Below are 54,673 nucleotides of genomic sequence, written 5' to 3' on the forward strand. Positions count from 1 at the left end.
CGTGCCCGATCTGACTTTCGCGGCAAGCCAGGTGAACAACCAGCTGCTGTCGCAACCCTTCCAAGTCTTCTTCATCCTCGCCGTTGTCTACTATGTGCTCTGCTGGAGCCTGACCCATGTCGCAAACAGCGTCGAACGGCGAATTGCCCGACGGCGAGCCGGGCCACGGAAGATACGCCTGCGTAGCGATGTCGTTCCCTTAAAAGCATTCACGGAGCAGCTATGAGCACCCCAGTTTCCGCACCGCAGGACGGCGCTCGAGAGATCCGTCTTCACGAGGTCTGCAAAAGCTATGGCCATTACCAGGTATTGAACAACATCAACGCCGATGTCAGCCGCGGCGAAGTCGTCGTCATTTGCGGACCGTCCGGCTCCGGCAAGTCGACGCTGATCCGCACGATCAACCGCCTGGAAGAGATCAATAGCGGTTCGATAGACTTCGAGGGAAAAAATATTCATGCCGCGATGGGTGCTGCCGAGCTCAATCGGCTGCGCAGCCGCATCGGTTTCGTCTTTCAGAATTTCAACCTGTTTCCTCATCTCTCCGTGGTCGACAACGTTTCCATGTCGCCGATCCGGGTCAAGGGCGTGCCGGCGAAAGTGGCGCGCGACAAGGCGCTCGCATTGCTGGATCGCGTTGGTCTTGCCGACAAGGCCAACGCCTATCCGGGCCAGCTTTCAGGCGGCCAGCAGCAGCGCGTCGCCATTGCCCGCGCACTCGCAATGGAGCCGCCGGTCATGCTTTTCGACGAGCCGACGAGTGCGCTTGATCCCGAGATGGTCGGCGAAGTGTTGAGTGTTATGAAAAGCCTGGCGGCCGAGGGGATGACCATGCTCTGCGTCACCCATGAAATGGGCTTTGCTCGCGACGTGGCAGATCGGATCTGGTTCATCGATGCCGGAGAGATCCTGGAGACCGCGCCTCCCGAGGAGTTCTTCAAGAGCCCTCGCCATCCCAGGGCGCAGCGCTTTCTTTCGGATCTGCGCCATTAGGCATCTGAAATCAATAACAAGGAGAACAGCAATGAACTGGAAATGCTTCACCGTGACATTGGCGCTTTCCGGCGTCGCCATTGCCTTGCCGGCCAAGGCAGATCAGCTCGACACCATCATGTCGGCAAAGACGCTTCGCTGCGCGACCTATGCCGACGTGCCGCCATTTGCCTCGCCTGACCCGAAAACCCGGGAAATGGTCGGTTTCGATGTCGATCTCTGCAAGGCGATTGCAGACGAACTGGGTGTAAAGGCCGAGATCAAGCCTATCTCGGTCGAGGCGCGAGTTCCCGAAGTGAAGCTGGGCCGTGTCGATATAACGGTCGCCAACCTTGCCTATACGCTGAGCCGCGCCGAGCAGATCCAGTTCAGCGACCCCTATTACATCGCCAAGGAAATGCTCATCGTTCCCGCCGATGACGCCGGCAAGACGAAGGCCGATTTCGAGGGCAAGCGTCTCGCATCGACCAAGGGTTCGACTTCGGAACTGGCAATCAAACTCAACAAGTCCGACCCGTTGACCTTCCAGGATACCGGGTCTGCCTATCTCGCCGTTCAACAGGGCAAGGCGCGCGGCCTCGTCGCCAACACGATGACAACGACGCTGCTCGTCAACGAATCCAAGACCAAGGGCAAGCCGATGCGCATGATCGACGAACCTTTGCTCCTGGAGCCTGTCGGGATCGGCATGCAAAAGGATCAGCCGGCGCTGACCGCAAAGATCAACGCGATCCTCCACAAGCTCGACGGTGATGGCGAGATCAACAAGATCTGGGAGAAATGGCTCGGGGCCAATACCGAGTACAAGATGACACGCACCGAAAAGGTCGTACCGATTACCGAACTGAAATTTGATCCGATCCCCTGACGAAGGCTCGCTTAGCCGGTCAGTTATCCATCCGAAAATTGTCATCGATTAGAGGCGGTGGGCGCGCCCGCCGCCGGCTTAACCATGGGAGGTTTCCGTGACCCACATCAAAGATATTGCCAAGCGCCCGAGCATGGCCGACATCGACGCGCTCGCTAAATTCTCGCCAGCAACGATCCATGAGGCTCAAGGTCGCCGTGGCGCGTTGTCCTCGCGGCTGAAGCCCGTAGACTACCGAATGAAGCTCTGCGGCCCGGCGTTCACGGTGAAATGCGCGCCGCGTGACAACATCATGCTGCAGCTTGCGATCAACTACGCCAAACCCGGTGATATCATCGTCGTTTCCGCAGGGGAGTATGAGGAAGCCGGCTCGTTCGGTGATGTGCTCGCCAATGCCTGCCTTGCCAAGGGCATTGGCGGCCTGGTGACCGATACAGGCGTGCGCGATACGCTGCAGCTGAGGGAGCTCGGATTTCCGGTCTTCTCGCTCAGCGTCTGCATCAAGGGCACGGTCAAGGAAACGATCGCGACAATCAACGACCCGGTCATCGTCGGCGGCGAGATCATCAATCCCGGCGACATCGTCGTCGGCGACGCTGACGGGCTGGTCATCGTTCGTCAGGGGGAGGCGCAGGACGTTGCTCGCCTCTCAGAGGTTCGTGAAGAGGCCGAGGCTGGCTACATCGAAGCCTACAAGCAAGGCAAGTCAGTCATCGAAGTCAGCAAGCTCGAACCTGTGCTGAAGGCTAAAGGTCTCATCCTTGATATCTGAGCAACCGCTGTTTGGCCTCTTTACGGCCAGGAAACTCCGGCCCGAGCTGGCTCATAAACCTACGATGGTTCAATAAGTGGACAATTCTAGTTTGGGTTAGCTTAGTTTAACATGCGTACGTCACCGGCTCTGTGGCGGGGCCAACTCGCTGTCCGACCGACTTGAGGATGCAAGCTGCCCTCAAGAAGGACGACTTCCGCTGTCTGCTTCTTCCGAAAACGGAAATAATTTCCGTTTTCGGCACGGCTTCGGTTTCTGCTTTCATCGCCAGTTGCGGTTTTGTGCCTGAATCCGCCCGCATCGTTTTTGAACGTTGCGGGAGATACGTTCGAGGACTCTCGTCGGATCTCCCGCCATCGCAGCGATTTGCGGCGCTATGTCTTCACAGGTAGTGTTGATAGCCTCAACAAGCTCCTCCACCCGCCTGAGCGTCGGGAAGGTTGAGTGGTGCGCTTCCCAGGCTGGATCGTAGTCTAGCCTCCATTCGTCTTGGAAGGTTAAATGGATAACGGGGAGGGTTTCATGGAAAATAGTTGTCATCGACCCTCACCGAAGGTCGGCAGAAAGCCGAGGTCATCGTCATACACAGCCGGGCCCACTGGACCGTCCTAAGATCGCCAATCCCGATGCCGACAGCCCGCGCCACGATCAGCGCTTTCTCAAGCTGGCAATTCGGCTGGCCGGACTCGAGTTCGACGATGAAGCGTTCGCCCGTTCCGGCGCGGGCGGCAAGCTCGGCCCATGTCCAGCCGAAGCCTTTGCGTTTTCCCCGAACGGCGGCGCTGAACTTGCGTGCGGACCTGAACATCGACCATCTCCTATGGCGGCTTACCGAACGGAAGATTCGTAAAACACGATGCCATTCTTACTGATCGGGAAGTGACGATAAGGGCTGCCAGAGACCATCCCGAGCGGTAAGCCTTATCTCTTGCAGCGGAGGTACAGAACGGGGTCGGTGAAATTCGTCTCTCTCTCTCTTCCGCTCTCTTGCAAGACAAGGCCTGAAGCAACAACAGGACCATCGGTTCTTATCTCTTCAAGAGCAGCAACCCTCGATTGAATGCGAGTGACGATCCTGCCGATCTCATGCCTCGATTAGGCGCTCGGCGCTGAACTTGTCCGTAATCAGCGTATCGATAACCCCGATCCTCAAGGCACCGGCGATTGCCGCCGTCTTCTTTGCACCGCCCGCAAGCGCGATGACCCGATCGACCCGTTCGAGGTCTTCAAGAGGCAAGCCGATGACGCGATCATCGAGCGGCGTCTTTACAGGCTTGCCGTCCTTGTTGAAAAACCGCAGCGATATATCGCCGACCGCACCTGCCTCGGCAAGGTCGGCAAGCTCCCGTGACGAGAAGATATTGCCGGATCTTGCCAGCAATTCTGATGGCTCGACGGCGCCGATGCCGACGATGGCGAGCGTGATGCTGCCGAAGAGGTCCATCGTCTCCCGCACGAACGGGTCCGCCTGCATCAGGAGTTTGGCCTCGCGCGAGCTTGTCACACCCTGCACGGGAAGAAGCTTTGGCTCCGCACCCGTTAGCCGTGCGAGGCGGGTGGTCAGCTGAGTGGCATGCGTCTGGACCGACGGATCGCCCATGCCGCCAAGCGTCTGGACGACATATTTGGCCTGGGCACTTTTTTGCGGATGAATATTTTCCACCATCCTGAAAATCGTCTGGCTCCAGCTCGACACGCCGATGATTTCGCCGGGTGCGAGCGTAACCTCCAGAAGATGCGCGCCAGCCTCGCCGATCCGGGCCATGATGGCTCCGTCCCGGTCTTCGGTGCATTCGACGACGATCGCCTCGGGGAGGCCGTACCTCTCGCGTAGCGCTCCTTCCAGGTCGCTATAGGTGCCCACTGGCGGAATGACGCTCGTGCGCACGATGTCTTCCGCTTCGGCCCGTTTCAGCATGCGCGAAACGGTTGCCTGCGACAGGCGAAGATGTTGCGCGATATCCGCCTGCCGCTTGCCCTCTATATGGTACATCTGGGCAACTCTTGAGATGAGGCGGAGTTCGTTAAGGCGAGCCATCGTTGATCCCGGGGTGAATTTTTATTCACCTTTAACCGGAGTTGTCGGCAACGTCGAGCGGGCCAGCGCATCATTCCACCTGTTCAGGAGGGTCGTATCGTCGATGGCTTCCGGCTCGATGACTTCGGTGTTTCGCGGAAGTGTCGCTATAGCATCGAGATCCGGCCAGAGGCCGATAGAAAGACCGGCAAGATAAGCTGCTCCAAGCGCCGATGCTTCCGGCGCTTCGCACTGGATGACAGCGTGTCTTACCAGGTTCGATACGCATTGCATGAGGAAGCGGTTCCGGCTCGGTCCACCATCGACGTAAAGCGTGCCGAGTTCGCCGCCGCTCTGCGCACGCATCGCCGTGATGACGTCGCGCACCTGGAGTGCGATCGAGTCAGTAACCGAGCGGGCCATCTGCGCGCGGGTGGTGCTGAAATTGATCTGCGAGAAGAGCGCGCGCGCGTCGGAATTCCAGTGGGGCGCGCCGAGCCCGACGAAGGCGGGTACGAACCCCGGACCATCTGGCTCGGCGGTCGCGGCGAGGTCGACAAGCGATGCAACGTCCGGAAGGCCCAGAATGCTCGCCATCCATGGCAGGCTTGCGGCACACACAAGAATGTTGCCCTCGAATGCGTAGGTCGGCTGCCCGTCAATGCGCCAGGCAACGGTCGTCGTAATGCCATTGCGTGGCGCGATGAAGCGGGGAAGGGTGGTCATGACGGAGGACCCGGTTCCGAAGGTCGCCTTGCCATCGCCCGGCTTGAAGGCTCCGTGGCCGAACAATGCCGCATGGCTGTCGCCGATGGCCGATCTGATCGGCGTGCCATCCGGGACGCCGGCAAGACCATGCGTAGCGCCAAAATCCGCGGAACTGTCGAGCACTTCGGGAAGGAGCCGGATATCGACCCCGAAGATACTACCGAGCTCCTCGCTCCAGGCTTGGCCCTCTAGGTCGAACAACTGACTTCGCGCGGCATTCGAGGCGTCGCAAACATGGCTGCGGCCGCCGGTCAGGCAATGAATGAGCCAGCTATCGATCGTTCCAATGCGGACTTTTCTCCCATGCGGGATCCGATCGAGGAGCCAGCGGAACTTCGGGCCAGGAAACATAGGATCGAGCGGAAGGCCGGTCAGCGCCTCGACACGCTTCAGGTGCCCATCGGCGATGAGACGCTGGCAATCCGCTGCGGTGCGCCGGCATTGCCAGCTCAACACCGGGCCAAGCGGCTTGCCTGTTTCGGCATGCCAAACGGTAACGGACTCGCGCTGGTTGGAGATTGCTACCGCTTCGATTGTCACGCCAGGCGCATCTTGCAGGCAAAGTTCGATCGCTTCGCGCACGGACGCATGGATTCGATCCGGATCCTGCTCGACCCAGCCCGGCTCCGGATAGGAGATTCCCGCCGGGGCCGAGCCCCTGGCAACGATGTGTCCGCTTTCGGAGACCAGCACCGCCTTGGAATTGGTGGTCCCCTGGTCGATTGCCAGAATGGCCCGCATCATACCCTCCACTGATAACAACGCTCCGGGGCGGCAGTCCGCCCCGGCTCGAATGCGCGCTTATGGCCTACTTGCGCTTGATAAGCGCTTGCGCGGCGTCCGCAATAGCTGATGGAGCCATGCCGAATTCGTCGAGCAGGAATTCGGCCGAGCCGGTTGGTGCGTAGACGCCGGGAACACCAAGGCGCGTCATCGGCACGGGAGCATTGTCGACAACAACTTCGGCCACAGCCGATCCCAGCCCGCCAAAGATCGAATGCTCTTCCGCCGTCACGATCGCGCCGGTTTCGTTTGCCGCCGCAATGACGGCATCTTCATCGATCGGGCGGACCGTGGCGAGATTGAGCACCTTGGCCTTGATGCCACGCTGCGCGAGAATGTCGGCGGCCTTCATCATGCGATGGGTCAGCGTTCCGTTTGCGATGAGCGTGACATCGGAACCTTCACGCAGGAGATTGGCCTTTCCGAGCTCGAACTTGTGCCCTTCCGGCAAAAGGTCGGGCACGCCAACGCGCGACAGGCGCAGGAAGCAGGGGCCGTTATAGCTTGCCGCCCATTCCACTGCGGCGGCCGTCTCGATGCGGTCGCAGGGTGCGATCACGGGAAGGTTGGGCAGAACGCGCGTCCAGGCGAAATCCTCGATCGAATGATGGGTAGGGCCGAGTTCGCCATAGGCCATTCCGGACGAAATGCCGACGAGCTTGACGTTGGCGTTCGAGTAGGAAATGTCGGCCTTGATCTGCTCGAGCGATCGGCCCGTCAGGAACGGCGAGGCGCCGCAGACATAGGGGAGGCGCCCGCCATTGGCGAGGCCCGCACCGACGCCGACCATGTTCTGCTCGGCGATGCCGACATTGATCAGGCGATCGGGAAACTTGGACTTGAAGCCGCCGAGCTTCGAAGATCCAACCGAATCGTTGCAGACTGCAACGATCTTCTCGTTCTCGGCGGCAAGGCGTTCGAGCGTCGATGCGAAAGCGTCTCGGCAGTCATGGAGCTTGGGTGCGTTCACGGGCGCATTCATTAAAGTGCCTCCGACAATTCTGCCAATGCGATTTCATATTGTTCCTTGTTCGGAACCTTGTGGTGCCAGTCGACACGGTCCTGCATGAAGGAGATCCCATGTCCCTTGTTGGTGTGCGCGACGATGCAATGCGGACGGTCGCTTCGATGCTCGAGCGCCGGGACGACCTCGCGCATGGTGTTGCCGTCGATTTCGCTGACATTCCAGCCAAAGGCTTCGAGCTTCGGGCGGAGCGGGGCGATGTCGTTCGTATCCGAAAGCGCTGCGCCTTGCTGGAAACGGTTGTGGTCGACAATGAGGGTGAGGTTATCAAGCCGGAACTGCGCTGCCGCCATGATCGCCTCCCAGTTGGAGCCCTCCTGCATCTCGCCGTCGCCGGTGATGACATAGGTATGGTAGCCAGCGCCCGATAACTTCGCCGCCTTCGCCATGCCGACGGCAACCGGCAGACCGTGCCCGAGGGGGCCGGTGTTGGTTTCGACGCCCGGCACCTTGTTGCAATTGGGATGACCATTGAGTCGCGAATGCGGCTTCAGGAAAGTCGCGATTTCCTCTTCCGGAATGAAGCCGCGTTTTGCCAGAGTGACGTAGAGCGCACATGCCGTATGTCCCTTGGACAGCACAAACCTGTCCCGATCGGGATGTTTCGGCTGATCCGGCCAGATGCGCAGCACGCGGAAGTACAGCGCAGTCAGTAGATCGATCACGGACATCTCGCCGCCAATATGTCCCGCACCTGCTTCATAGACTGCCTGGAGGTCTCGCAGGCGTATCTGGCGAGCAATGCGTTCAAGTTCGGAAGGCTCCATTGTTTCCTCGCGTGAATAAATATTCATGTATTTATATTTTTGCACAGGAAGGCTGTTAGTCAAGCCCTTAGCGGCAGGTTGTTGTCAAATCGGGTCGAAAGGACTCTGTTGACAGCGCCAAATCGAGTTGGTAATGAATTTTCCAGCATATGTGAATAAATATTCTAGTTTGAAGATTTAGCAGCCAGGCATGGCCGCTGGCCTCGGACCCCTGGGAGGAATGATGGTGGCGATCGACGTCAATGAACAGAGCCGTCCGTCCGTGACATGGCTAAGAAAGCTTACCGGCGCGACCGGGCCGCTTGTTGGATTGCTCGCTCTTTGCGTTTTCCTAAGCCTCAGCACCGATGCGTTTCTCTCGCTCCGCAACGGCCTTAACATCCTCGATCAGATCACCGTGCTTGGCATCATGGCCGTCGGCATGACCTTCGTCATCCTGATCGGCGGTATCGACCTTTCGGTTGGTTCGGTGCTTGCGCTTGCCATGATGGTCATGGGCTGGGCGGCAAATATTGCCGGCCTGCCGCTCGTTGCGGGGATTGCAGTGGCGCTCGTCGCGTCCGCCGCCAGCGGGCTGATCGTCGGACTTCTCGTTACCCTTTTCAGGGTTCCAGCCTTCATCGCGACGCTGGCGATGATGTCCGCCGCGCGCGGCGTCGCGAACATGATCACCGACGGCCAGCAGATCGTCGGGTTTCCCGACTGGTTCATGATGCTGGCAATCGACCGTCATTTCGGCGTTCTGACGGCAACGGTTTTCCTGATGCTCGCGGTCGTCGCTGTGGCCTGGGTATTCCTTCACTTCCGCTCCGAGGGGCGCATGCTTTATGCCGTCGGCGGCAATCCGGAAGTTGCGCGTCTCGCCGGCATCAATGTCCAGCTCGTGACGATTGCCGTCTATGTCGCAAGTGCGGTGCTTGCCGGTCTGGCCGGTATCGTGCTGGCGGCCCGCCTCGACTCCGTTCAACCGTCCAGCGGCTTTGGATATGAACTTGATACGATTGCGGCCGTCGTCATTGGCGGAACCTCCCTTTCCGGCGGATCCGGCGGCATTGGCGGAACGCTCATCGGAGTCTTGATCATCGGCGTCCTGCGCAACGGCCTCAACCTGCTCAATGTCTCGCCATTCCTGCAGCAGGTCATCATCGGCATTGTCATCGTACTCGCGGTCGGTGCGGAAACGATCCGCCGGCGGCGCGCCTGATAGTCGGGTCCGCGCCCGGCGGTCCCTAACGATTTCCTCTCCGACAAGGTTTGGAGCGGATCATTTGCCCGAGGGGGAGGACTACCCAAGGGTTCATTGCAAAAAGGAGGACATAAAATGAAACTTTTGCGTATTCTTCTGGCCTCGGCCGCAGTGCTTTCGTTGTCGCTCGGCTCCGTTCAGGCAAAAGACACGAAGAAAATCGGCCTGGCTGTCGCAAACCTGCAGGCAAATTTCTTCAATCAGATCAAGCAGTCGGTCGAGGATGAAGCCAAGAAGCGCGGCATTCAGGTCGTGACCGTGGATGCCAAGGGCGATGGCCCGACCCAGATCAACCAGATCCAGGATCTCCTGACCCAGAATATCGATGCCTTGATCTACATCCCCGCAGGCGCGGCGGCGGCAACGGTTCCGGTCAAGCTTGCCAAGAATGCTGGCATTCCGGTCGTCAACGTCGACCGCAACGCCGATGGCGCCCCCGGCGACACCTTCCTTGCAACGGATTCCGTCGCGTCGGCCAAAGCCGTCTGCGATTACATCCTCAAGCAAGCTGGCGGCAAGGGAAAGATGGTGATCATTCACGGTCAGAAGGGCACGACGCCGGAAGTCGATCGCAGCAAGGGTTGCGCTGAATCGCTAAAGGCAAATCCCGGCGTGAAGGTCGTTGCCGAGCAGTATTCCAACATGTGGGCCCAGGATGAGGGCTTCCAGATCATGCAGAACATGCTGCAGGCAAATCCGGATGTGTCGATCGTGTTTGCGCAGGCCGACGCGCTTGCACTTGGCGCAGCACAGGCGATCAAGGTAGCAAACCCGTCACAGAAGATCGTCGTCGGCGGCTTTGACGGTGATACTGCGGCTCTGGAAGCACTCAGCAAGGGTGTTTTCGACGTTACCGCGACCCAGCAGACCCAGAAAATGGGCCGCGACGCGGTCGCTAATGCCGTCAAGCTCGTCGCCGGCGAGAAAGTGCCCCCGGTGCAGCTCATGGACGCCACACTGACGACCAAGGAAAACGTGGCCGGCTTCATCGCCAACCATCCCTAATCGTACCGAGGTCTTGAGGAGGTATGCCGTGACTGAGCCCGTTCTTTCACTGCGAGGCATTAGCAAGCGCTACGGACCGCTTCAGGTGCTCAAGAATGTGGATCTGGACGTCCATGCCGGCGAAGTGGTTGCGCTTCTTGGCGAAAACGGGGCGGGCAAATCCACCTTGTCTGGCATTATTGCAGGGTCACGCACGCCCTCCGAGGGAATGATGACATGGCTGGGGCAGCCCTATGCCCCAGCCGCACCGCGCGACGCGATCGACAAGGGTGTAGTCCTGATCCACCAGGAATTGCAGCTCCTGCCGCATCTGTCGATCGCTGAAAACGTCTTCATCGGGCGATGGCCGATGAAGAACGGAGTTGTCGATCGCCCCCAGATGATCCGGCGCGCGCAGGAACAGCTTGCGCGGCTGAACCTGCATATTCCGGCGACGCGCAAGGTCGAAGGTCTCTCGACGGCCAATCAGCAGCTCATCGAAATCGCCAAGGCATTGGCCCTCAATGCCAAGTTGCTGATCCTTGACGAACCGACCGCCGCGCTCGGAGGAGCAGAGACGGAGGCCCTGTTCGAGCAGGTAAGAAAGCTCCGGTCAGAAGGTGTCGGCATCATCTACATTTCGCACCGCATGGAGGAGATCAAGCAGATCACCGATCGCATTGTCGTCCTGCGTGATGGCGAGCGTGTCCAGGAGTTTGCCGACAGTGCCACCCCGGTTCGGACCATCGTCGAGAGCATGGTCGGCCGTTCGCTGGACCGGCTGTTCCCGACGCTTCCCGAGCCGACGGGCCGGGCGGTGCTGCAGGTCAACGGACTGACCTCGCCTGACGGGTCCTTCCAGGATGTGACGTTCGATGTTCGGGCCGGCGAGATTCTCGGCATTGCCGGGTTGGTCGGTGCCGGCCGCACGGAACTCGTGCGTGCCATTTCCGGAGCAGATCCGACAAGCGCCGGTTCGATCAGGCTCGAGGGCGAAGAACTCAAGCTTCGCGACCCGGCAGATGCGATCGCAAAGGGCATCGTCATGGTACCCGAGGATCGCAAGGAACAGGGCCTCGTCGTCGGCCATCGCATCAGCGAGAACATCGTCTACGCCAATCTCGACAGGCTCGGTGGGCGCTGGATTACCTCGCGCATGAAGGGCAACTTCGCCGAAAAGGCCGTGGCGAAGTTCGGCGTCAAGGGCCGCGCCGAGCAATATGCCTCCGACCTGTCCGGCGGCAACCAACAAAAGGTCGTCATCGCCAAATGGCTGATGCGCGATCCCAAGGTCGTGGTCCTCGACGAGCCGACCCGAGGCATAGACGTCGGCGCCCGAGCCAGCATCTACGACATCATCGTCAACCTCGCCAAGCAGGGCGTGGCCGTCATTGTCGTCAGCTCCGATCTTGAGGAGGTTCTCGGCGTCTCCAACCGAATTCTCGTGCTTGCCCAGGGCAAACAGGCAGGCATTCTCAATCGTGACGAGGCTAACGATGTCTCCGTCATGGAACTTGCGACAATATAGACAAATAGAAAGGAAGAGCGGTGTCGGACATCACTCTGAACGCCCCGAAACTTTTCGATCTCCGCGGACAGGTCGCGCTCGTGACCGGAGCTGGAAGCGGCATCGGGCAGCGCATCGCAATCGGCCTGGCACAATGCGGCGCCGACGTCGCACTTCTTGATCGCCGCTCCGATGATGGCCTGGCGAACACGGCCTCGCATATCGAGGCGGCCGGTCGCCGTTTCCTCCAGATTGCGGCCGATGTCACCAGCAAATCTTCTCTTGCGGAGGCGGTTGCCCGCACCGAGGCGGAGCTCGGGGCACTGACGCTTGCCGTCAACGCCGCCGGCATCGCCAATGCCAAGCCGGCAGAGGAAATGGAGGAGGACCAGTATCAGACGTTGATGGATATCAATCTGAAGGGTGTTTTCCTGTCATGCCAGGCAGAAGCGCGCGCCATGCTGAAAAATGGACGCGGATCGATCGTTAACATCGCCTCCATGTCCGGCGTCATCGTCAATCGTGGCCTGAGCCAGGCGCATTACAACGCTTCCAAGGCCGGCGTGATTCACATGTCGAAGTCGCTCGCGATGGAGTGGGTCGGCCGCGGCATCCGAGTCAACACCATCTCGCCGGGATATACTGCAACGCCGATGAACACGCGTCCGGAGATGGTCCACCAGACCAAGCTCTTCGAGGAGCAGACGCCGATGCAGCGCATGGCGACCGTCGATGAGATGGTCGGTCCCGCCGTCTTCCTGCTATCGAATGCCGCGAGCTTCGTGACGGGCGTCGACCTGCTCGTCGACGGCGGCTTCTGCTGCTGGTGACGTCATGCGGAAACTGATTGCAGGCAACTGGAAAATGAACGGTCTCGCTTCCTCCCTGGCTGAGATCGAGGTGCTGAAGGGATTAACGGGCAAGGTGACGTGCGACATCGTCGTCTGCCCACCCTTCACGCTGGTGGAAAAGGCGGCCGAATGTGCTGCAGGTTCGGCGATTACCGTCGGCGCGCAGGATTGCCACGCGCAGACCATGGGTGCCTATACCGGGGACGTCTCTGCCGAGATGCTCGCCGAAATCGGCGCCCGCTTTGTCATCCTGGGACATTCCGAACGCCGCGCCGCCTACGGGGAAATGGATGGCGTAGTCGCGGGTAAGGCTGCCGCAGTCCACAAAGCAAGACTGGCGAGCATAATTTGCGTCGGAGAAACGCTAACAGAACGAAACGAGGGGAGGGCGGCTGAGGTGGTCTGTGCGCAGCTTGAAGGATCGATTCCCGACACCGCAACCAGTTCGAACACGATGATCGCCTATGAACCCGTATGGGCGATCGGTACTGGGCAGGTTCCGAGCCTTGCACAGATCGAGGAAATACACTCATCCATTCGGCAGATGCTCAAGGAGCGGCTGGGAGATGACGGAGGCCGGGTCAGGATCCTCTACGGCGGCTCGGTCAAGGCCCAGAACGCAAAGGCGATCTTTAGCGTTTCCAACGTCGATGGCGCTCTCGTCGGAGGGGCGTCGCTGAAGGCATCGGAGTTCGCCGGGATCATCCTGGCAGCCGACTGAAGTCGCAAATTACAGGTGGCGCGATCGACCATTTCATGGCGCCGTCATTAGCCAATACCGCAAAAGGAATGGGAAATGCTTCGCTTCGAAAACAAGACTGTCGTCATCACCGGCGCGAGCCGCGGTATCGGCGCGGCGATCGCCAAGCGGTTCGCGCGCGAGGGTGCCAATCTCGTGGTCTCGGCCAATGAGGATTCCATCCATGCGGTTGCCGATGGGATCAAGGCCGGCGGCGGAAAGGCGATTTCCTTCGTTGGCGATGTAACCGACAAGGTCAGCGTGAAGGGTCTTTACGAGGCTGCCGAAGCGGCTTTCGGCGTCGTCGACGTGTCGATCCAGAATGCCGGCGTCATCACCATTGCCCGTGTCGAGGATATGACAGAGAGCGAATGGGACAAGGTCATGGCCGTCAATACCAAGGGCGTCTTCCTTTGCGCCCAGGAGGCGATCGCCCGCATGCGCAAGCATGGTCGAGGCGGCCGGATCATCAATACCGCCTCCGGCCAGGCGCGCGACGGCTTCATCTACACGCCGCACTATGCTGCATCGAAGATGGGCGTCGTCGGCATTACCCAGAGCTTGGCAAAGGAAGTCGCGACCGAGGGCATTACCGTGAACGCCTTCTGCCCCGGCATCATCGAAACCGATATGTGGGCGTATAATGATCAAGCCTGGGGCAAGCTCTTGGGCAATTACGGTCCCGGCGAGCTCATGAAGGAATGGGTCGAGGGCATTCCGATGAAACGGGCCGGATCGGGCGAAGACGTTGCAGGTCTCGTCACTTTCCTTGCCAGCGACGATGCGGCCTATATTACCGGCCAGACGATCAATGTCGACGGTGGCCTGATCATGTCTTAGTTCGACAATCAGGAACGGTGCGTTCAACGGGCGGACCGGATTTTCGACAATTCGGAGATCGATGCCTCTTGCGGAACGAGGCATCGATCTCTTATCTTCCAATTGTTCTCAGGGCGGGGTGCAATTCCCCACCGGCGGTATGGGGATTTTCCTCGAGCCCGCGAGCGCCTTCCGGTTGCCGGAAGGGTCAGCAGATCCGGTGAGATGCCGGAGCCGACGGTCATAGTCCGGATGGAAGAGAGCAACGCAGGAGACGCTGCTTCATTGTGGCGTTCACATGCTTGTTCGCCCAAGGGAAAATGGTGGCTTTAACCGGCCATGCACGCCGTTCCAAGCGGCAACCCTTGAAAGGCAGGAAAATGGCAATTTCGAAAATTGAAGATGCGATCGCCGCGATTGCGCGGGGCGAGATCATTGTGGTTGTCGATGATCGAGACCGCGAAAATGAAGGTGATCTGGTGATTGCTGCCGAAGCGGTCACGCCGCAGGCAATCGCCTTCATGATGAACCATGCCCGTGGTCTCATCTGCGTTCCGATGGAGGGCGAAAGGCTCGACGAGCTCGATATTCCGCTGATGGTGCCGCGCAACACCGAAGTCCTGAAGACCGCGTTTACCGTATCGGTCGACTATATCCCGGAAACCACGACCGGAATATCCGCCGCTGACAGAGCTGCCACGGTTCGGGCTCTCGTCCGGTGCGGATCGCGTCCGGAGGAGTTTGCCCGGCCGGGCCATATCTTCCCGCTTCGCGCGCACCCAAACGGCGTCCTGTCGCGTCCAGGTCACACGGAAGCAGCCGTGGATCTTGCCAGGCTCGCTGGCCTTTCGCCGGCCGGCGTCATCTGCGAGGTGGCGAATGACGACGGCACGATGGCCCGTCTTCCCGAGCTTGAGGTTTTCGCCGAACGGCATGGTCTCCATCTTGTCACGATCGAAGATCTGATTGCCTACAGGTCTGCGGTTGCTCCCTTCAAGGCTGCCTGATCGTTTTCAGATACCGGCCCGCGGATGTGAATGCTGAAGGCAGGGCTCTCCTACTCTTCTTGAGAACTCAGGAGAGCCTTCTTCAGCCGATGAATATCATCGGCGCCGATCCCGCGGGCGCCGACCATCGTCACAGCGGCATCGGCCCATGAATAGGCGTCGTCATTTAGGTCCTCTTCTGTCGCATGAGGGATCTCGTTGGCGGCTGGCTCGTCTTGTTCCCCTTCGAACGCATTGCCATAAACGCCGATCTGGAGGTTGGTGCCGCTGTGCATGACTTCGGGTTTGCTGAAGTTGAACAGGAGTGCGCTCGCACCCGACGGGGCCGCCCATTGTGCCGCATCCTCCAACGTTTGGCCGGGGGAAGTTCGGGCGAGGCGTCATCCCTTTGCGCAGCGTCATCCACCACCAAGCGAAGCTTCAACTGCCGCCGTTTATAAACGATGCTTCATCGACATGATCAATTGATTTGTTTTGGGCTGTTATCGCAAGGTGTAGCCTCCATCGCAGTAAAGGGTGCTGCCGGTCATGTTGCCGTTGTCCAGAAGGAACAGCGCGGCCTGTGCCTGCTCCTCGACGGTTCCCGGACGCTTCAAAGCGCATAGCGTCTTCCAATGGTCGTAGGCGCTGTTACGGATGTCGTCGGGGCGGTTCCGCCAGAGATCGCTGTCTGTGGTTCCAGGCGAGAGGCAGTTCACTCTTATTGGTGCAAGTTCCAGCGCAAGTCCACGAGCCAGCCCTTCAAGGGCCGAATTGCATGCAGCATAGGCCGGAGCACCGATTGGCCGGACGGAGGCTGCTCCCGACATCAAGACGACCGATGCGTCGGGGTTAAGATATGGCAATGCAGAATGCACCGCCCAGTATTGGCCCCAGAATTTTGCCCGGAACAGTTCCTCGCTGCTCTCGAGCGCTCCGCTTGCAAAGGTGCCGGTGACGTAGGTGGCGGCCGGTGTGAAGAGGCCTGACAGGCGCGGCGATTGGCGAAAGAAAATCTCTAACGATGCGCGGTCGGTTATATCGACGACCCGGCCAGACGTCCGCTGCCCCAGTTCCTTCAAGGTTGAGTCCAGCCTTTGATGAGACCTCCCGCCGAGAAGAACGCGATCCCCACGTTCGACGAGCATGCGGGCAAGGGAGCGACCAATGCCGGACGTTCCTCCGATGATTGCATATGTGCGTGTGTTTTCCATGGAGTTAGAATATTGCAGCCTGTATGGCTAGAAAATAGCGTAAAATTCCGCCAATTTAGGAATTAAATTCGGTAATCTTTGGTATGGCTCATCATCCTGGCGACGAAATCGGTGTGTTCCTGGCGGTCTGTGAAAGTGGAAGCTTTTCCGCCGCCGCCGAGCGTCTGCGCCTGTCGCCATCCGCGGCTGCCAAGGCGGTGGGGCGTCTTGAAAACCGTCTGCGCATCAGACTGTTCCAAAGAACGACGAGGCGTCTCAACCTCACCCTGGAAGGCATCGTCTATCGGGATGTCTGCAGGCAGGCCCGAACAGACATTTCGAGGGCGGAGGCGGAGATCGCACATCTCAGGCAGGAGCCGTCCGGCAGGCTGGTCGTCAGTCTTCCTCCTTTGTTCGGGGCGAAGATCATCGCTCCGGCGCTATACGAGCTATGTAGGCGGTGGCCGGCACTCTCGCTGGAAATATCCAGCTCGACTGAGCCAGTGGACCTTCCTGGCTCCGGCATCGATCTCGCCGTTAGGATTGGAGACCTCCCTGACGTCAATGCACTGGTCGCACGGCCTCTAGGCACGCAGCACATAGTGCTCTGCGCCGCAACGGAATACATCCGGCGCCGGTCGATGCCGAACAGCGTCGAAGAGCTTGGAGGCCACGATCTGATTGCCACGTCTCAGAAAGGCAGAGCGAGAGCGTGGCATTTCCAGCAGCGCGATGGAAGCAAGACGATCTGGCATCCCAAGGCCAGACTTCTGCTTGATGGAGGGGTTCTGACGCTGGGCGCAATTCGCGAAGGCCAGGGGATCGGCCTCGTTCCACGCTGGCTCGTAGCGCACGATCTGGCCCACGGCCGACTGCTTCCGATCCTCGACGATCAAGTATCCGGACACCTTCCCATAAACGCGATCTGGCCTGCGTCCCCGATACTCCTTCCCCGACTGAGGGTCGCTATCGACGCAATCGTCGAGGCGACCGCACCACTGCGGACAGGATGAGACGGTTCGGGCGAACTTCGCAGCGCATGCCAGAGATAGACAAGGCCTGTCCGAGGTAGGGGAATCGTTTCGCGCACGCCCATTGTGACGCCAAAGTGAGTTGGTCGTACTGTTTCTGGAATTGCCGCGCCAGAGGCACGCAAATCGGCATCGGCCGACAACTCGCCCGCGATGAAAGTGAGCGACAAAGGTAATGCTTTGGTATATACTTGGTATAGCAAAACAGGAGCTTGCCATGTCGACGAAAGCCGTTTTCACAATGAAATTGGAGCCAGAGTTGCGCGACACGTTCATGGCCGAAGCCGCCGCGGATGACCGGCCGGCGGCCCAAGTGCTGCGCGAGCTGATGCGGGAATATATCAACCGTCGCCAAGAGGCGCGACAGTACGATGACTACCTGCGTCGCAAGGTGGAGATTGCACGCAGACAGCGTGACGCGGGCATGCACGTTTCCAATGAGGAAGCTGAAGCCGAAGCGACGGCACGCCGTGCTGAACTGCGCCGCCGGATCGATAAGGCGGATCTGTGAAAGTCCGTTGGACTGCAGTGGCGCGACTGGATCGAGCGGACATTGTCGATTATATCGCAATCGACAATCCGCGTGCAGCGCTCAAGATAGACGAAGTGTTCAGCGAGGCGGCGGGCAAGCTTGGCGATTTCCCGACGCTCGGTCGTATGGGCAAGATCCCTGGCATACGTGAATTTATCCCGCATGAAAGTTATCGGCTTGTCTACGAAGTGGATGAAACTGGAAACACGGTATGGGTAATGGCGCTCGTATATACCGCCCGCCAATGGCCGCCGACCCGGGACGATTAACCGAGAGAATCGCGTCGGTGCGATCTACGCGATCACGGGCTCTCACGGTGCCGCCCATAAGCAGATTTTCTTCGCGCGCCAGCCACGATGTGAAACGAGATGACTCACTTAACCAGATTTCACGAAGGTCGATCCTTACGAGCTTGCCGAGATCAAATGCACCGATGCTTCGCCCATGTGGAAGCGGCCTGCTAGGCTCATCTCGACGTTCTGAAAACGTAGATTGAGGAGGTCGGTCGTCGCTTACGCAATGGGTGAGAGTTTTGCCGTCAGAAGCTCGCAGTTCTTATGCAAAAATCGGCCTCCTGTTCCGATAGTATTCAAAATGCTCGGGACGATAGATCAACAGTCGCCCAGATCGATTTCCGCTCCCTGCGCCGGACGCAGGAGGTGTTGCTTGTCCCGAAAACCTACGTCCCGTGCCGCAAACCATTACCCTGGTGGCAAACTGCCGGCTGTTCATGAAGCCCATGATATCGTTCGTGCCGCCATGGCACTCCGTGGTGAGAGCGCACCGACCGCTGTTGGATGCCGTTCTCCCCCAACGGCATCGCAATGTGTCACGAGACAACGGAAGGTCGACACGATCCGGGCGACAATCCGATCAAGGCGCGATCAGATGACATAACGAAGGTTGGCTCACGCGCTTCTGCCTTTGTTCCGCATCCGACGGCCTCGCTTACAAAGTATTGAATTTCATATTGAATTAATCCCAATTTCCATTTCGGTATGGCCCACGACTGCTTCAAACAGGCAAAGTAGATTGAGAAGCGGTTACAGTCGCAGCGCCCGATGCTTGACGTCTGGCAGACATCTCAAATGCCGGCATACCACTCGTAGCCACGATCCTCCCAGAACCCGCCATTGCCACCCCATAGATCATCGAACCGGTCGCGGATTTCGATGCGCATGACGTATTTCGCGTGTTTGTAGCCAAGATGGCGCTCGACGCGCAGGCGCAGGGGCGCGCCGTGCTCGACTTCCAGATCCTTGCCGTTAAGCGAATAGGCGAGGATCGACTGCGGATGAAAGGCGTCAATCAGGTCGATGCTTTCATAGTAGCGGCCGCTGCCGTCGAGCGTCTGCTCCAGCTCGTCCGCACAATAGAAAACCGCGTAGCGGGCACCCGGCTTCAAACCCGCAGTCTGCAGGATCAGTCCAAGAGGAACGCCCTGCCATTTGCCGATAGCGCTCCAGCCTTCGACGCAGTCGTGGCGGGTGATCTGTGTGCGGGAAGGCAGTTTCTTCAGATCAGCCAGCGAAAATTCCATTGGCCGGTTGACCATGCCGTCGATCTTGAGACGCCAGTCGGCGAACTTGGTTTCGACCATCTGGACATATTCGGCGCTGTTTGGCTGGGTTGATCCGTTCGGGTGGAAGCTCGGCGATATGTCGGCCTCCGTATATTCGCGGGCAAGCGTTTGCGGGGAAACGACGAGCCGCTGTGTGCCCATGGTTAGCCGCTCGGCCAGAGCGAGCACCTTCTGCACATGTTGGTTCTGAGAAATGTCATCGCATCCGGTCAGGCCCACGGCGCCCAGACTGGCGGCCGAGCCGATGAGAAAACTGCGGCGGGTGAAAATGGAGCTCATCGATCAGCCTCCTCGTTGATGATCGCATAGCGCCCGGTCACCATCGAACGCATGTTGTTCCAAAGACCGGAGAGAACGACCATCGCGACATGAACGACGACGAAGGCCACCAGGCTCCAGGCGGTGATGAAATGAATGGAGCGCGCCGATTGGCGTCCGCCGAAAATATCGAGCAGGAAGGGGTAGCCGGCATCTATCGCGGGCGACATGGTCAGCCCCGAAGCAATCATCAACGGCAGCAGGATGAAGATGACGATGAGATAGGTCAGCTTCTGCAGGGCGTTGTAGCGCCGCGCCTTTTCGCCTTTCGGGAAGCGCAGACGGGCGTGGTCCTTGATCTCGTGCCAGATATTGCCGGGAGCGACCTCCTCGCTCGTCGGCGTGAGATCGCGGCGCAAATGACCGCCGATCAGGCCGTAGGCGACGTAGACGAACCCGTTGATGACGAACAGCCAGGCAAAGAAGAAATGCCAGCGTCGGCCAGCCGCAAGATCCTGGTAGCCGGGCATCGTCGCCCAGGCCGGGAATGCGCGCGGCGTCATTTCGCCGTCGGCCGTGGAAGCACCGAGTATGCCGGTGGTTGTGATCGACAGCCGGCCGATGCGCAACGTCCCGGTGACATTGTCGCCATCCTGATTGCTGGCGATCTCGAACCAGGATGGATCTTCAACGGCGCCGTAATTGCCCCAATGCAATTGCGGATCGGCATTGAAGATCTGCATGCCGCTCATCAGCAGCAATGTCAGACACAGCACGTTGATCCAGTGGGTCATCCGCGTGAGGGCCGAATGCCGGCGGATGAAGATCTTGGCGGGGGGAGATGGCGGCGCGCAGCCGATCTGCTCGATGCTTGCCATGGATGGTTCTCCTGACTGTCGCCGGGAAGCGGCATCTGAAATTACATACTGCGACGAGGTCGCTGTCCATTGAGGTTGCCCGGATGCCATCGGCAACCGGGCAACCCGTGCTGTCGGCATGGACGCGTCACATTGGCGGTATGACGCCGTTTATGCCGACCAGAACACGGTCGGATTCAACCGTGTTGTCTCCGGCGGTCGTGCCATTGATGATAACGCCGGCGCCGGGTTTGATGTCGTCCTTCGTTGCCTTGCCGAAGGTGACGACCGGCGTGCCCGGCGGGATGGAGATCTTCTTCTCGCCGCCCTTGTAGGTGAGCGACAGGGTAGGTCCGTTGACCGAGGTAACGGCGCTGGCAACCGTCGCATTGGTCATCGAGCTCTTCGGCTTCAGATCCCAACCATAATCGCCCTCGCCGGTGCCCTTCATGGCGGCCGGGAATATCAGCACTTCAAGCGCGCCATTGATGCCGCTGTCGGTCGGAACGGAGGCGATGCCGACGAAGTCCCCGGGCTTGATATCTGTCACCGCGGCGTTGACGATGCCGTTGACGGCCCATCCGGACTTCAACTTGATGGTAACGTCCTTGCCTTCGCGTGATTTGACCATCAGCGTATCGCCGCTGAGGCTTTCCACGACACCGCGAACGCGCGCCTTGTCGGCGGCATGTGCGGATAGTGCGGTCACAGCGCCGAGCGCCAGCGCCATACCCATGATCTTCAACTTCGTGAGCGACATTCTGCTCTCCATATCTTCGATCTTCTCGACATGATCCCCATCCGGTTTTCTGGAGCGGGTAGGGTGATCGCTTTGGAAACGGGGCAATCCGCAAATGACGTCGTGTCGACGACAGCATGTTGTCCCTCAATTCCGCTTCCTCATTCGGCACCTTCGCGAATGCGTTACAGAGATCACGCCGTTGTGATCGCAAGAAGGGAGACAAAATATTCGCCTGAGGATGTAACAAAGAGCGCCGCTCAACGAATGACTGCCCGTGAATGACTAAATCGGTATCGGAACAGCTCCTGAAAGGTTTGATGCTTCTGTCGCTTGATGGCGATGAAGCTGCGTACAGGCGTTTGCTCGTTATTTTACGCGACCTGCTTTTGGCGTTTTATCGCAGGAGGCTTGGGTCCGATGCCGACCGCGACGCTGAGGATCTGGTTCAGGAGGTGCTTTTGGCAGTGCATGGCCGGCGCATTACCTACGATCGGGAACGACCGTTTACCGCCTGGTTCTTCCAGATCGCGAAATACAAGTTGATCGATCACTTCAGGGCAAATGGCGGCAAAAGAGACGTCGAAATTGCATTGGGAGACGAGATCGCCGCCGAATTTCGAGAGGAAGCGCTGTTTGCCCACCTCGACGTCGACCGTCTTCTCGATCAACTGCCCGCCAAACAGAGGGAGCTTCTGAGGCAGGTAAAGATCGCCGGAAAGACCACTGCTGAAGCCGCGATCGAAACGGGGCAGTCTGAAGCAATGGTTCGCGTCAGCATCCACCGGGGGATGCGCGCGATTGGACGTAAGCTGGGTTTTGCCAATGACGAAAAATGATGAATTCATCGAGGCTCTGGTGAGTGACCTCACCCCGGTTCGCCCTCATGCGCTGCGGATGCGGCTCGCACTTGCCATCGTTGTCGGCGTTGTCGGCGCGGCTGTCGCGCTGCTGATATCGCTCACCTTTCGCCCGCATCTGCACCATGTGACGGTTGCGGCGTTTTGGGTGAAGTTTTTATATACCGTCATACTGATGAGCGCGACGGTCGTCGCTCTTGAGCGGGTTGCGCGACCGGAAGGTTCGATTGGCCGCATGGTCCAGGTTTTGGCTCTGGCCTTCGGCGTCGTCGTGCTGCTGGCAATCGTCCAGCTCGGGCTGTCGCCAGCTTCATCCTATCCAGGTTTGATTATCGGATTTTCTGCGTCGTTTTGCCCGTTCCTGATCGTGGCTTTCGGCATTCCCTCTTTCTGTGCCAACATGTGGTTTCTCAGGCGCGCAGCCCCAACGCGTCCAGCGCTGGCCGGTTTCGTTGCGGGTGCCTGCGCCGGGGGCGTCGGCGGCTGGGTATATTCCTGGGCCTGCGTCGAAAACGGCATTCCGTTCATCGCGATATGGTACACGCTCGGCATCTTGCTGAGCGGGGTGGTCGGAAGCCTGGTCGGCAAAGTCAGCCTGCGCTGGTAGCCTCGTTTTCGCCTGCCGACTGGCCCACGCACGCGGCCGATCTGAAGCCGTCCCGGTTTTCTGACGGTGATGGTGATTGCAAGTGCAATCGAGGGAGACGATAAGGCTTTTTCGCGTTATGAATGGCAGTTATTGATCCTACCAATCAGACGCCGAGGTCCTGCACATGGCTTTGAATGTGCTCTTCATTGGCGGTACCGGCCAAATCTCATATCCCTGCGTCGAGCGTGCTGTTGACGAGGGACATCGCGTCAGTGTCTACAACCGCGGCCTGAGGGGCGACCCAGCGATCCATCGGCTGCGGAGCGTCGGGGGAAGGCCGTCATGTACGAAGTGATGGCGCTTCTTGCTAGGTTGCTGCCAGAGTTTCCCGATAAATGAGGCAGACTACCTTCGCTTCTCTATCTCTTCCTGCTCGATCGCTACGGGATTCGCATTTCCGGTGTGCAGGGACAGATTGCCGCTGATATGGCAATTGAAGAGGATGGTCGTTTGCTGCAGCTAAGGCCGCCGATCGGCGTGCTCACGGTCGACGAAGTGGCTTATGATCAGTCTGCGGTTCCCATGTTCGTCGCAAAGCATCGTGCGACGACGAGAAGCCACCGCTACGTGCATGAGGTTCAATATGCAGCATCAGGCAGTTCAGCATTCCTATCGGAGGGCGTTCGTTGGGACGGCAGCGATCGCGTTCCTCTATCTGCTCGCAATCCTGGTATCGTCGCGACAGACGCAAGACGCATTTAACGCCGGAAATTGGGGTTATGCGCTGGGGCCACCTGTTTTCGCGATGCTGATCGGTACGCTGATTGCCGGTTACTGGACGAACAAATCATCGAGCGAGGCTTCGTTTGTGCGCGCGGCGATGCGCGGCGGCGTGATCGCGCTGGCGCTGCTCGTTCTGGCACATCTTGGCGATGTCGCCGAGCAGCAGGAAAGGCAGGAGATCCAGGCCGAGGCGATCGCTAAATGGAAGCTCGAACCGATGCCGGTGCAGGTCACTTGGCCTAGCGGATGGCAGGTGGAGCCTGTGCAATTCAACGATAAGCTGTCCGGCTTCATGCAGGTGGCGAACAGGCAGACGGATGCGGCCGCGAGTTTCGTGTCGCTCGTCTGCGCGCATCCTTCGTCGCGGGCTGCCAACCAACCGCTGGATGAATTGCTGAAGGAAACGGCAGACGGATTTTTTGGACAGTTCAAGAAGGAGAACATCGAACTTGTTGCCGGTACATCGTCCGATGCGGCACTCGGCGATTATCGAGGACGGCGGGTTGAGTTCGACAGCAAGAGCGATACGCTCCTGCTGCACGGAGAAATCGTTGCTGCCCATGGACCATCCTGCCTGTTGCTGACGATTGCCTATCACGCGGGCCAACCCTATGACGCGATCAAGGATGTCATCGATAGCTTCAAGGCTTCAATTAAATAGGCGCGGCTTAGCTGCAAGACTCGTTCTGCAAAGAAATCAGATAGTTATGCTGCAAAAAATTTGAGAATTGGCAATTAAAGCAAGAAAGCCACTCAGGTCTTGCCACTCTATCTGGGATTCGTTCCCGTCATGGAAAACTCATGGGTTCGGTCGGAGTCTTAGCGCGGAGCTGGTTGAGGCGCTCTGTTTCTGTGTCGGTCAGTCCGCCAGCCTCACGGGTAATAGTTGTCAACAAAGTGAGGAGTTTCAGACGACCTTCCGGCTTGGGCGCCTGTTCCAGAATGCTGCGGATCTCGGCTTCGGTGCTATGCCTGTGCAGGGCAGCGCGGACGCGGATGGCACGATGCACCTCATCTGGGACATTGCGAATTGTGATAGATCGCATTGCTCTATTGCCTCCAATATGATTGCGCTACTTGCAGGATTTATACTTGCAATCAATTCTTCAATTCGAAGCATCGTGAAACTCGCTCCACAATGCCTCAAGTCGCACCGGCGAATCGACCGGTGGGACGCTTCCGTCCGGTGCTGCGGTATCCGGCAACAGAATTGCCAAGGCCGCCGACCATTCGCGCTTACTTTGTCCGGCTGTCACTGAATCGCCCGCAACCAAGAAAGCAAATGGCCTTTGGGCGCATCGTCGGTGATCGCCGATCCAACCGCAACGCTGGCGGTCATGCCCGCCGCAAGTTCGATTCCTGGTGGCACGCGATCGATGTGGATACGAACAGGGATGCGCTGAGCAAGACGCACCCATGTAAACGTCGCCTCGACACTCGGCAGGCCGAGATGACCCGGCGTGTCATTGCTGTCCTCGATCCCGCGGCCAATGCTTTCGACGCGGCCGGAGATGGGCTGGTCAAAGCCCATCAACATGACCCGCGCCGGGCTGCCGGCATGAATTTGCCGGAGCTTCGTCTCCTCGAAATAGCCGGTGATCCAGAAACTGGTAGCGTCGAGGATTGCTATCCTGGTGACGCCGGCTGTCGCGTAGTCGCCAGGCCGCATCCGCAGATTGGTGATATATCCATCGACGGGCGACCGGATCGTGGCTCGCGCGAGATTGAGCTTGGCGAGATCGAGCGACGCTAGCGCACCCTGATAGGCGGCGGCGGCTTGGGCGGCAGCCCCGCCCGTTTGCTGCACGTCCTCCTGGGAGACGACTTGCCGAAGTTGTCTTCGCCGCTCCGCCATCGCCTGGCGGACGAGCATGTCCTGACGCTTCGCTTCGACATCGGCCTCTGCGGATGCCACGGCAAGGCGGAACCGCGCAGGGTCAATCACGTAGAGAATGTCGCCGTGATGGACGTACTGGTTGTCGATAACGGATACGGCGCTGATCGTGCCGGAGACTTCCGGTACGATCTGCACGATATCCGCGCTCACCCGGCCGTCGCGGGTCCATGGCGCCAATACATATTGGCGCCACAGCGTGACGACGAGCAGGACGGTTGCACCGAGGATGACAAGTGACAGGGCGCTGCGCGCCAAGGGCTTCAAAATACGCATATGACAACTCAGGCATAGAGAATGAAAAGAGCGAGGATCGAAAGCGCCGCCGCGAATTCGATCAAGGCGGGATGCCAGACCCGGCGCAATAGCCCGATACGAGCCAGGATGGTTTGCAGCAGCAAGAAGAGCGGCAGCATCGCGCAGGCGTAGAAAAGAAGCGGCGGGACATAGATGCCCGCAAGGTTGACCTCGCTCAGCATCGGCGGCCTCCGGCGAAAGCGAAGAAAGCGGCGTGAGCGTCGAGCAGCGAGCCGATATCCATAAGCGCCGAAGCAACGCGGTGGACCAAGCGCCTTGCGGACGTATCACCATCGTGTTCACATAAGAGTTGCGCGGCAGTCGCCCGAAGATGGTTGGCCGCGCCGGCCGGCGTCGTGCCCCGATCTTGCAAGTCCCGTAAAGCGGCCCGCGTGAACGTCTGGGCCCATGCAGGGAAGTCGGGTTGGTTGAGCGCGTTGCGGATTCGCAGCAGCGCGCGGCCCACCTGGAGGCCCGCGAAACCGTCCTCCATGATTGGCCGCAAGCCGACAGGATCGCTCTTGAGCGTGAGGGCTATGCGCGACAGACGATGGTGCTGGAGGTGCTCCCAGGCGAGCCGATCCACTGGCCGGGTGCTTCTGGCGACAGCAAATACGTCGTTTCGGATTGCCCCGACGATGCGCCGAGCTTCCTTCATAGGGTCGCGCGGCAGAAGGAGGCGGAAGCACAGCAGCGTCACGATGACGCCGGCCAGCCAGCCACAAACCTGATTGCACCAGGAGGCCATATTGAACGTCATCGGGTTGTTCGCACCGACCAGCGTGTTGAACGCGACCAGATAGGCGAGCGCTGCGGCCGCATATTTCGGTTTCGTCGTGGCGTAGAGACCCGCGATCCAGAATGGCGCTAGCGCGGCGATCAGAAGCGGAAACCCGTCGATCAGCGGTAGGATGAGGAAGGCGCACACGAAACTCGTGGGGACCGCGACGACCGTGCCCTTTACGAACTCGACAGCGGCGCCAGCCGGATTGCTCGTCATGGCCAGGAGCACGCAATAAGGTGCGAGAACGAGCAGCATCAGAGTGCCGCCAGACCACCCCGTGGCGATCCAGAAGACACCACCAATGATGATCGCCAGGACCGAGCGCAGGCCATTGTCCAATCCGGCGCGCCAATCCCGGTGAAACCGAAAAATGCGACGGATGCGGTGCAAGCGTTTACTGCGCAGACGCGTCAAACTCACGAGCGCGTACTCGTAGTCTTCGATCATTTCGACCAGGCGATCGATCTGGATCAGAACGTCAAGACCGTCTGCGCTTTCCAGCCTCTCCGCTTCTGCTGCAGAGGCTTTCAGGTCATGGCGAACGGCCTCGATCAACCGCAGGGCGACCTCGGCTCCAGCCGGCGACGCCAATGCCTCGGATATTGCATCTAGAGTTTGGCGGATTCGGATCGCTGCCGTTGCGATGAGGGGATGCGGCTGTTCGGCGGACTGCCAGCCGCTCGCGCCAACCAGGCTGGCGAACAGCGCAGCCATGCCATCACGCGCCGTGCCCGCCCGCAACGCTACCTCTGCGGATTCGGCCGATGCCAGTTCCAGCAGATCGTCCAGGGCAAACAGGTCTGGCACGAGGCCGACAGCTGACAGTGTGTCCGGTTTTGCTTCGCCTGGCAGTCTTGCGGCAATAAACCGACCCACGGCCGCGATGAGACGTGCGAAGCTGGTATCGAGTTTCGGTGGTGTTGCCCGAGCGGAAAGTAATGCCGTGACGACGCCCAGGCATACTACACCAAGCACGACGGTCGCGACCCGGCCGAGCGCGTGTTCAAGCGAGGTGTCGGGATGTTCGAGCGAGCCGTAGGTCGCTAGCCCGATCGTATAGCCTGCCACGGCCGCCCCGGAGGCACGGAAATGGCGAAAGATCATCGCGCCGCCCGTGCAAAGCCCAAGCCAGAGAGCGAAACCGAGAACGAACAACGCCGGCGTTTGGGCGGAAAAGCCCATCAGAAGGATGGCAACGAGGCCACCGATCAGTGTGCCGATGACACGCCACGTCCCCTTGGCGAGAACCGCGCCCTGATTGGCGTTGGCGACGAGCAGCACCGTCGTGGCTGCTGAATAGGGTGTCTCCACCTGGCAGACGAACCCGATTCCAAGAGCGAGTGCGGCGGCCAGTGCCGACCGGAAGATGTAACCCCATTGCGGGCTGAACAGGTCGATGCGCAGGACCAGGGAGAGACCCTTTTTCAGGCGGCAGGGTGCTTGTTCCGTTAGCCATTCTAGCCATACCGTGCCGATCGCTGCCATTCTCCGCCATTTCTGTCCAGCCCAAAGAGCTGCCTCATCACCGGACCAGGTGCGATCAAGCGCCCTGGTTGCCTATTTCATATTCTAAACATAGGATCATCCTATGTTTAAGGTAAGGCGCGGTCAAGCGCCTGGGTAAAACAAACATTCTTACATAGGATGATCGGGTTTTTCCTGTTATGAAACGCGCCATGTCCACATCTGTCACGCTTCCCCAGGCGCCTCGGCGCTCCCTTGTAGAATCAACGATGGATCTGATCCGCGCCCAGATCGAAGGAGGAGCCTGGAAGGTCGGCGAACGGATTCCGAAGGAACAGGAGCTGGCCGACATGCTTCAGGTCGGCCGCAACACGGTGCGCGAAGCTATTCGCGTCCTGTCGCATGCCAATGTTCTCGAAGTTCGCCAGGGGGACGGCACCTATGTGCGCTCGAACGTCGATCCCGCGGAGGTCATGCGTCGGGTCAGTCGATCGAGCCTGCGAGATCACTTCGAGCTGCGGGCTATGCTGGAGACGGAAGCCGCAAGGCTTGCCGCAACCCACTGCAGCAAAGCTGATGTTGCGCTGCTTCGCGATCTTCTCAAAGAGCGCAGCGAACAGCACAATCATAAGAACCGCGAGGCCTTCGTTGACGCTGATCTTGCATTTCATGGTGCGATTGCGCGCATCTCCGGCAACGCCGCCCTTGCCGAACTCTACCGCTACTTTGCAAGTATGGTGCGTCTCAACACGCTCTCCGCGCTGGAGCACGATGACCTGCCCGAGCCAGGCCTGGAGGCCCACGCGGCGATCGTGGACGCGATCGATAGCCGCGATGAAGAAGCAGCCGCGATCGCTGCAAGGGCCGTTGTCGCGCCTCTGATTGAGGCGCTGAGATCGGAAGATCGATCGTCTCGATAGTCACGGTCGGCTTCACGCTCGGCAACGGCGCCGCGTCTCCAGTAGCCCCATGCGTGCATAGTGGCACGGGAAATCATGCGCTCCTTTATCAGGAAGGCGCAGCCGGCGAATGACGCCGCTCTCCGCACCCAGCCATATTTGACTTTCAGGCGATGACCGGTGAATCGGCGTTGCCGAATGGCCCGGCGGGCATGAATGTCGAGCCGCGAACTGTGGATATTCATGTCGGGCACATTCGTCGAGCGCTCAGGAGAGCTGGGCCAGATCTTATCCGGACTGTTTGTGCGCGCGGTTACGCGCTGGATTTGGAGTGCGAAGCATCCGACTAGTGCAGCGGGGATATTGCATAATATCGTCACATGAAACACGCCAGATTGGCGTACTCACCAAAAAGTTCGGTTCAGACCTCTCTTTAGCGAAGATAGCATCAATCGCAATGGCATTATACCAAAGTATCGGTTGCCGCGGTTGACTGAGGGAATATATCAAGCACTGTCTCGGATGTTCCTATACCATCGTGGTCGGTGTAGGCAGACTAGGTGTGTGATATAGAGCGATACAAACATGCGATCCAATCTTCGTATTTTGAGCAACTATCGATCTTAGGGACGAATGGTATTGAGATCATTATTTTCGATAGCCCATAGAAAAGGATGACTTAACTATGGCAATCTCTCGTTATTTTGATGCGGATACGCCGACTGTAGCTGGATCATATTTACCCCAGCTGACTGAGCGCAATATATCAACATCGTCAGGTGATAGCACAAGCGATATGTTTCGCGATGGCTGATCACGTTCGATTACAGCGCCAGATAACAATTAGCTGAACATAGCGACAACATTTGCACAGCAGTCACATCGTGTTTCAGGCATAGAAATGCCGTTGCTTCCATTTGCGTGCTGATAGCTGGGCAATCTTCAGGTTGGGTCGATTGTCCCAGACCGAGTGATCGCATGCATACTTAGCAACAATTTTCCGGCAACGGCCTTGACCAGCCCGAGGAGCGCATAAGGCGATCTGGCTGGGCACTCAAGGCATTACGCTTTTTCATATGTCGCTTATCTCGGCAGGATTTTGGCCGATAGGGAGAGGATAATGAAAGCCCCAGCATCAGATACTACCTCCGGGCTCGGCAATGCGACCGAATGCGTTAGGTCTTTGCGCGCGGTTAGAGAGATTGGCGAAAATCGTCTTGGCACAGCGCCAAGAACAGAAGCCAAAACTGAACGAACGTATGCACCGCTGGACCAAGATGTCGTCAACATCGCTTTCGGCTTGGATTTGGCCTACCTACCGCATGCGGGTGTTGCCGTTGCCTCCATGATTGCCAACGCCCCGGGAGCTCGATTCAATTTTCTCGTTTTGCATGACGGCATACCGGCAGAGGATCGCGCCTCTTTCGAGTCTTGTGGAGTGGGTCATGCCTTCAACTGGCTCCAGATTAGCGAACCCGCCGTACTCGCTATGCCAGGGAAGCGCCATATCAGTCGCGCCACCTATTTTCGGCTGATGATAGGCGAGTTGGCACCTGTAGACATTGGACGTGTCATTTATCTTGACGCGGATTTGGTTGTGAAAAGCGATATCCGCAAATTATATACCGTTGATCTCGGCGGCCGTTCGATAGGTGCGGTCTGCGACGTGGGCATGGACGACCGTATATTTGCCGATCGATTCGGCTTGCCTCATCAGCGCTTGGGATATTTCAATTCAGGCGTCCTCGTGCTGGAACTTCATAACATCCGTCGTGACGGCGACTTTCAGCACGCCCTCGACCTTTTGCAGAAGCGCTCCGAGGATCTAGAATATGCGGATCAATGCGCGCTGAACGTCGTCTTTTGGCAGCGTTGGGCGCAACTCGACGTCCTCTGGAATGTGCAGCGGCGGATGCTGATGCCGCAGGAGGGGAAGCCCTGCTTCGCCACCGCGAGAGAGATGAAGACAGGCAAGCGGCCTAAAATAATCCACTTCACCGAATACAATAAGCCCTGGTCGCTTGACGGCTGGCATCCTCTCATCTGGGCCTACTACGATTACCTCAGAAAAACCCCATACAACAGGTACGTCCGAGAAGTTGCCCACGTCACCTTCGCCAAGGACGTGAAACGGCGTATCAAGACATTGCTTAACTGGTGGCGCCTTCGACCGTGATGAGGACAATAGCTCTGTACATTTGGCCTTCTCTCGCAACATGGCACAAGCGCGGACCATGTTTCCAAGAAAATCGATCGGAAGCTCGCAATGCCCGATAACTCGATCGCATCTGCACTTAGAAACGCGTTTGTCTGGAACACGATCAATGCGATATTCTCGCAGGCCGCCGGCTTCATTATTTTCCTCATTCTGGCTCATATGCTCAATCCCGCAATTTTCGGTGCGGTTGCGCTGTCGGCAGTGGTCGCCGACTTCGTTGCAGTGGACGGTCGATATGCCGGAATGGATGCAATCCTTCAAAGGGGAGCATTCGATAGGAAAAGTCTCAATGCGGCTTTCCTTGCTCTTACCTCTATCGCAGCCCCTGTCGCTGCCATTCTTCTGGCCGCCGGGCCGATCGTCGCAGGATTGGAGAATGTGCCTCTAATCGGTTACTACATGCCGATTTTCGGGTTGCTCCTCCTTGTTACGCCCTGGCTTTCGGTGATGGACGCCATCATTATGCGGGACCTCGGTTTCAAAACATTCGCCAAGCGCAACATGTCGTCCACCATCGTCGGCGGCGTAGCCGGCATTGCCGTGGCATTTTCTCCACTGGCGATTTGGGCCCTTCCGGTCCAACGGGTCACCTCGACATTTTTCGTATTGGTGTTCGAGTTCTTGCACACGCGGTGGATTCCGGGCTTGAAGACCGATGCGGAAGCCAGACGCGACCTGTTTCGACGGCTTATTCCGCTATGGCTGATAGCTGCGATAAATCTCTCGATGCAACGTGCCACCGTCCTGGTCTTTGGTATCCGGTTCGACAGTGCCACAGTCGGCTTGTTCCGCGCTGCCGATCGCATCAGTGAATCCGTGCAGAATCCGATTATCAGCCCGCTCTTTGCATTATGGTTTCCGCTCATGAGCAAGGTGCGCGGTAACATTCAGGCGGAGGCGCATGTTTTCACCACCATCATTCGCACCTCCGCCTTCGTTGCCCTTCCCGCTTTCGCGGGCATAATTGTTGTTGCAGGTGACCTGACAAACGCCCTCCTGCCGCACTCTTATGAAGGGGTTGCACCGATACTGCGTGCGGTTGCGATCACCTCCCTCATGATACCGGTAGCCTGGTTCAACCCGATCGCGATGAATGCACTTGGCATGAACAGACGATCGCTGCAATATTCAGCCGCTGTGGCCGCAACCTGTATCGGTGCGCTCGTGGCCATTCCGACGCACTCGCCGCAACTGGCCGTCTTGATCACCGCGGCGCCCGCGACTTTCTACGGCCTCTACGGAAACCTCGTCCTCCTACGGCGGCTTCAAATATCGCCGCTCGGCCACTATCTCGGCCTACTGCCGGCGGCCCTGTCAGCAGCGGTGATGGCTATCATCATCGGCTACGTCCGTTCGGCTTTTCTTGGTGAATTCACGGCAGTCGAGCGCCTCGCAATCTCCGTGTGCTTGGGCATTGCGGTTTATTTCGGCCTGCTGGCGTGCTTCAGTCGCCGCTGGATGACCGAACGTGTTCAGTTGCTCGTCGGGCACGGAAGCTAGGCGCCGTTCAGCAAGTGCCCTTTGCTGCGAGCATGACGGGAGATGATCTAACCTACTTTGGCAGATTTTAAGCTGAGAGCGGTCTCCTGATGTGCGGGGTGGCGATGATCAAATCGACAGGCAGTCTCCCCGCCGTATGGCGCGAGCACATTATTCCTTTCGATCCAGCGGTTTCCAGGGCAATTCGTGCAAATGGGGTGTTTCCAGAATTTCTCCGCACTACGCCGGGTGCTGTTCGAAGCGGCAATCCGGCCGCATCTGTAGCTGCAATCGGCGCTCAGGCGATCTGGATCACGGCGGCTCACCCACTCGATTACGGGTATGGGGAAAATTCGCCGTTGGCAAAACTAGCATCTTTGCGTGGAAAGGTTCTGATGATCGGCGCACCATTGGATACGATAACTCTGCTGCATCATGCTGAGCACATTGCGAATATTCCCGAAAAGCGTATCCGTCGATATGAGGTACCTTTTGCGGCAGCCGCGGGTTCTGGGTGGCGCATGGCCGAAGAATATAGTACGGGAAATCCCGTTTTATCGAGCCTTGAAGAAGGCTATTTCGCAACCATCGTCGAAGAGTTTCTGGGCACGGGACGGGGCGTGTGTGGAGTTATCGGAGGAGCCGATAGCATTTTGGTTGATGCCGGATCAATCACGGCTCTTGCCGTGAATTGGTTGGAATCTCGATTTTCTGCGACTTAAATTGAAGTCAGTTCACCGTGCCCGGCGGCGGCGAGGCCTTCACGGCGGCCGGAAGTCATCGCCGAGGACCGGGCAGATCGTCTTACGCTTGGCGATGCTGGTCTAGCCGCGTTGCATGGTAATAGATTAGCCGGTCTGCAAAAATCTATTCACAGCCTGTTTGAAGCGACTTTGGTGGGCGGCTTGGGAGCCAGCTCTCGCGCGTTGACAACCTTGTCGATCCAACCAGCAGGAACTGCGTTCGCCGGTTTTAACGGCAGGACGATCTGCGCGGTGAATACCGCCATCACCGCGGCTAGGAAAGCCAGAGTCAATTTTCCCATCGTTGTCATCCTTGATCTTTGGTGAGTTCCAGCAGACGAGCTAGGCCGGCCGTTGTGAGAAGATAGGTGTTCTGGGGTCCCTTCTCGAAGAGACCAAAGTGAACAAGCGCTGCAAGGGAAACATCCAGCGCCTTCTTTACGCGCTTTGCAGTGCTGTTATGGGTCGCAAGGCCTTGCTCGTGGTCCAGCCGCTTCAATTCCTGCAGAGATAAGCCATGGGGTTCCAACTCGGCCTCTGCCCATTCCTTCCAGATCTCGGCGCGATCGATCCGTCCGTTCGGATGTTCGGCTGCCAGGTAGGCCAACCCGGCGAAGGTGGCGCCGACCTCAAGGTCGCCGATCACTCGGCTAGGCCCTGAGGGGCCTGCCTTTTTCGTGAAGTTCCATGGCTTCTCGCAAAGTAGCTCGGCGGCAATCTTGGACCATGCCTTAGAAAATGTCCCCAAGCCCTGCATCGGTGTCACGTCAGTCTCCTCGACCAGCTTAAGCTGGAATCTACCGGTGGATCATACAGGCCGCTAGATCCACTTTTTTTGGAATTGCAGCACTTTTCTTGGACACCCATCCTGGCCTTGCCGAACACTGCTGCCGGCGCCAAGGAGTGAAGACCCATGAGCCTATCAAGCCGTCCTGAAGACAATCGCGACAAAGGTGTTGGCAAGCCACGCTCGCAAGGCCCATGTATTTGGGAGTTGAGCAAGACAACGGCACAGGCCCTGATCATCGCCCTGATCATACGCACCCTTCTCTTTCAGCCCTTCAATATACCCTCCGGATCACTCATCCCGACACTTTTTGTTGGCGATTACGTGATTGTCTCCAAGTTCAGCTACGGCTGGTCGCGCTTTTCATTGCCCTTCCTCTCCGATCTCCTGCCGGCGGGACGCCTATGGTCTGCCGCTCCCAATCGCGGTGACATCGTTGTCTTCAGGCTGCCGTCTGACCATTCGACTAATCTGATAAAGCGCGTGATTGGCCTGCCCGGCGATCATATTCAGATGAGACGCGGGCGATTATTCATCAACGGCGCGATGGCCCCACGCGAAGCTGACGGCACATTCTCCGTTAATAGCATACCCGGCAGCCGAGGCTTCGCGGCGCCCCGCTATATCGAGACGCTCCCTAACGGCATCAGACATGCCGTTATCGAGGTCGATGGCGACACGGGTGCCTATGACAACACCCCGGAGTTTATCGTTCCCGCTGATCAGTATTTCATGATGGGCGACAATCGCGACAATTCCGAGGATTCACGGATCATTGGACCTATCCCGTTCGAGAATTTGGTCGGCAAAGCCCAGATCATCTTTTTCTCAATAGGCTCCAACCCGAGCGATACGACAGCGTCCGTGCTAAAGATCTGGGAATGGCCATTGAAGTTGCGTCCTCAACGCTTGTTCAACTTCATCTCCTGATGGAGAATCCGAGACAGACACTCGAGAACCTGGTGAACGTGCGCTATCCGATCTATGCGAAAGCCGATATCACGGTTCTCTCCCGCGACGTCGACAAGGGCATCAGGGTCAAGGAAGTCCTAGCCGCCATCGCCGAGGGAAGGGTTTAAATTCCCGTCAGCGCAAGTTTGCTTGGAAGAAGTGGATCAATTCGGCATTCTGTCGACTGTGGAAATCGGCTCGATCGAAACTCGGTGCATCTGTGCATATAGTTGGAGCCGATTTAAGCAGCCGACTATCGCAAGGCGGAAGAAAGGCGTAGTGGCCCGCTCCCGCTTCGACCCGATATTGAGGCGCCACTGGCAAAGCGCCGCGAACCCAATCCTCATACCATGGGCCCGGCTGATGTTGGTCTTCAGCCGCATGCCACAACATTACGGGAATGTGGACAGACGCCAAACCGTTACGGTCGAAGGTGAATCCGAACGCAGGAGCTGCTGCCACGATCGCTTTGATGCGATGATCCGCCTTCCAAGCATCAGCGGGTATATGGAGCATCGATACCGATTTTATCCCGGCCTTCGCCAATGCGGTGCAGAGATCGTGCGTCGGATTCGACGCGCAATACGGATCGATCTTCATCAGATCCGGCACTCCTCCTGCTTCGACCAGCACGGTAAAGCCGCCGTTCGAGAAACCGTATGCTCCGATACGATTGGTGTCGATAGCGCTGCGCCCTCGCCAACTCGAAAGCATATAGTCAATCAAACGGCTCAATTGTACGGGACGTCGCCACGGCATCAAGACTTTGCTCTGATCGTCATACGTGTCCCCCGCATGGCTGACGGCAGCAACCACGAAACCGGCCCGCGCAAGCGCAAGCGCCGTGTCGTAATGGCTGGAATAAGAACCAGCACCGCCATGGGACAGCACAACAAGCGGCAATTGGCGGCCACTCACCACGCCCTTGAGCGCGACGCGTTGGGAGAAAGTGTCGAGACGGACATCGCGCGGCATGTCCGTGGTCGGATACCATACCCCGCCAATCAACGGTGGCTCGCGATCGTTCGGGATACGCAACTCATCGAAGCCAACCTGCGATTCTGACGCGGCAGGTGCCACTGCTTGAGGAACGGAAGCTTTGAGATTCGGTGCACCGAGACGAGGCGTAGCGGAGTCGCTGGCCGCGACCACGCTCCAACTCAGCAAGAAGCCGGCGATCGCAATGATTGCTAAAGCGAACCTGTAGCTCTCCCTCACACGCAAAATTTCATGGGTCATCCTGATCACTCTGTAGCCCTCGTGGCTTATTTAGGACGACGCAGTTTAGTGCGGAGGGCAGAATAAACAACCGGGAAGCTGCGAAAGGTCATTTGGCCGAAACCAGGCTTATCTCCAAAAGGAGGTAACGCGCGGCGGCCTCAGTGAGCGTTGCGATCATGGGCACTCATGAGATCTCGGTCGATTAAATGCGACTGAGGAAATTGTCTTGCGACAATGACCGTCGCATCGAAATTTTTGAACGAATTGACGTCTTTCGACAAGACGTCTGATCCCGGTTTCGGCCTGCGGTTCGTATCCGCCCGACCGCGGGGTCGCCGGCTTTGTATTTGCGAATTCGGTCCCCCCCGACGCACGCACGGCATGGCGGTGTTCTTCGTCCTGCCACGGCAGGCGCAGCTTACGGTAACGTGGAAGCCTGCAATTTCCGAGCGACGTTTGCCGAGCGCGCGGCTAGTGCGGCCTTAGAAGCACAATAGTGGGTTTCGTTTCGGATCCCGACAGGAGTTGTCGTCTGCGAAACTTGTCAGAAAATGCGTAGTGAGTTCAAACATGCGTAGCTTTCATAGCTGCTGGCTATCGTCGCCAGGATGACGTGCGAGCCACGCCGTAAGGTCGGCTTCAGCTCGTTCAAGTGCGTTGTGATTGAGCAGCTTTCTCAGAAATGCCACAGCCACTGCACGGGCTCTAAGATTGAACCGGCCGTCATCGTCATGGCTGCCGAGCGGAAGATAGACGCCAAGTTTTACATAGAGTTGCTGCAATCGGTTCTGTACGCTGCGCACCGAGAGGTTGCGCCTCTGCGCTATTGCGCGGTCCGTCAATCCAAGGGCGATGTCGACCAGGATTTCATATTCGGCCTCAGTGAAGCCATTGACGTTGCCAAGGCTCTTTTGCTGCGTACCGCGTACCTCGCGGTCTATCACGCACTGGCTCTCGATGAAGATGCTGCGAAGCGCCAATTTCAACCGGTCATCGGAAGCCGACTTCAGGACATAGCCATAGACGGCGCCGACAGGAACGATGCGCGACACGCCGCGGACATAGGCTTCGTCTGAATAGTTCGACCAGAAGAGAATGCGTGTTTCCGGCCGTTCCTTCCATATGGTGCGTGCGGCCTCGATGCCGTTGCGCTGACTCATCTGCAGATCCATGACGATATGGGCGGATCTTAGATCACGCGCTAATCGCTCGCCCGCATGACCGTTCTCGGCCTCAAGCACGCCATCACATTCAGGCAGAGCTGCACGGATCGCCTCGTTGAGGTAGGAGCGATGCAGAGGATCGTCCTCGATGACCAGAACCTTCATGAAACAACTCCTGTCGCCGATGGCGCTTTGGCGGGCAGGGTGACGCTAACCAAGGTTCCTCCCGATGCGCTGGCAGGTTTGATTACGAAGCGTGCGGAGATCAGTCGCGCCCGCGTGCGCATGTTTTCGATACCGCCGCCCGATGGTTTGCGAGCGTTTCCAAGTCCGACGCCATCATCCATGATCTCTATGATTACCGTGCTCTCGATTGCTTTGAGCTGAACTTGAACATTGCTGGCCTGTGCGTGGCGGATGGCATTGTTAATGGCCTCTTGCGAGATACGAAAGAGGGCGATGGAAACGGGTTGCTCCAGGCAGTCGATAGCTCCGGCGGTCTCGTCGTTCAGCGACCAGGTCAAACTGGCCGCACTCTCCTGGATCGATCGCTCAAGATGGTTCTCCACTGCTTGGGCAAAGCCGAACAATTGCAGGACGGAGGGCTTGGCCTCCTCGATGATCTGCCGCAGGTCCTGCATGCTGTGCTGCAAGCCGCGAAACAGCGGCTCGAGCGCTTCGCCCGTAACGTCGGGTTGGCGCGCAAGCCGCTCCAGCCGGCGGGAAAGGCGGGTCAGATCGGCGAGAATCTGGTCATGCAGGTCCATGCCGATACGCTGACGTTCAGCCTCCAGAGCCTCCGTCAGCTTCAGGGCGCCAAGCCGCAAGCCTTCCTCGCGAGCGCGCGCTTCGGCTTCCACGATTGCCGACCGTTTGGCCTGATCGGCAGCGCGTATAGCGAAGAAGTGCGGCGACAAAAGATCGGCGATGACGCGGGCATTCTCGATATCCTTCATGTCATAGAAGCCGATTTTATGACTTGAACAGGAGAGTGCGCCGATGACGCGCCCCTGCACCTTGAGGGGAACATGGAGACGGCTGTGCAGCGACTGATGAAAGATCGGATGCGAGAAAGCGCCCTGGAAGTGAAATTGCGGATCGCTCCAGGCGTCGTCGGTCAGAAGAAAGTCGCTTTCGCCCCAGAGCAGTGTGCGGATGGGGCTGTTGCTGACCGGGGCGGGAAAACGACGGCCCCAGTCGGTTTCCATTCCACTCTCGTAGGCGGTATGGAACTGCTCGTCCACCATGATGATGCAGACGTCGAGATGGTCGTGCGGGATGACATGGCTGATTTCGGCCGCGACCGATTGAATGACGGAGTGGAAATCGAGCTGCCCGGCGAGTAGCCTCGAGATGTTGAGATAATGGTCGAAGACCGATTTCGGCGACATCTCGCGCAAAACACGCCCTCCCAGGCAAGGCGTCGATCTCGTGTCCCCCGATCGATCGCGGTATGCTAATTCATGACGCTATTAAGCGCCGATCCAAGCGGTTCGTCTTGCGGACTTGCGCATTTTTTCTGCGGGATCCCGCAAGGCCTCGCGTCGTAAGCGCCTGTACAAGCGCAACAATCTCAGACATCCTGCTTGTACTGAGAGGGGAACCTTCAGTGCAAATATTATTTTCGATCGTTTGTTGAGGAGCGCGTTCGAAAATCTTGGCCCGGCGATTGAAGTACGGGCTCTTTGGGAGGAAAACATGAATATTGCCAAGATGCTTCTGGCATCCGCCGTCATCGTTTGCGCTGCCGTGCCGGGTTCCGCCTTTGCTGATACAGCATCCAAGAAAATTGCATTGTCGAACAATTATGCCGGCAATTCCTGGCGTCAGGCCATGCTCACCAGCTGGCAGAAGGTCACGGGCGAAGCCGTAAAGGCCGGCGTGGTTGCCGCCGCCGATCCGTTTACCACGGCAGAAAACCAGGCAACCGAACAGGCCGCGCAGATCCAGAACATGATCCTGCAGGGCTACGATGCGATCGTCATCGATGCCGCCTCACCGACCGCGCTCAATGGTGCCATCAAGGAGGCCTGCGATGCCAAGATCGTGGTCGTGTCTTTCGACGGTATCGTCACCGAGCCCTGCGCCTGGCGGATCGCCGTCGACTTCAAGGGCATGGGCGCGAGCCAGATCGAGTACCTCGCCAAGAAGATGCCGAAGGGCGGCAATGTACTCGAAATCCGCGGGCTTGCCGGCGTTTCCGTCGATGACGAGATTTCGGCTGGCATTCATGACGCGGCTGCCAAATATCCGCAGTTCAAGATCGTCGGTTCGGTCCATGGCGACTGGGCGCAAGACGTCGCGCAGCGTGCCGTCGCCGGTATCCTCCCAAGCCTTCCCGACATCGCCGCGGTCGTAACCCAGGGCGGTGACGGCTATGGTGCCGCCCAGGCATTTGCCGCCGCAAAGCGCCCGATGCCGACGATCGTCATGGGTAATCGCCAGGACGAACTCGCCTGGTGGAAGAAGGAAAAGGATGCAAGCGGCTACGAGACCATGTCGGTCTCGATCGCGCCGGGCGTCTCGACACTTGCCTTCTGGGTCGCGCAGCAGATCCTCGACGGTCAAGAGGTGAAGAAGGATCTGGTCGTGCCGTTCCTGCGCATCGATCAGGATAATCTCGAAACCAATCTCGCCACCACGCAGGCGGGCGGGGTCGCGAACGTCGAATACACGCTCGATGATGCCAAGAAGGTCATTGCTGCGGCCAAGTAATCGATATCAGCCAGTGTAATGGCCGGTGCCGCTCAAAGCAGCGGCACCGGTTGGCGCAACGCCCGGCCGGACGATCCATGATTGCAGTCAAAGACAATAGTTCGATGAGAGACAATGCCGAGCGGCAAGCGATCGTCTCGGCCAGCGGAATCAAGGTCTATTTCGGTGCCGTCAAGGCGCTCGATGGCGCTGATCTGGCCATTCACGCCGGCGAGTGTATCGGCCTTGTCGGTCACAATGGGGCCGGCAAGTCGACTATCGTCAACGTCATAAACGGCGGCCTAAGCCCCCACGAGGGAGCCATCGCCTATGAGGGTGATGACTATGTGCGCGGCATCAATGCGGCGCGCGCGCATGGTATTCGCTGCGTTTTTCAGGAACTCTCGCTTGCTCCTAATCTGACCGTTGTCGAAAACATGCGGGTCGTCCATCACGGTCTTTCCGGCTGGAGCTGGCGCAGGCAGGCGGCCGCAATCGTGCGCGCAAAGCTCGATGAGGTTTTCCCCGGCCACAAGATCGATGTCATGCGCACCGTCGGTGAGCTTTCGATCGCGGAACGGCAGATGGTGGAGATTGCGATAACCTTCTGCAGCGTTGGTCAGGCGCCGAAGCTGGTGATCCTGGATGAGCCGACATCCTCGCTCGATGCGGGGCTCGCCGCACAGCTGATGGCCTATGTCCGCCGCTTTGTCGAGGCCGGCGGCGCCGTAATGCTGATCTCGCACATTCTTGGCGAGATACTTTCGACTGCGAGCCGCATCCTCGTGATGAAGGACGGTCGCGTCGTCGCTGACCGGGTCGCGCGGGACTTCAGCGTCAATAGCCTCGTCCAGGCGATGGGCAGCGTCGTCAAGGAGCAGGACCGCAAGCGCAGGGCAGAGGAGCGCGCTATTGCTGCGCCCATTCTCGCCTTGCCGTCACGCGGCGGCAAGGGACTTCCCTTCGAAGTTCGAAAGGGAGAAGTGATTGGCCTTGCCGGCCTTGCGGGCCATGGCCAGACCGACATGCTGCTCGATCTGCATCGATCCTTGTCCAGCAATTGGCTGCCCGGCGGGCGGGACAAGATTACCTTCGTTGCGGGCGATCGCGGCCTGAACGGGACTTTCCCCTTGTGGAGCATCCTGAAAAATCTCAGCATCGCATCACTCGGCGATCTATCGAAGATGTCCCTTGTCGACAGGCAGCGGGAACAGAGCCTGGGTACGGATTGGAAGGGCCGGATCGAAATCCGGACACCAGTGATGGAAAACGGCATCCTGTCCTTGTCCGGCGGCAATCAGCAGAAGGTGCTGTTTGCCCGCGCCCTCGCGACGACGTCACCGATCGTGCTGATGGATGATCCCATGCGTGGTGTCGATATCGGTACCAAGCAGGAGGTCTATCGAATCCTCAACGAAGAGGCTTCGACCGGCCGGACATTCATCTGGTACTCCACCGAAATGGACGAGATCCGCCTTTGCGACCGTGCCTATGTCTTTCGTGACGGTTTCATCGTCACGGAGCTGGTCGGCGATGAAATCACGGAAGAGAACGTGCTTGCAGCTTCCTTTGCCGGGGAGGGCGCATGATGCGTCCATCGTCCTCGACCCTTCGCTTGCTCATCCCGGCCTTGTCGCTGGCCGTTCTCCTGATTGCGGTTTTTTATCTTCAGCCGCGGGCCATGAGCTATGTCGGCCTCAACCTGCTCTTTAATCTCGCGGTGCCGATTGCGCTCGCGACGATCGCGCAGATGCTGATCATGTCGGTCAACGACCTCGACCTGTCGATGGGCACCTTCGTCAGTTTCATCGCCTGCGTCGCTGCGACCTATCTGCAGTCGGCGCCCCTGTTCGGCATCCTCATCCTGGTCGCGGCGGTTGCTGTCTATGCGGCCATGGGCGTGATCATCTATGTTAGGGATCTGCCGTCGATCGTCGTTACCCTCGGCATGAGCTTTGTCTGGGGCGGCTTTGCCGTGCTGCTGCTGCCGGCGCCGGGCGGGACGGCACCCGACTGGGCGCGTTGGCTGATGACATCGAAGCCGCCGCTTGTCCCCATGGCGATTGTTGCGAGCGTTGTCATTGCGCTGGTTTCACATTTCATCGTCATGCGTTCGTCATTCGGTGTGCTGATCCGCGGTGTCGGCGGCAACCAGCGTTCGCTTCAGCGCGCCGGCTGGTCCGTCGTCACCCTGCGCGCGGCCGCCTATGCGCTGGCCGGGTTCTTCGCGGTCCTATCGGGCATCGCACTGGTTGGGCTTACGACCTCGGCGGATGCGAATATCGCGCTGCGTTACACGCTGCTGTCGATCGCCGGTGTCATCCTTGGCGGCGGCGAGTTCATCGGTGGTCGCGTCTCGCCCGTCGGTGCCGTCATCGGTGCCTTGACCCTCACTCTGGCGGGCTCGTTTCTGTCATTCCTGCGGATCTCGCCGGATTGGCAGATCGGTGCGCAAGGCGCCATTCTGATCATCGTGCTTGCCCTGCGGCTCTTGCTCAACCGCGTAGAGAAGCGGGAGAAACACTCATGACGGTTCTTCGCGTGCTTGGCCGCAAGCCCTGGATCTGGTCATTCCTTGCAACCATTATCGTCTGGCTTGTGACCGTGTTCTTCACCGGTGGAGCAAGCGCGATAGGCCTGTCCCAGGCTGCGTTGACCTTCGCAGCTTTCTCCGTAATCGTCGGCATCGGGCAGATGTTCGTCATCACGCTCGGCCCTGGAAACATCGATCTTTCCGTGCCGGCCACCATGACGCTTGCGGGCACTTTGGCGCTGAAACTGATGAATGTCGAGGACGCCATGATCGTGCCCGGGCTGCTGGTGTCGATCCTCATCGGCCTTGGCATCGGGATCGGCAATTATGCGCTCATCAAGCTCTTGCGCATTCCGCCGATCATCGCGACGCTCTCGATGAGCTTCATCATCCAGTCGACGGCAATCTGGAGCAATCGCGGCCTGCGCATCAAGCCGCCCGAACAACTGGCTGACTTCGCCACATCAGGCTTCTTCGGCGTGCCGAATGTGGCGATCGTCGCGCTGCTGGTCTCCCTACTTGCATGGGTGCTGTTGGAGCGGACGATCTATGGTCGATGGATTTCAGCCATTGGGCAAAGCATGTTTGCCGCGAGAATGGCAGGCATTCCCGTCGACGGCACTCGGCTTGCGACCTACGTGCTCTGCGCCATCCTCGCCTCGGTCTGCGGCTATCTGCTTGCAAGCTTCTCCGGCGGCGCAGCTCTCAACATGGGCGCTGAATATCTGCTGATGTCGATTGCCGTCGTTATCATCGGCGGAACGGCAGTGGCCGGTGGCGATTCCAACGTGCCCGGCATATGGGGCGCTTCGTTGTTCATGTTCCTGGTGGTATCCATGCTGAACACCTATGGCTTCGGCGCCGGCCCGCGGCTGGTTCTCACCGGCCTCATCATCATCGCCGTTATTCTGATTGCGGGCGGTCGCCCAACCGGCGGACGCTGACACTATTCCCCCAGCAGCTTTTAGGACATCTGAAATGCCAAACGACGCATCACCTCTCTATGAGATCTACGATACACGTTTCCGCAACCGTGTCGTTCCGAGCGCTGGGCTGGAAGAGCTTTATTCCGATTGCCGTTGGGCGGAAGGTCCCGTCTGGTTTGCCGACAGCGGCAGCCTGATCTGGAGCGATATTCCCAATGAGCGCATGATGCGTTGGGTGCCGGGGGGCAGTGTGTCGATTTTTCGGTCGCCGTCCAATTTTTCCAACGGCAATACGCGCGACCGTCAGGGGCGCCTGGTGTCGTGCGAACACGGGGGCCGTCGGGTGACGCGCACGGAGATCGACGGCTCAATCACGGTTCTTGCGGACAGCTATAAGGGCAAGCGCCTGAACTCGCCCAACGATGTCGTCGTTCGTTCAGATGGAACCATCTGGTTTACCGACCCGACCTACGGCATCCTTTCCAACTACGAGGGCTACAAGGCGGAACCGGAGCAGGTGAGCCGCAATGTCTATCGGCTCGATCCTTCGACGGGTGAACTGGACGTCGTGATCGAGGATTTTCGCCAGCCGAACGGCTTGGCCTTCTCTCCCGACGAGACAAAGCTTTACGTTGCCGATTCCGCCGCCAGCCATGACATCGAAGCCCCGAGGCATATTCGCGTCTTCGACGTTATGGATGGAAGGAAACTCACGAACGGTCGCGTCTTCTGCAACATCGATACCGGCATTCCGGACGGCTTGCGTGCCGATGTGGACGGCAATATCTGGACGAGTGCTGGCGATGGTGTTCATTGCTTCGCAGGCGATGGCACCTTGATCGGCAAGATCAAGATACCACAGACTGTTGCCAATCTTACCTTCGGTGGTCCACGCCGCAATCAGCTGTTCATCACCGCCACGCGATCGCTCTACCGGGTTTACACGACTGCGACGGGCGCTCAGGTGCCGTGAAGAGTCCGCTCTAGCAGGATTTGATGGTTCCAGCCGATGGTGCTGCACCGTCGCCGGCTGAAGCCAGCTCAGCCAACGCCTATTAAAGTTGCCGCGACGGGCAACGCGTACCTGCCACATCCAGAAAGGCAGAGATTACGGCACCAAATTCATGCGAGGCTTGGTCAAGGAAATTCGCAAAGATCCCACCGGCGACCTGTCCGGCCGCATACTTGCGTTAAGGGCCGACACGAGCGAGAGAATGTGTTCGCATTCGTTCCATAAAGAAGCTGGTATAACGCCCGCCCAATTCGTTGAGGCCACCCGGATCGCGCGTGCAAAGATGCTCCTTGAGACGTCCGACTGGTCTTTGGCTCGCATTGCTGCACGTGTCGGCTTTGGGCGCCTTCATGCGCTGCGTCGCGTGTTTCAAAAGCGGCTAAGAATTGCACTCGGGCTTTATCGTGATCGTTTTGGCGGGAAATAGCTCGAAATGCATGTTGCATCAGCAATTGGCGATGCGCCGCAAAAGAGAGTCGGACTACCGTTCATGGTAGCCTATGTCATCGCAGTCTTCACGATGTGGACGGTTATCTCAATTTCAAATCGCGTCAGGTCGGTACGAAAGTCGGAAGTAGTTGATCAACTCTGATAAGCTGTCGAGCAGTGGTGCAGCTGTCTGCGACGCCTTCGCCATTGTCATCGCGCCGGAATAGACGGCGACGACGAACATGGCCGCTTTTTGCGGGTCGAGATCTGAGGCAAGACCGGCATCCAAATCGTCACGCAGTTTGCTGGCAATCGCCGCGCGCCAGTTCTGGAAGATCGCATCCATCTCCAGTCTCAGTTCCGGATCATGGGATGATAGCTCCACGGCAAGGTTGTTCAGTGGACATCCGGAGACGGAACCATTCCTCTCCAATTCAGCGATTATGGTGCAGAATGCATCTCGAATGCCGGCGGGCGCAGAAGTCGCCCTGCTCACCGGTATAATCCAGGCGTCGGCGACGGCAGGCGCTATTCCCTCTCTTATGACACACAAGCCAAGCGCCTTCTTGCTTGGAAAATGGTGGGCAAACGCTCCGCTGGAAACGTTCGACGCGTCCCGAAGATGATGCATCGAAGATGCCGTGTAGCCATCGCGGGACATAACCGCGAAAGATGCATCAATGATTTTCCGACGCATGCCCTCCGGATCGTTCGTTCTACCTCCGATCACCATCAATCCTCACATAGCCGTTCAAAAACCATCTCAAAATACCAGCTTGACAAAACAGGTCAATCATCCTGTATGTTTAAAACAGGTCAATTGACCTGTTGGGGAGGGATGTATGCAGCATACGATATTCGAATTACGTCGCTATCGACTTCGTCCAGACGCGCGTGAGCTGTTGCTTGACGTATTCGAACGCGAGTTTGTCGAAACGCAAGAAGAGCTCGGCATCGGCCTTCCCGCTTTCTATCGAGATCTCGACGACCCGAACGCATTCGTCTGGGTCCGCTCGTTCGCGAACATGCAAGCACGAGCCGGCGCACTTGCCGCCTTCTATTCGGGGCCTGTCTGGAAAGCTCATGGCGCCGCGGCCAATGCGACCATGGTCAATTCCGACAATGTGCTTCTGCTTCGCCCTGCAAGCCCATGGCCGGCATTTGCCGCCAATAGCTCAACGAGGCCGCCTGTCGGCGCCTCGTCGGTGCCAGCGGGCTTGACCACCATTACCTCCTGCTCGCTTGCGCCAGGCTCGGCGGAGAAGTTTGCCGATCTGTTCGAACGTGAAGCAAGGAAGCTGATCGAGGCCGCAGGTGCGCGCGTCGACGGGATGTTTATCACTGAGACGAGCGCAAACACATTTCCGCGCTTGCCCGTCCGGGAGGGCGAAACCGTATTCGTCTGGTTCTCGACCTTCGCCAGTCGACTGGCCTATGAGGACTATCTCGCAAGACTGACCGATTCGGAGGTCTGGCGATCTAAGGTTTTCCCGATGTTGGATCAAGAAGTTTGGCGAGCGATGGAGACAGTCCGCCTCACGCCAACGGCTCGCTCTCTCGGTGTATGGTAACGTACCATATCGGCTCCGCAGTTCTTCTATACTAAAACGCGGAAAACGAGTTTCATATGTCAGCCCGATTTACAACGTAATAGTCTCGAGGACTTAGGTTTGCGGGTGCTTGAAACGCCGCGCCGCCGGCTCGTATCTCTTCAACAGCAAGGATCTGCTGATCAAATATCAGCTGCCGTGCCTGCGTAGCACATTGCGATGAACGCCATGAGAGACGCAACCGCGAAGGTGTTGATGTTCAACAAGGTCGTAAGCTGATCGGAGCTCCAGGGAAAGACCGGTTCTCTGATTGTCTTCCAGCAGACGGCGAAGCAGGCAAAAATGAAGCAGGCAAGGCCGCGTTGCCACCATTTCTCGCTCGCATGGAAAGACACCAGCACCAGTGCCATGCAGGGCGCGAGGAACAGGAGGGTCCCTGACGCCTTTCCGAATAGGATGGTTTCGAAAACCGTGTCTAGCGTGCCGAATAGCGGGAGGGCGAACCGGGGGAAGAAAGGGGATCGCCCAGCGACCAAGGGGATCACGAGGAAGAAAGGAATGGCGACAAGTGTTACGGCGGACATGCCGACACCGTCGCCGATGAGCCACCAAATATAAAGCGGATAGAAGGGTTTGTTGGCTATGATCACCCAGGCAATCGTCACCGCAGCCTTGGTCCGCGGATCCAGCTGCGGCCTCGTCATCCGGCGGGCCTTAGCAGATAGTGGCCGACACCCCAGACATCGCCCTTGTCATGCCCGAACAGGCCTGCCGTCGCCAGAAAGAAGAGCCGCCAGCGCCGCTGCCAAAGCGCGCTATCCCGTCCATAAACCCTAGCGAAGAGCGGCTGGATGCGATCGATCTCGCGGTCGAAGTTCGCAAGCCAGTCGAGGGCTGTGCGCCGATAGTGCAGGCCGGACCAGCGCCATTCGCGTTCGACAGAGAAGAGGTCGGCAAAACGGTGCGGCAGATCATGGGCGGGCATGATGCCGCCCGTGAAGAAATGACGGGCGATCCAATCGGCCGGATCGTCATGATTGAACCGATAGGAGCGATCCTTATGGGTGAACACATGCAGGAACAGTCTGCCATCGGGTTTTAACCAGCGGTGAACGTGCTCCAGCAATGTGCGCCAATTCGACATGTGCTCGAACATCTCGACCGAGACCACATGATCAAAACGTTCGCCGGTCTCGAAATCGTTCATGTCCGCGGTGACGACGGTCAGATTGGAAAGGCCGCGCCTGGCGGCGATACCAAGAATGTATGCGCGTTGAGAGTTGGAGTTGGACACAGACGTAATACGCGAGTTCGGGAACTGCTGCGCGAGACAAAGTGACAGCGAACCCCAACCGCAACCAAGCTCCAGAACGCTCCTACCGTCCTCGATTCCCGCATGTTTGACCGTTTCGGCAAGGGCATAGGTTTCGGCTTCCGCCAGCGTCGTGTCTGTGCTTGGATAAAGGCAGCAGGAGTATTTTCTCTGTGACCCGAGTACCAGGCTGAAGAATTCCGCCGGCACCTCATAATGCTGCCGATTGGCCTCGTCGGTATGCGTTGCTATCGGGAAGCGATCCATCGTCTCGACAAAGGCACGTTCGGCGTCTTGCGGAGTTGCAGCCAATCGGCGTCTTGTGCGCCCGCAAAGGAAATCGATCCCGGCAAGCGTCATACCGTCGGTGAGCGGTACACGCTCGGCGGTGTTGATGGCAAAGGCCAGCATGCTCATGGCTATTCTCCTGAAAGGCGGGATTGGGTTTTACGGGGGCCGGGGAAGAAGGCGTTGACACGCCGTTGCAGCGCACGAAACTTATCGCCGCGTGAGTGCAGCATATGCTCTTCGAGCGGTGGGATGCCTGAAACATGCACGAGAAGCCAGTACATCAGCGCCGGCGCGAGAAGCGATAACAGGCTCGAAAGCGATGTCGAGACGGCAAATGCCGGCCAGCAGCACCAGAAAAGCCATTCGAAAAAGTAGTTGGGATGGCGGGAATATCGCCAAAAGCCTACTTCGCAGACTTCGGTCTTCGCTTGCGGCTCCTTACGGAAGCGGGAGAGCTGTTCGTCCGAAATCGTCTCGCCGGCAAGTGCCGCTAAGGCGATGAACATTGCAAGGAAATCCTGTCCACCAGGAAAGGCCTCGTCGTTCGCTGCCGCGAGATAGATAGCGAGTACCAATATGAAGGCCGCCAAAGCCTGAACCTGAAGGAAGAGGAATAGCCGCCAGCCGGCACTATCACCCCAAGCCTCCATCAGTTTGGCATAGCGTGGATCCTCCTCGTCGGCGCCTTTGGTCCTCTTGCCTATATGCGAGCCGAGCCGCAACGCCCAGGCGGCCACAATGACAAGGATTGTCATGCGACGCCCGAACGCACCGTTGGCGAAGACCGCCGCAGTAACGCCGCCAATGCCGACGGCGAAGGACCAGATGGTATCGATCCAGCCGCTGCGACCCGTCATGCGTTGGACCACCCAGGATGCTGCCATGGCCAGCGATAGACCGACCGCCAAGACAACTAGAAGAAACCAATCCATCCATCCACCCGCGTTCATGCACATCATCACGCTGATGCCGTATTTACGGCGATCGCCCTGAACTGGTTTCGCCACATCTCGAAAAAAATCTCGTTATGCGCGAAACCAGCCGCCGCCTCTTTCCGTATCTGTCTTACGAGCCAAAAGCTGAGCATTGGGAGAAGCGAGGATTTGATGGATCATTGCGATCGGAACAGCGGCGAACGACGACTGAATATCGCGGTGATCGGCAGCGGCATTTCAGGGCTTTCGGCCGCCTGGCTTCTGTCGAAGCGTCACGACGTGACCGTTTTCGAAGCGAGCAATCGGCTGGGCGGTCACAGCAATACGGTGGAGTTCAATGGTGCTGTTGGCGCCATTGCCGTTGATACCGGCTTCATCGTCTATAACGAGGTCACCTATCCCAATCTGACCGCTCTGTTTCGGACGCTCGACGTGCCGACCGCCGCATCGAACATGTCGTTTGCAGTGTCGCTCGACGACGGCGCCTACGAATATTCCGGCGGTACGGGTCTCGGTCTTTTTGCGCAGAAATCCAATATCGTCAGCCCGCGCTTCTGGTCGATGATGCGCGATCTGGTGCGCTTCTATCGCAATGCGCCGCGGGATCTGCCTGAGATGGCCGGTATTTCGCTCGACGATTACCTCTCTCGTAACGCCTATGGTCGCGCCTTTCGTGACGATCATCTTTATCCGATGGCATCGGCGATCTGGTCGACGCCCGCGATGCAGGTCGGTGCCTATCCGGCGGCAAGTTTCGTGCGTTTCTGCTGCAATCACGGCCTGCTTGAACTTTGGAACCGTCCGGTTTGGCGCACGGTGAAGGGCGGCAGCCGGGAATACGTGACGCGTATGGCAAGTCGTTTCGCCGGCCGCATCCGGTTATCGACGCGTGTGAAGGGCGTGCGCCGTGGGCCAAAGGGTGTCGAGCTCGATGATGGCAATGGAAGCCAGCAGACTTTCGACGATGTCGTCATCGCCACCCATGCCGACCAGGCGCTTTCCATGTTGGTCGACGCCAGCGCCGAGGAAAAACGCATTCTCGGTGCCTTCCGCTATTCGCGTAACGAGGCCGTTCTGCATGGTGACATTACGTTGATGCCGAGGCGGCGGGCCGCCTGGTCGAGCTGGAACTATGTCGCCGAACGGTCGGGCGAGCCGAACCAGCCATCGATCACCTACTGGATGAACAAGCTTCAGCCCTTGGGCGACGCGCCTCCGACTTTCGTGACACTCAATCCGCATCGCGCACCGCGCGAGGAGAGCGTAATCCGCCGTGAGATCTACGAACATCCCGTCTTCGATCTTGATACGGATCGGGCGCAAAGGGAAATCTGGTCGCTCCAGGGTGTGCGCAATACCTGGTTCTGCGGCGCTCATTTCGGTTCGGGATTCCACGAGGACGGCATCCAGGCAGGGCTCGCGGTTGCCGAAGATCTTGGTGGGTTGCGGCGGCCCTGGCAGGTCGCGCAGGAAAGCGCCCGTATCGTCCGAACACCGATTACGAGGCCGACCGGGCTGCCCGCCGACCTGGAGGTGAGTGCATGAGCGCGGAACTTCGCTCGGCGCTTTTCCCCGGCTGCGTCACCCATGCGCGATTAAAGCCGAAGCAGCACAGGCTCAGCTACCGCATCTATTCGCTGTTGATCGACCTGGATGAGCTCGATGAAATGGACAGGCGGCTGAGGCTGCTATCGGTCGACCGGTTCAATCTGTTCTCTTTCCATCGCAAGGATCGTGGAGACGGTTCTGGGTCGGACCTCAGGAAGCAGGTGGAAAAATGTATGCGTGAAGCCGGCATCGAGCCGGACGGCGGACCTATCCGGCTGCTCACCATGCCGCGCCTGCTCGGCTGGGCTTTCAATCCGCTCAGCGTCTTCTTCTGCTATGCGAGTGATGCGTCGCTGAAAGCCATCCTCTGGGAGGTCGACAACACCTTCGGCGAGCGCCACGGCTATATGATTCCTGTTCAAGCGGATGGTGCCAAGGAGATCGTTCAGGAATGCGACAAGGCCTTCTATGTCTCGCCTTTCATGGACATGGACCTTCGCTACAAGTTCCGGATATTGCCGCCGGACGACACGCTATCGATCTGGATCGCGGCATTCGATCGCGAGGGCCTCGTGTTGACCGCCAGGCATCTGGCGCGCCGCACGAGGCTGACGGATGCGGCGCTTCTCAAGGCGTTTTTTGCAATCCCCTTCCTAACGCTACGCGTCGTCGGCGGCATCCATTGGGAAGCGCTGAAGATCTGGTTGAAGGGCGTTGGCTTGCGCGTCCATCCGCTTCCCCCGGAAAATCCTGTTTCATTCGTCCGCCCATCACCTGCTGAAGGGAAGGCACCCCATTCGAAGGTTGATGTTCATGAGCCCGTTTGACGATGTTTCGCACGCCTCGCTTCGTCTGCCGCAAAGCACTGATAGACCTGGCCTTGCGGGACAACTGCTGCTCAAATTGCTGCGCGATATTCGCTACGGCCATCTGAAGATCATTTTGCCATCCGGGGGGCTGGTCGAGAAGTACGGCACCGAGCCGGGACCGGAGGCGGTCATCGTCATCAGGCGCTGGCGCATGCTGCGCCGCCTTGTCGCCGCGGGCGATATCGGCTTTGCGGAAGCCTATATCGAGGAGGATTGGACAACTCCGGATCTAACGGCAGTGATCCGCTTTGCCGCCAGGAACGCTGATGCCCTCGCACCGACCATCGCAGGAAGTCCGCTGGTGCGGCTTTTCAACCGGGCAAAACATTTGCTCAATGCGAATACGAAGCACGGCAGCAGGCGCAATATCGAGGCGCACTACGATCTTGGAAACGCGTTCTACAGGGAATGGCTGGATCCCTCGATGCTTTATTCGTCCGGAATATTCGACGATTCGACGCCAACCCTTGAAGCTGCGCAACGGAAGAAACTTGAGCGTGTTCTTGAAAAGCTAGATCTCGATCGCAGCGAAAGCGTGCTTGAGATCGGCTGTGGCTGGGGCGCGCTTGCCGTATTTCTGGCGGGCCGGGCAAATGCGAAGGTGACGGGTATTACCTTGTCACCTTCGCAGCTCGCCTGGGCGAAGGAAGCAGTCGACGCGGCCGGCAAATCGGATCAGGTCGACTTGCGCCTTCAGGATTATCGCGACCTCAGCGGGCAATTCGACCGCATCGTTTCGATCGAAATGTTCGAAGCAGTCGGCGAGGCGTATTGGCCGAGCTATTTCGCAACGCTCAGGCGCTGTCTCAGGCCCGGCGGCCGGGTCGTACTGCAGATCATCTCGATCGAAGAAGAACGCTTCAAATCCTATCGGCGCGGTTCGGATTTTATCCAGAAATACATTTTCCCGGGCGGCTTCCTGCCTTCGGATTCAGCCTTGTCGGCTGCAGCCTCAAAGGCGGGCTTCGTACTTACGGCGAGAGAGCATTTCGGCAAATCCTATGCCCGGACACTCGCCGACTGGCGCGTACGCTTCCACGCTCATTGGCCGGCGATCGCCGCACTCGGCTTCGACGAGCGGTTCCGGCGTCTCTGGCACTACTACCTTTGCTATTGCGAGGCCGGCTTCGAGGAGGGGAGCATCGATGTCGGACTGTATACGCTCGAACACGCGTGAGTGCGCGAAGCCAAAGGGAGCCCTGCCTGTGAGACCGATGATTGGCGCCTTTGCATGTCTGCTGATGGCATTTGGAGCGGTCGCGCAAGCCGCTGATATCGAGGGCCAATGGGCTCGCGGAGACGGCAACGCCAAAGTCAGGATTGCGCCCTGCGGAACCAACATCTGTGCGGTGAATACCTGGATAAAGCCAGGTACGCCGAGAGAAAAGGCGGGCGACAGGCTGGTAATGACGATCAAGGCTGGCGCAGATGGCGTCTACACCGGCAAAGCCTTCGACCCTCAGCGCGATCTGACCTACAGGATCACAGTGACGGTAACCGGCGATCACATGGCGACGAGGGGGTGTGTGATCGCCGGGCTGATATGCAGGGGTGTCGATTGGACGCGGATCAATTGATTGGCTGACGGCGTGTCGCGAAGGAGATTGCGGTGAAGACCTATGTTGTCGCCTACCTCACTACCTTGATCGTGTTCGTCGCGATCGATTTCATCTGGTTGAGCAGCATGGCGGACCGGCTATACCGGCCTCTGCTCGGAGACATGCTGGCAAGTGGCTTTCGGCTGGCGCCCGCCATCGCGTTCTATCTGATATACGCGCTTGGGCTGACTGCTCTTGCCGTGCGGCCCGGTTTGCTGGCCGGATCACCGCAGATGGCGGTCGTTTGCGGCGCGATGCTCGGCTTTACGGCCTATGCTACCTATGACCTGACCAACCAGGCGACGCTCAGAAACTGGTCGACCATTCTGACCATAGCCGACCTTCTTTGGGGAACCGCCCTCTCGGGGGTTGCCGCCGGAATTGGCCAATGGGTGACCGAGCGTCTGCTCGGGCCTATCGGACATAGCTGACAGGCCCGCCCGCGCTCAGCCATTCAGCCTCCAGATCTCGAAATTGAGTGCGAAGGCGAAGGCGACCCAGAATGCAAGAGGTAGCAGAGCGTAAGCTGCGAGCCGATCGAGGCGATGGAACCTGCGGATTGTCTCAAGGATCAAGATCCATTGCGGGATGATGTCCACGAGGCCGAGCGCCGGACTATGGAGCGCAAAGAAAGCCCATGACCACGCCGCATTGAAGGTGAGCTGCAGGTAGAAGCAGATGAACGCGGGCGATCGTCCCCGAGCCTCGGCGGGAAGCATCCATATCCGCCAGACCGCAAGGGCCATGAGTGCATAAAGGCAGGTCCAGACCGGTCCGAAGATCCAGTTGGGCGGATTGAAAACCGGCTTGACGAGGCCTGCATACCAGCCGGGAATGTTTGGGAAGGTCGCCCACTGTCCGAGCAGAAGAACGATGATGACCGGGGCGACCGCTATGCCGGCCTTCATCCAGGATTCTTGTCGTTTCATTGTGTCATGCGGCATCGTGTTCTCTCTTCCGACAGTGCCCGCTTGACGTGTCGCTTGCTAAGGCACGTTATTTCTTTCTAGTCTTCAAATCTGATACGTGAATTTTCCCGGGCCGGATCACGGGATCCAAGTGGCACCGCCCGTCGTAGAAAGCGCATGAATGTTTCAGCACAGCCGATCGATAGCCATGGCGGACCAGACAGCATCTTTTCCTTTCATGGGAGACGAGCGGTGACGATATTGTCCGATCGCGAGTTGCTATCGCGGGAAGCGATCAACCAACTGGTTTTGGCGATCGCAACAAGACAGGATCGTCAGGCTTTCGCCGAGCTGTTCAATTTTGCAGCGCCCAGGATCAAGGCGTTCATGATGCGCTCGGGGTCCCCGCCTGAAGTGGCGGAAGAAATAGCCCAGGAAGCGATGCTCCTGGTCTGGCGCAAGGCCTCCTATTTCGATCCCGCACGCGCAGGCGCGATGACATGGATCTTTACGATCGCACGGAATTTGCGCATCGACTTCCAGCGGAAGGCCCAAACGCTCAAGCAGGCTTCCGGGAGCGAGCCGGACGAATATCAGCCATCGGAACCGACGCCGGAGGA

At 58.5% G+C, this 54,673-nt stretch carries 59 protein-coding genes, 5 pseudogenes and 1 riboswitch (2 of these 65 only partly in view); of the genes and pseudogenes, 39 read left to right on the top strand and 25 right to left on the bottom strand.

Annotated features, from left to right (window positions below):
* The 4 genes from BJ928_RS31395 to BJ928_RS31410 form a co-directional block, all read left to right on the top strand.
* Positions 1-226: the end of an amino acid ABC transporter permease gene (locus BJ928_RS31395; protein ID WP_047634204.1), read on the top strand. 533 nt of this gene lie to the left of the window's left edge; only the last 226 of its 759 coding nucleotides appear in the window; its start codon lies off the left edge, out of view; its stop codon occupies positions 224-226.
* Entirely contained in the window at positions 223-993 is a 771-nt protein-coding gene (locus tag BJ928_RS31400) for an amino acid ABC transporter ATP-binding protein (RefSeq protein ID WP_047634205.1), read from the top strand. The genes BJ928_RS31395 and BJ928_RS31400 overlap by 4 nt, the downstream gene beginning before the upstream one ends.
* Positions 994-1,024: 31 nt before the next feature.
* Positions 1,025-1,861 carry an ABC transporter substrate-binding protein gene (locus tag BJ928_RS31405; RefSeq protein WP_047634206.1) on the top strand — a complete coding sequence of 279 codons (837 nt, stop codon included), beginning with the start codon at positions 1,025-1,027 and terminating at the stop codon, positions 1,859-1,861.
* Positions 1,862-1,958: 97 nt separating this feature from the next.
* Positions 1,959-2,633: a 4-carboxy-4-hydroxy-2-oxoadipate aldolase/oxaloacetate decarboxylase gene (locus tag BJ928_RS31410; protein WP_047634207.1), complete on the top strand. Its 675-nt coding sequence runs from the start codon at positions 1,959-1,961 to the stop codon at positions 2,631-2,633.
* Between the two features lie 261 nt (positions 2,634-2,894).
* Here BJ928_RS31410 and BJ928_RS31415 read toward each other — a convergent pair whose 3' ends face one another.
* The 6 genes and pseudogenes from BJ928_RS31415 to BJ928_RS31440 all read right to left on the bottom strand — a co-directional run bounded on the left by BJ928_RS31415 (position 2,895) and on the right by BJ928_RS31440 (position 7,992).
* Positions 2,895-3,173: a hypothetical protein gene (locus BJ928_RS31415; RefSeq protein ID WP_047634208.1), complete on the bottom strand. Its 279-nt coding sequence runs from the start codon at positions 3,171-3,173 to the stop codon at positions 2,895-2,897.
* Positions 3,170-3,441 (bottom strand): annotated as a pseudogene (locus BJ928_RS31420) (helix-turn-helix domain-containing protein). Before BJ928_RS31420 ends, BJ928_RS31415 begins: the two are co-directional and overlap by 4 nt.
* A 276-nt stretch (positions 3,442-3,717) precedes the next feature.
* Entirely contained in the window at positions 3,718-4,671 is a 954-nt protein-coding gene (locus BJ928_RS31425) for a sugar-binding transcriptional regulator (protein ID WP_047634209.1), read from the bottom strand.
* Positions 4,672-4,692: 21 nt separating this feature from the next.
* Positions 4,693-6,159, bottom strand: coding sequence for an FGGY-family carbohydrate kinase (locus BJ928_RS31430; protein WP_047634210.1), 1,467 nt, complete (start codon positions 6,157-6,159; stop codon positions 4,693-4,695).
* 67 nt (positions 6,160-6,226) lie between these two features.
* The gene (locus tag BJ928_RS31435; RefSeq protein ID WP_047634211.1) at positions 6,227-7,183 is read right to left on the bottom strand and encodes a transketolase family protein; all 957 of its coding nucleotides are present in this window, start codon (positions 7,181-7,183) and stop codon (positions 6,227-6,229) included.
* Positions 7,183-7,992, bottom strand: coding sequence for a transketolase (locus BJ928_RS31440; protein WP_047634278.1), 810 nt, complete (start codon positions 7,990-7,992; stop codon positions 7,183-7,185). Before BJ928_RS31440 ends, BJ928_RS31435 begins: the two co-directional genes overlap by 1 nt.
* 223 nt (positions 7,993-8,215) lie before the next feature.
* Between BJ928_RS31440 and BJ928_RS31445 the strand changes: the two genes are divergently transcribed.
* The 7 genes from BJ928_RS31445 to ribB all read left to right on the top strand — a co-directional run bounded on the left by BJ928_RS31445 (position 8,216) and on the right by ribB (position 15,145).
* The gene (locus tag BJ928_RS31445) at positions 8,216-9,196 is read left to right on the top strand and encodes an ABC transporter permease (protein ID WP_047634212.1); all 981 of its coding nucleotides are present in this window, start codon (positions 8,216-8,218) and stop codon (positions 9,194-9,196) included.
* A gap of 117 nt (positions 9,197-9,313) precedes the next feature.
* Complete coding sequence (locus tag BJ928_RS31450) at positions 9,314-10,243, top strand: sugar ABC transporter substrate-binding protein (RefSeq protein ID WP_047634213.1); 930 nt, start codon at positions 9,314-9,316, stop codon at positions 10,241-10,243.
* A 28-nt stretch (positions 10,244-10,271) separates the two neighbouring features.
* Complete coding sequence (locus BJ928_RS31455; protein ID WP_047634214.1) at positions 10,272-11,750, top strand: sugar ABC transporter ATP-binding protein; 1,479 nt, start codon at positions 10,272-10,274, stop codon at positions 11,748-11,750.
* A 20-nt stretch (positions 11,751-11,770) separates the two neighbouring features.
* Entirely contained in the window at positions 11,771-12,559 is a 789-nt protein-coding gene (locus tag BJ928_RS31460; protein WP_047634215.1) for an SDR family oxidoreductase, read from the top strand.
* A gap of 4 nt (positions 12,560-12,563) precedes the next feature.
* Positions 12,564-13,301, top strand: coding sequence for a triose-phosphate isomerase (tpiA, locus tag BJ928_RS31465; protein WP_047634216.1), 738 nt, complete (start codon positions 12,564-12,566; stop codon positions 13,299-13,301).
* 75 nt (positions 13,302-13,376) lie between these two features.
* Positions 13,377-14,159, top strand: coding sequence for an SDR family oxidoreductase (locus tag BJ928_RS31470; protein WP_047634217.1), 783 nt, complete (start codon positions 13,377-13,379; stop codon positions 14,157-14,159).
* A gap of 100 nt (positions 14,160-14,259) precedes the next feature.
* Positions 14,260-14,406, top strand: a riboswitch (FMN riboswitch).
* Positions 14,407-14,518: 112 nt separating this feature from the next.
* The gene (gene ribB, locus BJ928_RS31475; RefSeq protein ID WP_047634218.1) at positions 14,519-15,145 is read left to right on the top strand and encodes a 3,4-dihydroxy-2-butanone-4-phosphate synthase; all 627 of its coding nucleotides are present in this window, start codon (positions 14,519-14,521) and stop codon (positions 15,143-15,145) included.
* A gap of 50 nt (positions 15,146-15,195) precedes the next feature.
* On the opposite strand, the pseudogene BJ928_RS31480 reads toward ribB, so the two are convergent.
* Both BJ928_RS31480 and BJ928_RS31485 read right to left on the bottom strand, forming a co-directional pair.
* Positions 15,196-15,501: pseudogene (locus BJ928_RS31480) on the bottom strand (homocysteine S-methyltransferase); the annotation flags it as partial.
* A 126-nt stretch (positions 15,502-15,627) separates the two neighbouring features.
* A complete protein-coding gene (locus tag BJ928_RS31485) occupies positions 15,628-16,338 on the bottom strand; it encodes an SDR family oxidoreductase (protein ID WP_047634219.1) in 711 nt (236 codons plus the stop codon).
* Positions 16,339-16,421: 83 nt separating this feature from the next.
* Between BJ928_RS31485 and BJ928_RS31490 the strand changes: the two genes are divergently transcribed.
* The 3 genes from BJ928_RS31490 to BJ928_RS31500 all read left to right on the top strand — a co-directional run bounded on the left by BJ928_RS31490 (position 16,422) and on the right by BJ928_RS31500 (position 18,149).
* Positions 16,422-17,330 carry a LysR family transcriptional regulator gene (locus BJ928_RS31490; protein WP_047634220.1) on the top strand — a complete coding sequence of 303 codons (909 nt, stop codon included), beginning with the start codon at positions 16,422-16,424 and terminating at the stop codon, positions 17,328-17,330.
* A 235-nt stretch (positions 17,331-17,565) separates the two neighbouring features.
* On the top strand, positions 17,566-17,859 hold the full coding sequence (locus BJ928_RS31495; protein WP_047634221.1) for a hypothetical protein: 294 nt from the start codon (positions 17,566-17,568) through the stop codon (positions 17,857-17,859).
* The gene (locus BJ928_RS31500) at positions 17,856-18,149 is read left to right on the top strand and encodes a type II toxin-antitoxin system RelE/ParE family toxin (protein WP_047634223.1); all 294 of its coding nucleotides are present in this window, start codon (positions 17,856-17,858) and stop codon (positions 18,147-18,149) included. The genes BJ928_RS31495 and BJ928_RS31500 overlap by 4 nt, the downstream gene beginning before the upstream one ends.
* Before the next feature lie 815 nt (positions 18,150-18,964).
* Here the strand turns inward: BJ928_RS31500 and BJ928_RS31510 are convergent.
* From BJ928_RS31510 to BJ928_RS31520, 3 genes are all read right to left on the bottom strand, one after another.
* Entirely contained in the window at positions 18,965-19,741 is a 777-nt protein-coding gene (locus tag BJ928_RS31510) for a molybdopterin-dependent oxidoreductase (protein ID WP_047634224.1), read from the bottom strand.
* Complete coding sequence (locus tag BJ928_RS31515) at positions 19,738-20,598, bottom strand: cytochrome b/b6 domain-containing protein (protein ID WP_047634225.1); 861 nt, start codon at positions 20,596-20,598, stop codon at positions 19,738-19,740. The genes BJ928_RS31510 and BJ928_RS31515 overlap by 4 nt, the downstream gene beginning before the upstream one ends.
* 127 nt (positions 20,599-20,725) lie before the next feature.
* A complete protein-coding gene (locus BJ928_RS31520) occupies positions 20,726-21,313 on the bottom strand; it encodes a hypothetical protein (protein ID WP_245432645.1) in 588 nt (195 codons plus the stop codon).
* A 284-nt stretch (positions 21,314-21,597) separates the two neighbouring features.
* On the opposite strand from BJ928_RS31520, the gene BJ928_RS31525 reads away from it, so the two are divergent.
* The 5 genes and pseudogenes from BJ928_RS31525 to BJ928_RS31540 all read left to right on the top strand — a co-directional run bounded on the left by BJ928_RS31525 (position 21,598) and on the right by BJ928_RS31540 (position 24,209).
* Complete coding sequence (locus tag BJ928_RS31525) at positions 21,598-22,155, top strand: sigma-70 family RNA polymerase sigma factor (protein ID WP_047634227.1); 558 nt, start codon at positions 21,598-21,600, stop codon at positions 22,153-22,155.
* A complete protein-coding gene (locus tag BJ928_RS31530; protein WP_047634228.1) occupies positions 22,142-22,783 on the top strand; it encodes a DUF1109 domain-containing protein in 642 nt (213 codons plus the stop codon). The genes BJ928_RS31525 and BJ928_RS31530 overlap by 14 nt, the downstream gene beginning before the upstream one ends.
* A gap of 166 nt (positions 22,784-22,949) precedes the next feature.
* Positions 22,950-23,069 (top strand): annotated as a pseudogene (locus tag BJ928_RS39475) (RNA-binding protein); the annotation flags it as partial.
* Between the two features lie 158 nt (positions 23,070-23,227).
* Positions 23,228-23,527, top strand: a complete 300-nt coding sequence (locus BJ928_RS39480; RefSeq protein WP_245432637.1) for a hypothetical protein — start codon at positions 23,228-23,230, stop codon at positions 23,525-23,527.
* Positions 23,409-24,209: a hypothetical protein gene (locus BJ928_RS31540; protein WP_147413962.1), complete on the top strand. Its 801-nt coding sequence runs from the start codon at positions 23,409-23,411 to the stop codon at positions 24,207-24,209. The genes BJ928_RS39480 and BJ928_RS31540 overlap by 119 nt, the downstream gene beginning before the upstream one ends.
* Positions 24,210-24,336: 127 nt before the next feature.
* Here BJ928_RS31540 and BJ928_RS31545 read toward each other — a convergent pair whose 3' ends face one another.
* From BJ928_RS31545 to BJ928_RS31560, 4 genes are all read right to left on the bottom strand, one after another.
* The gene (locus BJ928_RS31545; RefSeq protein WP_047634230.1) at positions 24,337-24,594 is read right to left on the bottom strand and encodes a plasmid stability protein stbC; all 258 of its coding nucleotides are present in this window, start codon (positions 24,592-24,594) and stop codon (positions 24,337-24,339) included.
* A 206-nt stretch (positions 24,595-24,800) separates the two neighbouring features.
* Entirely contained in the window at positions 24,801-25,718 is a 918-nt protein-coding gene (locus BJ928_RS31550) for an efflux RND transporter periplasmic adaptor subunit (RefSeq protein ID WP_052227842.1), read from the bottom strand.
* 8 nt (positions 25,719-25,726) lie between these two features.
* Positions 25,727-25,921 (bottom strand): DUF1656 domain-containing protein, encoded by a 195-nt coding sequence (locus BJ928_RS31555; RefSeq protein ID WP_047634231.1) that lies wholly within the window; start codon positions 25,919-25,921, stop codon positions 25,727-25,729.
* Positions 25,915-28,008, bottom strand: coding sequence for an FUSC family protein (locus BJ928_RS31560; protein WP_063769472.1), 2,094 nt, complete (start codon positions 28,006-28,008; stop codon positions 25,915-25,917). Before BJ928_RS31560 ends, BJ928_RS31555 begins: the two co-directional genes overlap by 7 nt.
* Before the next feature lie 248 nt (positions 28,009-28,256).
* Between BJ928_RS31560 and BJ928_RS31565 the strand changes: the two genes are divergently transcribed.
* The 5 genes and pseudogenes from BJ928_RS31565 to BJ928_RS31585 all read left to right on the top strand — a co-directional run bounded on the left by BJ928_RS31565 (position 28,257) and on the right by BJ928_RS31585 (position 33,305).
* Entirely contained in the window at positions 28,257-28,907 is a 651-nt protein-coding gene (locus BJ928_RS31565; protein ID WP_245432638.1) for an FCD domain-containing protein, read from the top strand.
* Positions 28,908-29,100: 193 nt separating this feature from the next.
* A pseudogene (locus BJ928_RS31570) lies at positions 29,101-29,236 on the top strand (winged helix-turn-helix domain-containing protein); the annotation flags it as partial.
* Positions 29,237-30,006: 770 nt separating this feature from the next.
* A complete protein-coding gene (locus BJ928_RS31575) occupies positions 30,007-31,062 on the top strand; it encodes a glycosyltransferase family 8 protein (RefSeq protein WP_047634233.1) in 1,056 nt (351 codons plus the stop codon).
* A gap of 90 nt (positions 31,063-31,152) precedes the next feature.
* A complete protein-coding gene (locus tag BJ928_RS31580) occupies positions 31,153-32,604 on the top strand; it encodes an oligosaccharide flippase family protein (RefSeq protein ID WP_047634234.1) in 1,452 nt (483 codons plus the stop codon).
* Between the two features lie 104 nt (positions 32,605-32,708).
* Positions 32,709-33,305 carry an AAC(3) family N-acetyltransferase gene (locus tag BJ928_RS31585; protein WP_245432639.1) on the top strand — a complete coding sequence of 199 codons (597 nt, stop codon included), beginning with the start codon at positions 32,709-32,711 and terminating at the stop codon, positions 33,303-33,305.
* 149 nt (positions 33,306-33,454) lie between these two features.
* Here the strand turns inward: BJ928_RS31585 and BJ928_RS38985 are convergent, their stop codons facing one another.
* A complete protein-coding gene (locus BJ928_RS38985; RefSeq protein WP_156151453.1) occupies positions 33,455-33,628 on the bottom strand; it encodes a hypothetical protein in 174 nt (57 codons plus the stop codon).
* 5 nt (positions 33,629-33,633) lie between these two features.
* Positions 33,634-34,092, bottom strand: a complete 459-nt coding sequence (locus tag BJ928_RS31590) for a hypothetical protein (protein WP_147413963.1) — start codon at positions 34,090-34,092, stop codon at positions 33,634-33,636.
* A gap of 147 nt (positions 34,093-34,239) precedes the next feature.
* Between BJ928_RS31590 and lepB the strand changes: the two genes are divergently transcribed.
* Positions 34,240-35,043 carry a signal peptidase I gene (gene lepB / locus BJ928_RS31595; protein ID WP_082011946.1) on the top strand — a complete coding sequence of 268 codons (804 nt, stop codon included), beginning with the start codon at positions 34,240-34,242 and terminating at the stop codon, positions 35,041-35,043.
* Positions 35,044-35,045: 2 nt separating this feature from the next.
* Positions 35,046-35,192: pseudogene (locus BJ928_RS31600) on the top strand (shikimate kinase); the annotation flags it as partial.
* Between the two features lie 7 nt (positions 35,193-35,199).
* Here BJ928_RS31600 and BJ928_RS31605 read toward each other — a convergent pair.
* From BJ928_RS31605 to BJ928_RS31615, 3 genes are all read right to left on the bottom strand, one after another.
* Positions 35,200-36,303, bottom strand: a complete 1,104-nt coding sequence (locus tag BJ928_RS31605; RefSeq protein ID WP_245432640.1) for a dienelactone hydrolase — start codon at positions 36,301-36,303, stop codon at positions 35,200-35,202.
* A gap of 563 nt (positions 36,304-36,866) precedes the next feature.
* On the bottom strand, positions 36,867-37,613 hold the full coding sequence (locus BJ928_RS31610; RefSeq protein ID WP_047634236.1) for a response regulator transcription factor: 747 nt from the start codon (positions 37,611-37,613) through the stop codon (positions 36,867-36,869).
* Positions 37,610-38,848 carry a sensor histidine kinase gene (locus BJ928_RS31615; protein ID WP_120296752.1) on the bottom strand — a complete coding sequence of 413 codons (1,239 nt, stop codon included), beginning with the start codon at positions 38,846-38,848 and terminating at the stop codon, positions 37,610-37,612. Before BJ928_RS31615 ends, BJ928_RS31610 begins: the two co-directional genes overlap by 4 nt.
* A gap of 298 nt (positions 38,849-39,146) precedes the next feature.
* On the opposite strand from BJ928_RS31615, the gene BJ928_RS31620 reads away from it, so the two are divergent.
* From BJ928_RS31620 to BJ928_RS31645, 6 genes are all read left to right on the top strand, one after another.
* Positions 39,147-40,163 (top strand): ABC transporter substrate-binding protein, encoded by a 1,017-nt coding sequence (locus tag BJ928_RS31620; protein ID WP_047634237.1) that lies wholly within the window; start codon positions 39,147-39,149, stop codon positions 40,161-40,163.
* Between the two features lie 77 nt (positions 40,164-40,240).
* Positions 40,241-41,731, top strand: coding sequence for a sugar ABC transporter ATP-binding protein (locus BJ928_RS31625; RefSeq protein ID WP_082011947.1), 1,491 nt, complete (start codon positions 40,241-40,243; stop codon positions 41,729-41,731).
* Complete coding sequence (locus tag BJ928_RS31630; protein WP_082011948.1) at positions 41,728-42,672, top strand: ABC transporter permease; 945 nt, start codon at positions 41,728-41,730, stop codon at positions 42,670-42,672. The genes BJ928_RS31625 and BJ928_RS31630 overlap by 4 nt, the downstream gene beginning before the upstream one ends.
* Positions 42,669-43,619, top strand: coding sequence for an ABC transporter permease (locus BJ928_RS31635; protein WP_047634238.1), 951 nt, complete (start codon positions 42,669-42,671; stop codon positions 43,617-43,619). Before BJ928_RS31630 ends, BJ928_RS31635 begins: the two co-directional genes overlap by 4 nt.
* A 34-nt stretch (positions 43,620-43,653) precedes the next feature.
* Entirely contained in the window at positions 43,654-44,574 is a 921-nt protein-coding gene (locus BJ928_RS31640) for an SMP-30/gluconolactonase/LRE family protein (RefSeq protein WP_047634239.1), read from the top strand.
* Positions 44,575-44,725: 151 nt separating this feature from the next.
* Positions 44,726-45,040 (top strand): helix-turn-helix domain-containing protein, encoded by a 315-nt coding sequence (locus BJ928_RS31645; RefSeq protein WP_047634240.1) that lies wholly within the window; start codon positions 44,726-44,728, stop codon positions 45,038-45,040.
* A gap of 114 nt (positions 45,041-45,154) precedes the next feature.
* Here the strand turns inward: BJ928_RS31645 and BJ928_RS31650 are convergent, their stop codons facing one another.
* The gene (locus BJ928_RS31650) at positions 45,155-45,739 is read right to left on the bottom strand and encodes a TetR/AcrR family transcriptional regulator (protein ID WP_245432641.1); all 585 of its coding nucleotides are present in this window, start codon (positions 45,737-45,739) and stop codon (positions 45,155-45,157) included.
* 145 nt (positions 45,740-45,884) lie between these two features.
* On the opposite strand from BJ928_RS31650, the gene BJ928_RS31655 reads away from it, so the two are divergent.
* Positions 45,885-46,613 (top strand): NIPSNAP family protein, encoded by a 729-nt coding sequence (locus tag BJ928_RS31655; protein WP_047634241.1) that lies wholly within the window; start codon positions 45,885-45,887, stop codon positions 46,611-46,613.
* A gap of 161 nt (positions 46,614-46,774) precedes the next feature.
* Here the strand turns inward: BJ928_RS31655 and BJ928_RS31660 are convergent, their stop codons facing one another.
* From BJ928_RS31660 to BJ928_RS31670, 3 genes are read right to left on the bottom strand one after another with little or no spacing between them, the layout of a single operon-like run.
* A complete protein-coding gene (locus BJ928_RS31660; protein ID WP_047634242.1) occupies positions 46,775-47,296 on the bottom strand; it encodes a hypothetical protein in 522 nt (173 codons plus the stop codon).
* Positions 47,293-48,321 (bottom strand): cyclopropane-fatty-acyl-phospholipid synthase family protein, encoded by a 1,029-nt coding sequence (locus BJ928_RS31665; protein ID WP_047634244.1) that lies wholly within the window; start codon positions 48,319-48,321, stop codon positions 47,293-47,295. The genes BJ928_RS31660 and BJ928_RS31665 overlap by 4 nt, the downstream gene beginning before the upstream one ends.
* A 2-nt stretch (positions 48,322-48,323) precedes the next feature.
* Positions 48,324-49,127 carry a DUF1295 domain-containing protein gene (locus BJ928_RS31670; RefSeq protein WP_047634289.1) on the bottom strand — a complete coding sequence of 268 codons (804 nt, stop codon included), beginning with the start codon at positions 49,125-49,127 and terminating at the stop codon, positions 48,324-48,326.
* Between the two features lie 174 nt (positions 49,128-49,301).
* On the opposite strand from BJ928_RS31670, the gene BJ928_RS31675 reads away from it, so the two are divergent.
* The 5 genes from BJ928_RS31675 to BJ928_RS31695 are packed head-to-tail and all read left to right on the top strand — an operon-like array spanning position 49,302 to position 53,576.
* The gene (locus tag BJ928_RS31675) at positions 49,302-50,675 is read left to right on the top strand and encodes an NAD(P)/FAD-dependent oxidoreductase (RefSeq protein WP_047634245.1); all 1,374 of its coding nucleotides are present in this window, start codon (positions 49,302-49,304) and stop codon (positions 50,673-50,675) included.
* A complete protein-coding gene (locus BJ928_RS31680; RefSeq protein WP_047634246.1) occupies positions 50,672-51,505 on the top strand; it encodes a DUF1365 domain-containing protein in 834 nt (277 codons plus the stop codon). Before BJ928_RS31675 ends, BJ928_RS31680 begins: the two co-directional genes overlap by 4 nt.
* Positions 51,492-52,724 (top strand): cyclopropane-fatty-acyl-phospholipid synthase family protein, encoded by a 1,233-nt coding sequence (locus BJ928_RS31685; RefSeq protein ID WP_047634290.1) that lies wholly within the window; start codon positions 51,492-51,494, stop codon positions 52,722-52,724. Before BJ928_RS31680 ends, BJ928_RS31685 begins: the two co-directional genes overlap by 14 nt.
* A 37-nt stretch (positions 52,725-52,761) precedes the next feature.
* Complete coding sequence (locus tag BJ928_RS31690; protein WP_052227847.1) at positions 52,762-53,124, top strand: DUF2147 domain-containing protein; 363 nt, start codon at positions 52,762-52,764, stop codon at positions 53,122-53,124.
* 32 nt (positions 53,125-53,156) lie between these two features.
* Positions 53,157-53,576 carry a DUF2177 family protein gene (locus tag BJ928_RS31695; protein ID WP_047634247.1) on the top strand — a complete coding sequence of 140 codons (420 nt, stop codon included), beginning with the start codon at positions 53,157-53,159 and terminating at the stop codon, positions 53,574-53,576.
* A 15-nt stretch (positions 53,577-53,591) separates the two neighbouring features.
* Here the strand turns inward: BJ928_RS31695 and BJ928_RS31700 are convergent, their stop codons facing one another.
* Positions 53,592-54,074 carry a TspO/MBR family protein gene (locus BJ928_RS31700; RefSeq protein ID WP_245432642.1) on the bottom strand — a complete coding sequence of 161 codons (483 nt, stop codon included), beginning with the start codon at positions 54,072-54,074 and terminating at the stop codon, positions 53,592-53,594.
* A 231-nt stretch (positions 54,075-54,305) separates the two neighbouring features.
* Here BJ928_RS31700 and BJ928_RS31705 point away from each other — a divergent pair, with 231 nt between their 5' ends.
* A protein-coding gene (locus tag BJ928_RS31705) for a sigma-70 family RNA polymerase sigma factor (RefSeq protein WP_245432643.1) crosses the window boundary here: on the top strand, positions 54,306-54,673 show its 5' portion. 211 nt of this gene lie beyond the right edge of the window; only the first 368 of its 579 coding nucleotides appear in the window; it begins with the start codon at positions 54,306-54,308; the stop codon falls past the right edge of the window.

This window comes from Rhizobium sp. WW_1 (genome assembly GCF_003610155.1).
In the GTDB taxonomy this organism is placed as follows: domain Bacteria; phylum Pseudomonadota; class Alphaproteobacteria; order Rhizobiales; family Rhizobiaceae; genus Rhizobium; species Rhizobium tropici_A.

What these genes read in the sequence shown, in the direction of transcription:
- BJ928_RS31400 (WP_047634205.1), top strand. Translation starts at nt 223, where the DNA reads ATGAGCACCCCAGTTTCCGCACCGCAGGACGGCGCTCGAGAGATCCGT.
- BJ928_RS31405 (WP_047634206.1), top strand. Translation starts at nt 1,025, where the DNA reads ATGAACTGGAAATGCTTCACCGTGACATTGGCGCTTTCCGGCGTCGCC.
- BJ928_RS31415 (WP_047634208.1), bottom strand. Translation starts at nt 3,173, where the DNA reads ATGACAACTATTTTCCATGAAACCCTCCCCGTTATCCATTTAACCTTC.
- BJ928_RS31425 (WP_047634209.1), bottom strand. Translation starts at nt 4,671, where the DNA reads ATGGCTCGCCTTAACGAACTCCGCCTCATCTCAAGAGTTGCCCAGATG.
- BJ928_RS31430 (WP_047634210.1), bottom strand. Translation starts at nt 6,159, where the DNA reads ATGCGGGCCATTCTGGCAATCGACCAGGGGACCACCAATTCCAAGGCG.
- BJ928_RS31435 (WP_047634211.1), bottom strand. Translation starts at nt 7,183, where the DNA reads ATGAATGCGCCCGTGAACGCACCCAAGCTCCATGACTGCCGAGACGCT.
- BJ928_RS31440 (WP_047634278.1), bottom strand. Translation starts at nt 7,992, where the DNA reads ATGGAGCCTTCCGAACTTGAACGCATTGCTCGCCAGATACGCCTGCGA.
- BJ928_RS31445 (WP_047634212.1), top strand. Translation starts at nt 8,216, where the DNA reads ATGGTGGCGATCGACGTCAATGAACAGAGCCGTCCGTCCGTGACATGG.
- BJ928_RS31450 (WP_047634213.1), top strand. Translation starts at nt 9,314, where the DNA reads ATGAAACTTTTGCGTATTCTTCTGGCCTCGGCCGCAGTGCTTTCGTTG.
- tpiA (WP_047634216.1), top strand. Translation starts at nt 12,564, where the DNA reads ATGCGGAAACTGATTGCAGGCAACTGGAAAATGAACGGTCTCGCTTCC.
- BJ928_RS31470 (WP_047634217.1), top strand. Translation starts at nt 13,377, where the DNA reads ATGCTTCGCTTCGAAAACAAGACTGTCGTCATCACCGGCGCGAGCCGC.
- ribB (WP_047634218.1), top strand. Translation starts at nt 14,519, where the DNA reads ATGGCAATTTCGAAAATTGAAGATGCGATCGCCGCGATTGCGCGGGGC.
- BJ928_RS31485 (WP_047634219.1), bottom strand. Translation starts at nt 16,338, where the DNA reads ATGGAAAACACACGCACATATGCAATCATCGGAGGAACGTCCGGCATT.
- BJ928_RS31490 (WP_047634220.1), top strand. Translation starts at nt 16,422, where the DNA reads ATGGCTCATCATCCTGGCGACGAAATCGGTGTGTTCCTGGCGGTCTGT.
- BJ928_RS31495 (WP_047634221.1), top strand. Translation starts at nt 17,566, where the DNA reads ATGTCGACGAAAGCCGTTTTCACAATGAAATTGGAGCCAGAGTTGCGC.
- BJ928_RS31510 (WP_047634224.1), bottom strand. Translation starts at nt 19,741, where the DNA reads ATGAGCTCCATTTTCACCCGCCGCAGTTTTCTCATCGGCTCGGCCGCC.
- BJ928_RS31515 (WP_047634225.1), bottom strand. Translation starts at nt 20,598, where the DNA reads ATGGCAAGCATCGAGCAGATCGGCTGCGCGCCGCCATCTCCCCCCGCC.
- BJ928_RS31520 (WP_245432645.1), bottom strand. Translation starts at nt 21,313, where the DNA reads ATGGGTATGGCGCTGGCGCTCGGCGCTGTGACCGCACTATCCGCACAT.
- BJ928_RS31525 (WP_047634227.1), top strand. Translation starts at nt 21,598, where the DNA reads ATGACTAAATCGGTATCGGAACAGCTCCTGAAAGGTTTGATGCTTCTG.
- BJ928_RS31530 (WP_047634228.1), top strand. Translation starts at nt 22,142, where the DNA reads ATGACGAAAAATGATGAATTCATCGAGGCTCTGGTGAGTGACCTCACC.
- BJ928_RS31540 (WP_147413962.1), top strand. Translation starts at nt 23,409, where the DNA reads ATGCAGCATCAGGCAGTTCAGCATTCCTATCGGAGGGCGTTCGTTGGG.
- BJ928_RS31545 (WP_047634230.1), bottom strand. Translation starts at nt 24,594, where the DNA reads ATGCGATCTATCACAATTCGCAATGTCCCAGATGAGGTGCATCGTGCC.
- BJ928_RS31550 (WP_052227842.1), bottom strand. Translation starts at nt 25,718, where the DNA reads ATGCGTATTTTGAAGCCCTTGGCGCGCAGCGCCCTGTCACTTGTCATC.
- BJ928_RS31555 (WP_047634231.1), bottom strand. Translation starts at nt 25,921, where the DNA reads ATGCTGAGCGAGGTCAACCTTGCGGGCATCTATGTCCCGCCGCTTCTT.
- BJ928_RS31560 (WP_063769472.1), bottom strand. Translation starts at nt 28,008, where the DNA reads ATGGCAGCGATCGGCACGGTATGGCTAGAATGGCTAACGGAACAAGCA.
- BJ928_RS31565 (WP_245432638.1), top strand. Translation starts at nt 28,257, where the DNA reads ATGGATCTGATCCGCGCCCAGATCGAAGGAGGAGCCTGGAAGGTCGGC.
- BJ928_RS31575 (WP_047634233.1), top strand. Translation starts at nt 30,007, where the DNA reads ATGAAAGCCCCAGCATCAGATACTACCTCCGGGCTCGGCAATGCGACC.
- BJ928_RS31580 (WP_047634234.1), top strand. Translation starts at nt 31,153, where the DNA reads ATGCCCGATAACTCGATCGCATCTGCACTTAGAAACGCGTTTGTCTGG.
- BJ928_RS31585 (WP_245432639.1), top strand. Translation starts at nt 32,709, where the DNA reads ATGATCAAATCGACAGGCAGTCTCCCCGCCGTATGGCGCGAGCACATT.
- BJ928_RS38985 (WP_156151453.1), bottom strand. Translation starts at nt 33,628, where the DNA reads ATGGGAAAATTGACTCTGGCTTTCCTAGCCGCGGTGATGGCGGTATTC.
- lepB (WP_082011946.1), top strand. Translation starts at nt 34,240, where the DNA reads ATGAGCCTATCAAGCCGTCCTGAAGACAATCGCGACAAAGGTGTTGGC.
- BJ928_RS31605 (WP_245432640.1), bottom strand. Translation starts at nt 36,303, where the DNA reads ATGACCCATGAAATTTTGCGTGTGAGGGAGAGCTACAGGTTCGCTTTA.
- BJ928_RS31610 (WP_047634236.1), bottom strand. Translation starts at nt 37,613, where the DNA reads ATGAAGGTTCTGGTCATCGAGGACGATCCTCTGCATCGCTCCTACCTC.
- BJ928_RS31620 (WP_047634237.1), top strand. Translation starts at nt 39,147, where the DNA reads ATGAATATTGCCAAGATGCTTCTGGCATCCGCCGTCATCGTTTGCGCT.
- BJ928_RS31625 (WP_082011947.1), top strand. Translation starts at nt 40,241, where the DNA reads ATGATTGCAGTCAAAGACAATAGTTCGATGAGAGACAATGCCGAGCGG.
- BJ928_RS31630 (WP_082011948.1), top strand. Translation starts at nt 41,728, where the DNA reads ATGATGCGTCCATCGTCCTCGACCCTTCGCTTGCTCATCCCGGCCTTG.
- BJ928_RS31635 (WP_047634238.1), top strand. Translation starts at nt 42,669, where the DNA reads ATGACGGTTCTTCGCGTGCTTGGCCGCAAGCCCTGGATCTGGTCATTC.
- BJ928_RS31640 (WP_047634239.1), top strand. Translation starts at nt 43,654, where the DNA reads ATGCCAAACGACGCATCACCTCTCTATGAGATCTACGATACACGTTTC.
- BJ928_RS31645 (WP_047634240.1), top strand. Translation starts at nt 44,726, where the DNA reads ATGCGAGGCTTGGTCAAGGAAATTCGCAAAGATCCCACCGGCGACCTG.
- BJ928_RS31650 (WP_245432641.1), bottom strand. Translation starts at nt 45,739, where the DNA reads ATGCGTCGGAAAATCATTGATGCATCTTTCGCGGTTATGTCCCGCGAT.
- BJ928_RS31655 (WP_047634241.1), top strand. Translation starts at nt 45,885, where the DNA reads ATGCAGCATACGATATTCGAATTACGTCGCTATCGACTTCGTCCAGAC.
- BJ928_RS31660 (WP_047634242.1), bottom strand. Translation starts at nt 47,296, where the DNA reads ATGACGAGGCCGCAGCTGGATCCGCGGACCAAGGCTGCGGTGACGATT.
- BJ928_RS31665 (WP_047634244.1), bottom strand. Translation starts at nt 48,321, where the DNA reads ATGAGCATGCTGGCCTTTGCCATCAACACCGCCGAGCGTGTACCGCTC.
- BJ928_RS31670 (WP_047634289.1), bottom strand. Translation starts at nt 49,127, where the DNA reads ATGGATTGGTTTCTTCTAGTTGTCTTGGCGGTCGGTCTATCGCTGGCC.
- BJ928_RS31675 (WP_047634245.1), top strand. Translation starts at nt 49,302, where the DNA reads ATGGATCATTGCGATCGGAACAGCGGCGAACGACGACTGAATATCGCG.
- BJ928_RS31680 (WP_047634246.1), top strand. Translation starts at nt 50,672, where the DNA reads ATGAGCGCGGAACTTCGCTCGGCGCTTTTCCCCGGCTGCGTCACCCAT.
- BJ928_RS31685 (WP_047634290.1), top strand. Translation starts at nt 51,492, where the DNA reads ATGAGCCCGTTTGACGATGTTTCGCACGCCTCGCTTCGTCTGCCGCAA.
- BJ928_RS31690 (WP_052227847.1), top strand. Translation starts at nt 52,762, where the DNA reads ATGATTGGCGCCTTTGCATGTCTGCTGATGGCATTTGGAGCGGTCGCG.
- BJ928_RS31700 (WP_245432642.1), bottom strand. Translation starts at nt 54,074, where the DNA reads ATGAAACGACAAGAATCCTGGATGAAGGCCGGCATAGCGGTCGCCCCG.